General features: G+C 65.9%; 47 protein-coding genes and 1 other RNA gene (2 of these 48 only partly in view). 32 read left to right on the forward strand and 16 right to left on the reverse strand.

Going from position 1 to position 57,671, the window contains the following annotated elements; translation table 11 throughout:
- The 3 genes from AC1PPK_RS12720 to AC1PPK_RS12730 all read right to left on the reverse strand — a co-directional run.
- Positions 1–1,076, reverse strand: partial view of a PepSY domain-containing protein gene (locus AC1PPK_RS12720; RefSeq protein WP_481113426.1) — the 5' portion only. The gene continues 505 nt to the left of window position 1, outside the view; the window shows 1,076 of its 1,581 coding nt (coding positions 1–1,076); the start codon lies at positions 1,074–1,076; its stop codon lies beyond the left edge, outside the window.
- Between the two features lie 261 nt (positions 1,077–1,337).
- Entirely contained in the window at positions 1,338–4,121 is a 2,784-nt protein-coding gene (locus AC1PPK_RS12725) for a TonB-dependent receptor (RefSeq protein ID WP_481113427.1), read from the reverse strand.
- A gap of 309 nt (positions 4,122–4,430) precedes the next feature.
- Entirely contained in the window at positions 4,431–7,292 is a 2,862-nt protein-coding gene (locus tag AC1PPK_RS12730; RefSeq protein WP_481113428.1) for a TonB-dependent receptor domain-containing protein, read from the reverse strand.
- A gap of 774 nt (positions 7,293–8,066) precedes the next feature.
- Here AC1PPK_RS12730 and AC1PPK_RS12735 point away from each other — a divergent pair.
- From AC1PPK_RS12735 to AC1PPK_RS12800, 14 genes are all read left to right on the forward strand, one after another.
- Positions 8,067–8,792, forward strand: coding sequence for a DUF1549 domain-containing protein (locus AC1PPK_RS12735; protein WP_481113429.1), 726 nt, complete (start codon positions 8,067–8,069; stop codon positions 8,790–8,792).
- On the forward strand, positions 8,677–10,299 hold the full coding sequence (locus AC1PPK_RS12740) for a DUF1553 domain-containing protein (RefSeq protein ID WP_481118213.1): 1,623 nt from the start codon (positions 8,677–8,679) through the stop codon (positions 10,297–10,299). Before AC1PPK_RS12735 ends, AC1PPK_RS12740 begins: the two co-directional genes overlap by 116 nt.
- Positions 10,300–10,333: 34 nt before the next feature.
- Positions 10,334–11,785, forward strand: coding sequence for a DUF1501 domain-containing protein (locus AC1PPK_RS12745; protein WP_481113430.1), 1,452 nt, complete (start codon positions 10,334–10,336; stop codon positions 11,783–11,785).
- A gap of 104 nt (positions 11,786–11,889) precedes the next feature.
- Positions 11,890–12,474: a peroxiredoxin gene (locus AC1PPK_RS12750; RefSeq protein ID WP_481113431.1), complete on the forward strand. Its 585-nt coding sequence runs from the start codon at positions 11,890–11,892 to the stop codon at positions 12,472–12,474.
- Positions 12,475–12,484: 10 nt separating this feature from the next.
- Positions 12,485–13,222: a c-type cytochrome gene (locus AC1PPK_RS12755; protein WP_481113432.1), complete on the forward strand. Its 738-nt coding sequence runs from the start codon at positions 12,485–12,487 to the stop codon at positions 13,220–13,222.
- 425 nt (positions 13,223–13,647) lie between these two features.
- Positions 13,648–16,122, forward strand: coding sequence for a DUF1549 and DUF1553 domain-containing protein (locus tag AC1PPK_RS12760; protein ID WP_481113433.1), 2,475 nt, complete (start codon positions 13,648–13,650; stop codon positions 16,120–16,122).
- Between the two features lie 36 nt (positions 16,123–16,158).
- Entirely contained in the window at positions 16,159–17,604 is a 1,446-nt protein-coding gene (locus AC1PPK_RS12765) for a DUF1501 domain-containing protein (RefSeq protein WP_481113434.1), read from the forward strand.
- 67 nt (positions 17,605–17,671) lie between these two features.
- Entirely contained in the window at positions 17,672–18,055 is a 384-nt protein-coding gene (locus AC1PPK_RS12770; RefSeq protein WP_481113435.1) for a hypothetical protein, read from the forward strand.
- A gap of 4 nt (positions 18,056–18,059) precedes the next feature.
- Complete coding sequence (locus AC1PPK_RS12775; protein WP_481113436.1) at positions 18,060–18,638, forward strand: peroxiredoxin; 579 nt, start codon at positions 18,060–18,062, stop codon at positions 18,636–18,638.
- Positions 18,635–19,045 (forward strand): hypothetical protein, encoded by a 411-nt coding sequence (locus AC1PPK_RS12780; RefSeq protein WP_481113437.1) that lies wholly within the window; start codon positions 18,635–18,637, stop codon positions 19,043–19,045. The genes AC1PPK_RS12775 and AC1PPK_RS12780 overlap by 4 nt, the downstream gene beginning before the upstream one ends.
- Before the next feature lie 5 nt (positions 19,046–19,050).
- Positions 19,051–19,683, forward strand: coding sequence for a c-type cytochrome (locus AC1PPK_RS12785; protein WP_481113438.1), 633 nt, complete (start codon positions 19,051–19,053; stop codon positions 19,681–19,683).
- Between the two features lie 34 nt (positions 19,684–19,717).
- On the forward strand, positions 19,718–20,200 hold the full coding sequence (locus AC1PPK_RS12790) for a (2Fe-2S)-binding protein (protein ID WP_481113439.1): 483 nt from the start codon (positions 19,718–19,720) through the stop codon (positions 20,198–20,200).
- On the forward strand, positions 20,197–22,455 hold the full coding sequence (locus AC1PPK_RS12795; RefSeq protein ID WP_481113440.1) for a xanthine dehydrogenase family protein molybdopterin-binding subunit: 2,259 nt from the start codon (positions 20,197–20,199) through the stop codon (positions 22,453–22,455). The genes AC1PPK_RS12790 and AC1PPK_RS12795 overlap by 4 nt, the downstream gene beginning before the upstream one ends.
- Before the next feature lie 35 nt (positions 22,456–22,490).
- Positions 22,491–22,874, forward strand: coding sequence for a DUF6491 family protein (locus AC1PPK_RS12800; RefSeq protein WP_481113441.1), 384 nt, complete (start codon positions 22,491–22,493; stop codon positions 22,872–22,874).
- A gap of 66 nt (positions 22,875–22,940) precedes the next feature.
- On the opposite strand, the gene AC1PPK_RS12805 is transcribed toward AC1PPK_RS12800, so the two are convergent.
- Entirely contained in the window at positions 22,941–23,642 is a 702-nt protein-coding gene (locus tag AC1PPK_RS12805; RefSeq protein WP_481113442.1) for a hypothetical protein, read from the reverse strand.
- A gap of 12 nt (positions 23,643–23,654) precedes the next feature.
- Positions 23,655–26,705 carry an ExeM/NucH family extracellular endonuclease gene (locus AC1PPK_RS12810; RefSeq protein ID WP_481113443.1) on the reverse strand — a complete coding sequence of 1,017 codons (3,051 nt, stop codon included), beginning with the start codon at positions 26,703–26,705 and terminating at the stop codon, positions 23,655–23,657.
- A 221-nt stretch (positions 26,706–26,926) separates the two neighbouring features.
- Here AC1PPK_RS12810 and gspG point away from each other — a divergent pair, with 221 nt between their 5' ends.
- The 12 genes from gspG (at position 26,927) to AC1PPK_RS12870 (ending at position 36,661) form a co-directional block, all read left to right on the forward strand.
- A complete protein-coding gene (gene gspG, locus AC1PPK_RS12815) occupies positions 26,927–27,373 on the forward strand; it encodes a type II secretion system major pseudopilin GspG (protein ID WP_481113444.1) in 447 nt (148 codons plus the stop codon).
- Positions 27,374–27,376: 3 nt separating this feature from the next.
- Positions 27,377–28,552, forward strand: coding sequence for a type II secretion system F family protein (locus AC1PPK_RS12820; RefSeq protein WP_481113445.1), 1,176 nt, complete (start codon positions 27,377–27,379; stop codon positions 28,550–28,552).
- Positions 28,549–30,075, forward strand: a complete 1,527-nt coding sequence (locus AC1PPK_RS12825; RefSeq protein ID WP_481113446.1) for a GspE/PulE family protein — start codon at positions 28,549–28,551, stop codon at positions 30,073–30,075. Before AC1PPK_RS12820 ends, AC1PPK_RS12825 begins: the two co-directional genes overlap by 4 nt.
- Positions 30,056–30,760: a hypothetical protein gene (locus AC1PPK_RS12830; RefSeq protein ID WP_481113447.1), complete on the forward strand. Its 705-nt coding sequence runs from the start codon at positions 30,056–30,058 to the stop codon at positions 30,758–30,760. The genes AC1PPK_RS12825 and AC1PPK_RS12830 overlap by 20 nt, the downstream gene beginning before the upstream one ends.
- The gene (locus AC1PPK_RS12835; RefSeq protein ID WP_481113448.1) at positions 30,757–31,302 is read left to right on the forward strand and encodes a PilN domain-containing protein; all 546 of its coding nucleotides are present in this window, start codon (positions 30,757–30,759) and stop codon (positions 31,300–31,302) included. The genes AC1PPK_RS12830 and AC1PPK_RS12835 overlap by 4 nt, the downstream gene beginning before the upstream one ends.
- A complete protein-coding gene (locus tag AC1PPK_RS12840; protein WP_481113449.1) occupies positions 31,299–31,865 on the forward strand; it encodes a hypothetical protein in 567 nt (188 codons plus the stop codon). The genes AC1PPK_RS12835 and AC1PPK_RS12840 overlap by 4 nt, the downstream gene beginning before the upstream one ends.
- Positions 31,866–32,008: 143 nt before the next feature.
- The gene (locus AC1PPK_RS12845) at positions 32,009–32,341 is read left to right on the forward strand and encodes a hypothetical protein (RefSeq protein WP_481113450.1); all 333 of its coding nucleotides are present in this window, start codon (positions 32,009–32,011) and stop codon (positions 32,339–32,341) included.
- Positions 32,338–34,572 (forward strand): secretin N-terminal domain-containing protein, encoded by a 2,235-nt coding sequence (locus AC1PPK_RS12850; RefSeq protein WP_481113451.1) that lies wholly within the window; start codon positions 32,338–32,340, stop codon positions 34,570–34,572. The genes AC1PPK_RS12845 and AC1PPK_RS12850 overlap by 4 nt, the downstream gene beginning before the upstream one ends.
- A gap of 8 nt (positions 34,573–34,580) precedes the next feature.
- A complete protein-coding gene (locus AC1PPK_RS12855; RefSeq protein WP_481113452.1) occupies positions 34,581–35,048 on the forward strand; it encodes a prepilin-type N-terminal cleavage/methylation domain-containing protein in 468 nt (155 codons plus the stop codon).
- Complete coding sequence (locus AC1PPK_RS12860; RefSeq protein WP_481113453.1) at positions 35,048–35,428, forward strand: type II secretion system protein; 381 nt, start codon at positions 35,048–35,050, stop codon at positions 35,426–35,428. Before AC1PPK_RS12855 ends, AC1PPK_RS12860 begins: the two co-directional genes overlap by 1 nt.
- Positions 35,425–35,931 carry a type II secretion system protein gene (locus AC1PPK_RS12865; protein WP_481113454.1) on the forward strand — a complete coding sequence of 169 codons (507 nt, stop codon included), beginning with the start codon at positions 35,425–35,427 and terminating at the stop codon, positions 35,929–35,931. The genes AC1PPK_RS12860 and AC1PPK_RS12865 overlap by 4 nt, the downstream gene beginning before the upstream one ends.
- A 10-nt stretch (positions 35,932–35,941) precedes the next feature.
- The gene (locus tag AC1PPK_RS12870) at positions 35,942–36,661 is read left to right on the forward strand and encodes a LuxR C-terminal-related transcriptional regulator (protein WP_481113455.1); all 720 of its coding nucleotides are present in this window, start codon (positions 35,942–35,944) and stop codon (positions 36,659–36,661) included.
- A gap of 20 nt (positions 36,662–36,681) precedes the next feature.
- On the opposite strand, the gene AC1PPK_RS12875 is transcribed toward AC1PPK_RS12870, so the two are convergent.
- The 11 genes from AC1PPK_RS12875 to AC1PPK_RS12925 form a co-directional block, all read right to left on the reverse strand.
- Entirely contained in the window at positions 36,682–37,866 is a 1,185-nt protein-coding gene (locus tag AC1PPK_RS12875) for a DUF3322 domain-containing protein (RefSeq protein WP_481113456.1), read from the reverse strand.
- Positions 37,863–41,240 carry an ATP-binding protein gene (locus AC1PPK_RS12880; RefSeq protein WP_481113457.1) on the reverse strand — a complete coding sequence of 1,126 codons (3,378 nt, stop codon included), beginning with the start codon at positions 41,238–41,240 and terminating at the stop codon, positions 37,863–37,865. Before AC1PPK_RS12880 ends, AC1PPK_RS12875 begins: the two co-directional genes overlap by 4 nt.
- Positions 41,233–41,922 (reverse strand): DUF4194 domain-containing protein, encoded by a 690-nt coding sequence (locus AC1PPK_RS12885; protein ID WP_481113458.1) that lies wholly within the window; start codon positions 41,920–41,922, stop codon positions 41,233–41,235. Before AC1PPK_RS12885 ends, AC1PPK_RS12880 begins: the two co-directional genes overlap by 8 nt.
- A 22-nt stretch (positions 41,923–41,944) precedes the next feature.
- The gene (locus tag AC1PPK_RS12890) at positions 41,945–43,417 is read right to left on the reverse strand and encodes a DUF3375 domain-containing protein (RefSeq protein ID WP_481113459.1); all 1,473 of its coding nucleotides are present in this window, start codon (positions 43,415–43,417) and stop codon (positions 41,945–41,947) included.
- Positions 43,418–43,446: 29 nt separating this feature from the next.
- Positions 43,447–45,303, reverse strand: coding sequence for an SWIM zinc finger family protein (locus AC1PPK_RS12895; protein ID WP_481113460.1), 1,857 nt, complete (start codon positions 45,301–45,303; stop codon positions 43,447–43,449).
- A gap of 400 nt (positions 45,304–45,703) precedes the next feature.
- The gene (locus AC1PPK_RS12900) at positions 45,704–45,907 is read right to left on the reverse strand and encodes a hypothetical protein (RefSeq protein ID WP_481113461.1); all 204 of its coding nucleotides are present in this window, start codon (positions 45,905–45,907) and stop codon (positions 45,704–45,706) included.
- A gap of 82 nt (positions 45,908–45,989) precedes the next feature.
- Positions 45,990–46,354: a transfer-messenger RNA gene (gene ssrA / locus AC1PPK_RS12905) on the reverse strand.
- 60 nt (positions 46,355–46,414) lie between these two features.
- Entirely contained in the window at positions 46,415–47,071 is a 657-nt protein-coding gene (locus AC1PPK_RS12910; protein ID WP_481113462.1) for an HAD-IA family hydrolase, read from the reverse strand.
- Positions 47,064–47,759 (reverse strand): bifunctional 2-polyprenyl-6-hydroxyphenol methylase/3-demethylubiquinol 3-O-methyltransferase UbiG, encoded by a 696-nt coding sequence (gene ubiG / locus AC1PPK_RS12915; RefSeq protein ID WP_481113463.1) that lies wholly within the window; start codon positions 47,757–47,759, stop codon positions 47,064–47,066. Before ubiG ends, AC1PPK_RS12910 begins: the two co-directional genes overlap by 8 nt.
- A gap of 129 nt (positions 47,760–47,888) precedes the next feature.
- Complete coding sequence (locus AC1PPK_RS12920) at positions 47,889–48,623, reverse strand: OmpA family protein (RefSeq protein WP_481113464.1); 735 nt, start codon at positions 48,621–48,623, stop codon at positions 47,889–47,891.
- Positions 48,624–48,716: 93 nt separating this feature from the next.
- Positions 48,717–50,036: a TRZ/ATZ family hydrolase gene (locus AC1PPK_RS12925; protein WP_481113465.1), complete on the reverse strand. Its 1,320-nt coding sequence runs from the start codon at positions 50,034–50,036 to the stop codon at positions 48,717–48,719.
- 204 nt (positions 50,037–50,240) lie between these two features.
- Between AC1PPK_RS12925 and gyrA the strand changes: the two genes are divergently transcribed.
- The 6 genes in view from gyrA to AC1PPK_RS12955 are tightly spaced (at most 24 nt apart) and all read left to right on the forward strand, a layout consistent with a single transcriptional unit that may run on beyond the window.
- Positions 50,241–52,832, forward strand: coding sequence for a DNA gyrase subunit A (gene gyrA, locus AC1PPK_RS12930; protein WP_481113466.1), 2,592 nt, complete (start codon positions 50,241–50,243; stop codon positions 52,830–52,832).
- A 24-nt stretch (positions 52,833–52,856) separates the two neighbouring features.
- On the forward strand, positions 52,857–53,939 hold the full coding sequence (gene serC, locus AC1PPK_RS12935; protein WP_481113467.1) for a 3-phosphoserine/phosphohydroxythreonine transaminase: 1,083 nt from the start codon (positions 52,857–52,859) through the stop codon (positions 53,937–53,939).
- 22 nt (positions 53,940–53,961) lie between these two features.
- Positions 53,962–55,053 (forward strand): prephenate dehydratase, encoded by a 1,092-nt coding sequence (gene pheA / locus AC1PPK_RS12940; RefSeq protein WP_481113468.1) that lies wholly within the window; start codon positions 53,962–53,964, stop codon positions 55,051–55,053.
- 16 nt (positions 55,054–55,069) lie between these two features.
- Complete coding sequence (hisC, locus tag AC1PPK_RS12945; protein WP_481113469.1) at positions 55,070–56,167, forward strand: histidinol-phosphate transaminase; 1,098 nt, start codon at positions 55,070–55,072, stop codon at positions 56,165–56,167.
- Positions 56,168–56,179: 12 nt separating this feature from the next.
- Positions 56,180–57,073 carry a prephenate dehydrogenase gene (locus AC1PPK_RS12950; protein ID WP_481113470.1) on the forward strand — a complete coding sequence of 298 codons (894 nt, stop codon included), beginning with the start codon at positions 56,180–56,182 and terminating at the stop codon, positions 57,071–57,073.
- Between the two features lie 15 nt (positions 57,074–57,088).
- Positions 57,089–57,671, forward strand: the start of a protein-coding gene (locus tag AC1PPK_RS12955) for a bifunctional 3-phosphoshikimate 1-carboxyvinyltransferase/cytidylate kinase (protein WP_481113471.1). 1,376 nt of this gene lie beyond the right edge of the window; the window shows 583 of its 1,959 coding nt (coding positions 1–583); it begins with the start codon at positions 57,089–57,091; its stop codon lies beyond the right edge, outside the window.

The following is a 57,671-nucleotide window of genomic DNA, read 5'->3' on the forward strand; positions in this document are numbered from 1 at the left end:
TTGTGCGGCTGGCGGCTGCCGTCGGCGTCCTGGGCGACGAGCACGGCCTTGTCGCCGAGACGGCGCCAGGCCAGTTCGACGACGCGGCGGCTCTCGTCGGCGGTGACGAAGGCCGACGGGCGCCAGTCGCGCATCGCCGCAGGGAGCTCAGAGCCCTGGTAGCGGGCCAGTTCCTCCTTGCTGGGGGCGGCGGCGGAGAACAGCTGGAACGGGTTGTTGCTCAGGTAGCCGCTGAGGGCCCACAGCAGCGCGGCGCTGCCGCCGAGCAGGCCGGTCCAGAAGTGGTACTTGGACCAGAACTCCCGGTAGGGCTGGGTGCGGCCTTCCTTGTAGGTCGGGCGGCCGCCCCAGCCCGGGCGCCAGCGCTGCCAGCCGATGATGAGGCCGGTGAGGCAGGCGGCGAAGGCGACGAAGCCGAGCCAGGCCAGCACCGTGCGGCGGGTATCGGCGCTGAGGCCGGCGGCTTCGAGGGGGCGCAGCAGGTGGATCCAGTTGCCGGTCCAGTACAGAGTGCGTTCGACGCGCGTGGAGTCGCGCACCACTTCGCCGGTGCGTGCGGAGATCAGCAGCTCGCGCCCGCTGTCGCCGATGGCGAAGCGGTGGAAGGGGCGCAGCGCTTCGTGGTTGCGCACGGCGCTGTCCTGAATGCCGGTGTCCAGATAGGTCGGGGTGGCCGCGATGGGTTCCCTGTCGGCGGCCAGCCACTGGGCGGCGATCTGTGTGGCTTCGTCGGCGGAGGTCTCGTGCACGCTGCCATCCACGGCGGAGAGGGCGAAGCGGCCGCCGCGGCTGTCTTCCACCAGCCACAGGGGCTGGCCGGCCTGGCGGACCAGGCGTGCGTCGGTGACGACGGCCTTGCCTTGCGGGCGTTCGGTGGTGCTGCGCGTCCACGCTTCGCCGAGGCTCAGCCAGCCGAATTCGGGGTTGAGCCGCTCCCGGTGGGCCAGCTGTTCGGCTTTGCCCAGCGCCGATGGGCCGGCGTACATGATGACCAGGCCGGACAGGAACCAGACGAACATGAACAGGGCCAAGCCGATGCCGGCCCAGCGGTGGATCTGATACAGGAGACGTTTCACCGGGATGCCTTTCTTGTGACGGACGACAGGGGCCGGAAACGGAGTTCCGGAATGACGCCGGAGTGGCGATCCCAGTGATCAGGCAAACTTGATGCCATTCCCTTTTTGACGAAGGGGTCTTTGTTATCAAGGGCTTGGAATTCAGCAACGGAAGGGCTGCTGGAATCGGCGCAGGGCGCTGCTGAATTCAAAGCACTCGTTGCAAAAAAAGCCCCCCCGGGTGGTCCCGGGGGAAATCTCGAGAGACGAGGAGGTTTCTGCTTACAGCTTGCCGGTGAACATCACGCCGACCCAGCGGGGCACCGCGGGCACGTAGCTGTTCCAGGTGGCGGACAGCGGGGTGCTGTCGTTGAAGGCGTTCTTCACCAGCAGGCTCACGTCGTAGGAACGGTCGGCCTTGCCGATGCCCACCGCCAGGTCGGTGACGCTGTAGTCCGGAATCCACGAATAGCTGGACAGGGAAACGTCGGAGTTGAAGCGGCTGTAGTAGGCCGTGTTGAAGCTGGCGTGGAACACCTTGTCGCCAAACACCGGGCGGTTGTAATCGGCACCGACGTTGAAGGTCCACTTCGATGCGCCCGGCAGGGTCTGGCCGGAGACGTCCTGGTAGGGCGCTGCGCCGGCGTAGCCGTTCTCGTTGGGCTGCGCCGAGTTCGTGAAGTCCTTGTAACGGGCATCCGTGTAGGCGCCGGAGAAGCGGAGCGTGGTGTTCTTGATGCCTGCATACACGCCGTCGAACTCGACGCCCTTGGACTGTACCTTCGGCACGTTGCCGGTGGCGTTGGTGTAGTAGACGGTACCGTCGGACTTCAGGGCGGTCGTGTAGGCGTCAAGCACCCGCGTGGTCTGCTGGTAGTTGCGGATGTTGGTGACGTAGACGTCGGCGTTGAGGATCAGCGTCTTGTCGAGCAGCGCGGACTTGAAGCCGATTTCGAAGGAGTCGTTCTTCTCCGGCTTGACCTGGTTGGAGATGCCGTTGGTGAGCTGGGCGATACCGGCCTTCTCGCCGTGCTGCCAGGAGGTGTAGGCGGTCAGGTTGTTGTTGAACTTGTAGCTCGGGCTGATCACGAAGGCCGGCAGCACAGCACGGTAAGGCTCGGCCTCGGTGCTGTTGAAGACCACGCCGATGTTGGACGCACGAATGTTCTTGGCGTCGGCCACCTGTTGCTTCTGGGCATCGCTCAGGGCCGAGTAGGAAGCGACGTTGAAGTACTTCTGGGCGACCAGGTTGGCGAGCGCCAGCTGGGTGGCGTTGTTGGTGCCCAGTACGCCCTTGGCGTTGGAGTCGAAGCCGCCCAGTTGCACGCCATTCACGGAGACGGGGTTCAGCTCGGCGCCGTTGCCGTTGTCCTTGATGTAGCTGCTGCCGGTGTTGGTACGGTCCTCTTGCGTCAGGCGCAGGCCGGTGGTGATGGTGAAAGGCTCGGAAATGTGCCAGTTGGCCTGGCCGAAGATCGCCGTGCTCTTGTTGTTGATGGACTGGTAGCCAGTCGGGCTGTTGTAGGACATGGACAGCCGGCCGAGGGAATTCTGCATCAGCGAGCGGCCGGCGGCGTCGGCGTCCAGGCGGTTGTACTGGGCGGTGCTGGCGAACCAGGCGCCGGCGTCGTTGCCCCACGAGCGGCGGTAATCGTTGCTGTTATGAACGTTGATGAAATAGACGCCGGTCTGGTAATCCACAAAACCGCCCGGTTTGGACGTCAGGCGGATTTCCTGGCTGACCTGGCGATAGTCGTTCCAGAAGCCGCCGGAGTTGGTGTTGATGTCGAAGGGCGTGCCTTCGTCATTCACCGCGTTGAAGTGGTAGTCCTTGTAGGCGGAGATGGAGGTCAGGGTGTGGCTGCCCAGGTCCCAGTTGAGCTCGGCGGAAGAGCCACGGCTGCCGGTGACCAGGCCGCGGGCAGCATCCACATTGACGGCGTTTTGGCCGCCGCCATAGAGATAGTCATTGGCATAGCTGTAGCTGCCCTGGGTGAACCAGCGGCGCCCAAGGCGCGTCGACGCGTCGGTATTGAGCGGGTTCTTGGAGCCGTCGGCGTAGGTGGCCGGCGTCGGCGTGTAGATGGTGCGGCCGTTGGTGGTTTCGGACGAGCGGGGCTGCAGCTCCAGCGCGATACGGGCGTTGAAGTCCGGGGTTGGGGTGAGCAGGAACTGGACGCGGCCGGAAACGCGTTCGATGTTCTGATAGGTGAGGTCGGGGTTGTTGGTGTTGTAGATGTCGCCGCGGCCCTTTTCGACGACGAAGCTGCCGCGCCAGGCCAGCAGGTCGTCGATCAGCGGGCCACCGGCGGCGAGCTTTCCGATCAGGCGGTCGCGCTGGCCGAAGGTCAGGGAGTAGTCGGCGCTGGGCGTGAAGGAGGGCTTGCGGGTCACGATATTCACCGCGCCGAGGCTGGCGTTCTTGCCGAGCAGGGTGCCCTGGGGGCCGCGGGTGACTTCCACGGCTTCCACGTCGTAGAAGTTGAAGCTGGAGGTCAGTGCGTTGTAGGCGTAGCTGACGCCGTCCACGATCACGCCGACCGGCGGGTCCTGGGCTTCGGTCTGGCCCTGCTTGCCGATGCCGCGGATCGACAGGCTGGAGGTGCGCTGGTTGCCCTGGTTCCACGAGATGTTGCCGGCGCGCTTGGTGATTTCGGCAATGTCGCCGGCGCCGAGGCGATCTAGTTCCTTGCCGGTGACCACGGAGACGGACAGCGGCACATCCTGCAGGCGTTCGATGCGGTTACGGGAGCGGATCACCACGGCATCAAGGGCGGTGGGTTCCTCCTTGGCCGGTGCAGCGGCTTCGGCGGTGCTCGGGGCGGAGGCGGCGGGCGCGTTGACGCCTTCCTTCTTCTGCAGTTCCTGCTGGGCTTTTTCGAGGGCCTGTTTGAGGCGGGTGATCTCCGATTGCAGCTCGGCGCTGGATTTTTCCTGGGCGTGGACGGCTCCGCTGGCAAGCACTGAAACGGCGGCGATGGCGGCGGCCACCGGGGACAGGCGGAAACGGGCGGCGGTGTTGCGACGGGCGGTGGCGCGCGGTCGAACCTGGGTGTGGCTGGTCATGACGGGACTGTTCCTCTTGGAAATATTCGAGGACACATTCCGCAATAGCTATGCCACGCCTGCTAATCGGGCTTATAAGAAATAAGGAAATCCATATTCCGTCCAATAAGTCGTGGAAATAAAGTGATTTTTTTGCCGGCTTTGGTGTGATTGATGTAATGACGGATAAGAATTGCGAAAAAGGCGTAAGCAAATGAAAAACGACTGGGGTGCTGATTAGGCAGCAGCCGCGCATTCAGACTGTTTGTTGCGATGCAGCTGCGCCCACCTCGTGGCGGGGCGGGCGCTTCTCGGGTCAGTCCATCCGGATCAGAGCTTGCCGCTGAACACGATGCCGTACCAGCGGGGGTAGGGGTAGGGCGTGTAGCTGGCCCAGCCCTGCTCGTGGGCGGTGTCGTTGAAGGCGTTCTTGGCGATGAAGGTCACGTCGTAGTTGCCCCTGACGTGGCCGAGGCCAATGGCCAGATCGGTGGTGGCGTGGTCGGGCACCCATGCGTAGTCGGAGATCAGCTCGTCGGTGTTGGCCTTGCCAATGTAGGCGGTGGTGAAGCTGGCGTGGAAGACCTTGTCGCCGAACACCGGCCGGCGGTATTCGCCGCTCAGATTGGCCTGCCAGAACGGGGCTTCGCCCAGCCGCGTGCCGCTGCGGTCGATGAAGGGGTTGGACAGGTAGGCCAGTTCGGACGGCTTGCCGGCGTTCTTGAAGTCCTTGTAGCGGGCGTCGTTGTAGGACGCCGCCAGGCGGAAGGTGGTGAAGGGGATGCCGTTATAGGTGGCGTCTACCTCGACGCCGGAGACCTGCACCTTGTTCACGTTGCCTTGCACGCTGGCATAGGCGGTCGGGTTGGCGATGCCGTTCTTGATGTTGTCCTGGGTCGCAAAGTCGTCCACCGCGACGACGGTCTGCTGGTAGTCCTTGATATCCATCAGGAAGACGTCGGCATTCAGCGTGAGCGTCTTGTTGAGCAGGAAGGTCTTGACGCCCAGCTCGTAGGCATTGGTCTTTTCAGGTTTGACGGTGGTTGGGATGCCGTTCACCACCAGGGCCGAACCGGACTTCTCGCCGTACTGCCAGCTCGCGTAGGCGGTGATGTCATCGTTGATCTTGTACTTCGGGCTCAGTACCGCGGAGTGGAGCTGGTCCTTGTAGTCGCTGCGCACGTTGTTGACCAGCGTGGCGATCTGCGACGCGCGGATCGCCTTGGCGGCGGCCACCTGGGCCTTCTGGGCGGCGCTCAGCTCGGCATAGGTGGCGACGCCGAAGTATTTCTGGGCGACGGCATTGGCCTGAGCCAGCTGGGCTGCGCTGTTGGTGCCGGTCAGGTTGCCGGCGGTGCCGTTGGCGACGTTGGCCGTGGTGTAGGCCACGGAGCTGAAGCCGCCGAGGGACTGGGTGTTACCGGCGCCGTCGATTCGTACGGAGACCGGGTTCAGCGCGGTGCCGTAGCCGAAGTTGTTGAGGGCGTTGAACTGCGTGGTGGAGCGGGCTTCGGTGCCGATGCGCAGGCCGGCGGTGACCGTCAGCTGGTCGGTCAGGTGGATGTTGGCCTGGCCGTAGATGGCCTTGCTGAAGGTCTTGATGTACTGCTCACCCCATTTGTAAAGCCCATTCAGGGAGTCGGTGGCGAGCGATCGACCTGCGCCAACGTTTGTGCCTGCGCTGGTGATGAGCGTGCCGTACTGGGCATTGTTGGCGAACCATGCGCCGGCGTCGGCGCCGTAGCCGGAGCGGGATTCCACCTCGTCCTCGGTGCGCATCAGGAAGACGCCGGTCTGGTAATCGACGAGCTTGTTCGGCTTGCCGGTCAGGCGGAATTCCTGGGTGGTCTGGTTGTAGAACACGCTGCCGCCGCCCAGCTTGCTGATGTCGAAGGGGGTGCCTTCGTCGTTGCGGGCCTGGAAGGTGTATTGGCGGTAGCCTGTGATCGACGTGAGAGTGTGGGTGTCGTTGAGGTTGTAGTTGAGTTCGGCCACCGCTCCGTTGCTGGAAGCGATCTGGCCCTGGGTTTCGTTCTGGTAGACCTTGCCTTCGCGGGTGACGCTGTTGATGAAGGTGTTGTAGTCGAAACTGCGGCCGGCGAACCAGCTGCGGTTCAGGCGCGTGCGGTTGCCGGTGCCGCTGGGGTCCACCAGCGTACCGTTGGCGTAGTACAGCGGCGTGTCCACGAAGTTGGTCAGGCCGTTCTGCAATTGCGGCGCGCGTGGCTGGATGTCCACGCTCAGCTTGGCGTTGAAGTCCGGCGAGGGGGTCAGCAGGAACTGCGTGCGGGCGCTGACCCGGTTGCGGTTGTACATGGTGTCGAGCTGCTTGTTCGAGTCTTCCGCGACGGTGTAGTAGCCGCGCTGATTGTCCACAATGAAGGAGCCGCGCCAAGCCAGCAGATCGTCGATGATCGGGCCGCCGAGGGCGCCTTTCAGCATCACGGTTTCCCGCTGGCCGTAGGTGATCTCCAGGTCGGAGCTGGGCGTGAAGGATGGCTGCTTGCTGGTGATGGTGAGGGCGCCGGCGCTGGCACCCTTGCCCTGCAGCGTGCCCTGCGGGCCGCGCGCCACTTCCACCGACTGGATGTCGTAGAAGTCGAAGTTGCCAAGCTGGGAGAGGCCGTAGGGCACGCCGTCGACGATGATGCCGACGCTGGGGTCCTGGGTCTCGGTGAAGCCGCGCCGGCCGAGGCCGCGGATCGACAGGGACGAGCCGCGGGTGTTGTTCTGGTTGAAGGTGATGTTGCCGAGGCGCTTGGTGATGGCCTCGAAGTCGGAGGCCTGCTCGCGCGCCAGTTCGCCGCCCGACACTACTGAAACCGATACCGGCACGTCGTGGAGCTTTTCCAGCTGGCGGCGGCTGCGGATCACCACCGAGTCGAGGGACTGGGGCTTGACGGCTTCGGCGGCCTCTTCGGGCGTGGGCGGCACGGCCGCTACTGGAGCGGTGGCAGGCACCGCGCTGGGGGCGCCGCGCGATTTCTCGAGTTCCCGCTTGAGCTGCTGGATTTCCGCGTTGGCCCGGTTCAGTTCGCCTTGCAGCTCGGCGTTGCTTTTCTCGTCTGCAGCGTGAAGTGGCGCGGAGGAAATGGCCAGGCCGGCAATCAGGAAGGCGGCAACGGGCTTGCGGCGGAATGCGGACGGAAACGGAGAGGAGGCGTCGGGTGTTCGGTGGGGACGATTGGTCATGGTGGCAGCTCTCGTTCTTGCTGATATGTGAATGGACGAAATGCACTCAGCAACCGTTGTGCCAATCGAATTTCTTATTAGAAGTCCTGTTGTTTGTTCGAGGTGTAGAGTTTTTGTGATTGTTTTTAAAGGAAAAATTTGAGTTTATTTGAATGTTCACAAAAGATGTTTTGCTTATTTTAAAAAGATATGTTGCTGGCTTGAATGCAATTCTGGGCTTTCCGATGTAATTATTTGAGCAGCCCTTGTCCGGATATGAACGCGCGGTTCTGATCGGACATTGTCCAATTGCCTCAGCAATTTTCTGACCGGGGGTACGCAAGGGCTGTGCGCTGAGCAGCAGCAAGCCTGCGAGACCTGCTGCTGCTTCAACATTGCCTGCTGAAGGGGCATTCCGCTAATCGCCGGGTCATGTCTCTTTATTGTGAAAATGTCCTTATAGAACATTGGTTTGGCGCGGTATGCGACGCTTTTTCGGGGCTCTTCGGGTATTGGCACACTTGATGCGACTGAAATGGTTGCTGCGTGCGGAGAGCCCTGATGCGTATTGCGTCTCCAGCCGGACCTCCGTGGCGCCTTATCTATTTCCAGGAATTGTGTCGGATGGCGAGTTGGCCGGTTCGACGCCATTCGGTTGTTCTTAAATGGCCTTTTGGGGGTTGGTTGATGTCAAGAAGAAAAGGGATCTATATCGCTGTTGCCTTGGCGCTCAGTGCATCCGCTATTCACGCGGAAGGGGATGGAAAAGCCGCTGCGGCGGTTGCTGCGAAGGCCGTGCCGAATGGCTGGGCCTATCAGCCGGTCAAGCAGCAGCAGGCGCCCGCGGTCAAGCAGCAGAAATGGGTACGGACGCCGATCGATGCGTTCGTGCTGGCCCGTCTCGAAGACAACGGCATCAAGCCGTCGGCCGAGGCCGACCGCTCCACCTTCATCCGCCGCGCGACGCTCGACGCCTGGGGCCTGCTGCCCACGCCTGAGGAGGTCAAGGCCTTCGTCAATGACAAGTCGCCGAATGCCTACGAAAAGCTCGTCGACCGCCTGCTGGCCTCCCATCACTTCGGCGAGCGCCAGGCCCGCCGCTGGCTCGACCTGGCCCGCTATGCGGACAGCTCCGGTTTCCAGAACGATGCGACCCGCCCGAACAACTGGCGCTATCGCGATTACGTGATCAAGGCCTTCAACGACGACAAGCCCTTCGACCGTTTCATCCGCGAGCAGGTGGCCGGCGACGAATTGTGGCCGGACAGCCAGGAAGCCAGGATCGCCACCGGCTTCATCGCCGGTTATCCGGACAATGCCAACTCCCGTGACCTGGTGCAGCGCAAGTACCAGATCACCACCGATATCACCGACACCATCGGCGAGACCTTCCTGGCGTTCGACTATCGGTTGCGCCCGCTGCCACAACCACAAGTCGGACAAGGTCAGCCAGAAGGAATACTTCCAGCTGCAGGCCTTCCTCGCCAACACGTCCTTCGACCAGCGCTCTCCGCTGGCTAAAGGCACCGAGACCGCATGGGACAAGAAGTTCGCCGAGCAGCAGGCCAAGTACCGCGAGGCAACCAAGGAAATCCGCGACAAGCAGGCGGCGATCCTCAAGCCATACCGTGAAGCAGCCATCAAGTACCAGAAGGAGCGTTACCTCACTGACAGCCGCGAATCGATCTTCAAGCCTGAGAGCGAATGGAATGCCCTCGACCGCTGGGTGAATTTCCGTCACAAGACCGTTTTCAATCCGGATACCGATACCGCTGGTTATCTGCGCCTGACCGCCGAGAACAAGGATCACCAGGACTACTCGCCCGATCGCGTGGCGGCCTGGAAGGAATACCAGAAGCTGCAGGCCGAACTGCGCAAGTTCGACAACCTGCGCCCGATCAGCGGCTCGGTGAATATCACTGCCGCGACCGAGCTGGGCCATTCCGACTCGCCGCCGACCTTCGTGCGTTTCGGTGGTATTCATGAGCGTCCGACCGAGGAAGTGCAGCCCGGCATCCCGGCCCTGTGGGGGGGCGACAAGCTGGACATCAAGCCGACCGCAACGTCTTCCGGCCGTCGTACCGCCTACGCCAACTGGCTGGCCAGCCCCAACAATCCGCTGACGCCGCGGGTCTACGCCAACCGCGTGTGGAGTCAGTACTTCGACAAGGGCATCGTGCCGACCGTCGCCGACTTCGGCCGTGCCGGCGAGAAGCCGACCAATCCGGAACTGCTCGACTACCTGGCCAGCACCTTCGTGAAGAACGGCTGGAGCGTCAAGAAGCTGCACAAGGAGATCTTGCTATCTGCGGTCTATCGCCAGTCGTCCGAAGAGCGTGCGGACGTCGCCAAGCTCGACCCGAAGAACCAGCTGCTGGCGGTCTATCCGCGCAAGCGCCTGGAGGCTGAGGAAATCCGCGATGCGCTGCTGTACGCATCCGGCCAGCTGACCGACGTGGTCGGCGGTCCGTCGGTGTTCCCGCCGATCGCCAAGGTGCTGGAAGGCGGCCAGGCCGACTTCGACGGCAACCGTCAATGGACCGTGTCCAAGGACAAGGCCGACTGGAACCGCCGCAGCATCTACATCTTCAGCCGCCGCAGCCTGCCGTACCCGCTGCTGCAGAACTTCGACCCGGCCAACCCGTCGCAGGCCCACCACAAGCGTGACGTGACCACCACTCCGCTGCAGGCGCTGACCCTGTTCAACAGCGACATCGTGGTGAATTGGTCGCAGGCGCTGGCCGGCCGGATCATCAACGAAGCGGGCAAGGAGCAGTCCGCCCAGCTCAGCCGCCTGTACCAGATCCTGTTCTCCCGCGAACCGAACAAGACCGAGCTGGCCGCGCTGAAGGAATTCCTGAACAAGGAAGAGGCGATCGTCCAGAAGAAGGTGGCGGACGGCAAGTTCGAAGCCGCCGTGCCCATCGGCCTGAAGGATCCGGGCGTAATCAACCCGGTGCGCGGTGCAGCCTTCGTGGATCTGGTGCACACCGTCGCCAACTCCAACGATTTCGCCTACCGCTTCTGATCGACCCCAACATCTGACGACAAGGAAAACAAGCATGAGCATCAACCGTCGCGACTTTCTGCTCAAGAGCGGCCTCGGGCTGGGCGCCGCCGCTGCGACCGGCTTCATCCCCGGTATCGGCTACATCAATGCGGCCACCGCCGCCGAACTGATCGACCCGCTGGCGCCGAAGGCTCCGCACTTCCCCGGCAAGATCAAGTCCGTGATCTGGCTGCATCAGAACGGAGCCCCCTCCACACTGGACCTCTACGACTACAAGCCGGAGCTGGAGCGCCTGGCCGGAACGCCGGTGCCGGCGTCCTTCCTGAAGGGCATCAAGACTTCCACCCAGGGCGGCGTCAGCAAGCTGTTTGCCTCCAAGGAGCGCACGTGGAAGCAGTACGGCCAGAGCGGTGCGTGGTTCTCCAACCTGCTGCCCAATCTGGCCCAGCACGCCGACACGCTGACCTTCATCAAGTCCAGCGTGACCGTCGGCGCGACCCACGACATCTCCATCCTCAAGCTCAACACCGGCGACCTGAATCCGGGTCGTCCGTCGCTGGGCGCATGGATCACCTACGCGCTGGGCTCCCTGAACCCGGATCTGCCGCCCTATGTGGTGCTCTACAACGGGGAGCAGGAACCCAGCGCCGGCTCGGTGAACTGGAGCTCCGGCTTCCTGCCCGCGGTCTATCAGGGCACGGCCTTCCGCCCGGGCGAATCCCCCATCCTCTACCTGGAGCGTCCGGAGCTACGTTCCGCCTCCCAGCAGCGCGCTTCGCTGGATCTGCTGAAGCAGCTCAACCGCTTCGGCGGCGATCGCCGTCCGTCCGACACCGAGCTGCGTGCCCGCCTGGAATCCTACGAGCTGGCCGACCGCATGCAGACCGCCGCGCCGGCGGCGGTGGATCTCTCCAAGGAGTCCGAAGCCACCCTCAAGCTGTATGGCATCGACGACCCGACCAGCGAGAGCTACGGCAAGGTGCTGCTGCGTGCCCGCCGCCTGGTGGAGCGGGGCGTGCGTTTCGTGCAGGTGGTGTCCGGCTACCCCAGCAACATCTCCGACCAGGAGCGCCGCAGCTGGGATGCCCACAGCGATCTGGACGGCAACCACGCCACCCAGGCGCGCATGGTGGACAAGCCCATCGCCGGCCTGCTGACCGATCTGAAGACGCTGGGCCTGCTCGACACCACGCTGGTGGTGTGGGCGTCCGAGTTCTCCCGTACCTCGTGGGGCGAGAGCGGCACCGGCCGCGATCACAACCCGTGGGGCTATACACAGTGGATGGCCGGTGGCGGCCTGAAGGCCGGCTTTACCTACGGCGAGACCGACGAGATCGGCCTGCAGGTGGCGGACAAGGACAAGGGCGTGGATACCTACGACCTGCACGCCACCGTGCTGCAGTTGATGGGTCTCGACCACCTCAAGACCACCTTCCTGAACAACGGTCGCTCCGAGCGTCCGACCGTGGTCTACGGCAAGGTTGTCAAGGAAATCCTGGCCTAAAGGGCACAGCGGACGGGGGCCGGGAAAGCCGGCTCCCGTCTTTCCAGCAGGGTGGTCCAGCCGGCCACCCGACGTACAACAGACATTCCCCAATTGGATTCAGCATGAAGCGATCTCTCCTGTCCGGTCTGCTGCTCGCCAGCGTACTCGCGACACCCGCGAGCGCGGCCCTCAACGAGGGCGACAAGGCGCCGGAATTCAGCACCCAGGCTTCGCTGGCCGGCAAGGCCTTCAACTATTCCTTCCGCGACGCGCTGAAGAAGGGGCCGGTGGTTGTGTATTTCTACCCGTCGGCCTTCACTGGCGGCTGCAACCTGCAGGCTCACACCTTCGCCGAGAACATCGACAAGTTCAGCGCCGCCGGCGCAACGGTGATCGGCGTGTCCCTCGACAGCATCAAGCGGCTCAATGCCTTTTCGGCGGACCCGCAGTACTGCGCCAGCAAGGTCGCGGTCGCGTCCGATCCGGACGGCCGGATCGCCAAGTCCTTCAACCTGGCGGTGGCCGACGTGCCGGCCGGGCGTAAGGACACCCGCGGCGAGGACATCGACCACGGCCGAGTCGATCGCGTGACCTTCGTCGTCAAGCCGGACGGCCAGATCGCCGCGACGATCGGCGGCGTGGCGCCGGTGGAGAATGTCGAGAAGGCCCTCGACACGGTGACGCGCCTGGCGTCCGCAAGGCGCTGAGGATCATCGTTTGAGTTTGAGCGTTCGCAAGGCCCCGGGCCAGGCCTGGGGCGTGACAGGTTGCGTCGCCGTGTTGCTGGCGGCCTTCCTGTCCGGGCCGGTGGCGGCCCAGGCGGTAAAGGGCAAGGGGAAGTCGGTAACGGGGGCGGTGCCTGTCGCGGCCGCCTCTGCACCGCGTGCCGGCGAAGTGCTCGCCGGCGCCCGCAAGTCGGACGACGAGCGTTGCCAGGAGTGCCATGGCGTCGATGGGCATGGCTTTGGTCAGAGTGCCAGCTCGGAGGGCCGACACCCCAAGCTCGGCGGTCTGCCCGCCGACTACATCGTCAAGCAGATCGCGGATTTCCGCAGTGGTGCGCGCAAGCATGACGTGATGACGGTGATGGCGCGGACCGTCGATCCGGCCGACATCGCCGACATCGCGGCCTACTTCGCCAGCCAGAAGCCGATGGCGGGCGACGGCAAGGGCGATGACCCGCTGGGGCGCAAGCTTTTCGAGAGCGGCGATCCGGCCCGCGGCGTGGATGCCTGCGTGTCCTGCCATGGCCCGGCGGGGAAGGGGGGGGCCGCCCTGGGAGCCGCCTCGCCGCCGATCGGCGGGCAGGAGTGGCGCTACCTGGAAAAGCAACTGCTCGACTGGCGCAGCGGCGACCGCAGCAACAGCCGTGATGGGGTGATGAACCACATCGCCAGGTCCCTCAGTGACGAGGAGGTGAAGGCGCTGGCCAATTACCTCGCCGGACAGCGCTGACGCGGCGCTGTGCAGGACCGCGCAGCGTCTGTTGGCGGTGCAGCATTTGCGTTGTGCCCGGTGCTGGCCGCGCAGCAGGCCGGCCTTGCATCCACCGTCGCAGCGGTGCTCGGGGAGGATTTCCGCTGCTCGTGGGAGATTTTGTAAGCGATTGAAAAATTGAAATCTTGATTGCCCTTCGATGACCTTGGAATGCATGCCGTGCGGGGCGGCATGGATTCTGCTGAAAGTCGGTATGCCGGTGCAAAGGGCGCCGGCCCGTCCGATCTGTCATTGGAAGGTTCAGGGTGATGAAGAGTCCGCAATTGGCCATGTCGCCGACGCCGGCATCGATGGCGGCCGCTCCGGCCGCCCGCTGAACCGAATGCAGGTTTTCTGTGCGTCGCTTCGGTGAGGAGACGACGCAGGCACATGGAGTTGAAACGATGAAGAGAAAAGCCGCATCCCTGGCGGTGGCCTGGAGCCTGGTCGGGGTCATGGGTCTGGAGTCGGTGGCTGTGCTGGCCGCCGAGGCTACGCCCGCCGAATCCGCCGAACCAACACGCCCGGCACGTTCGACGCAGAGCCAGCAGCACTGGGCCTACCAGCCGGTCGCCCGGCCGGCCACCCCGGCCGTGAAGAACGCCAAGTGGGTGCGCAGCCCGATCGACGCCCTGATCCTGGCCCAGCTCGAAGCCAAGGACATCAAGCCGTCCGCCGATGCGGACCGGGCGACGCTGATCCGCCGCGTGACGCTGGACACCTGGGGCATCATCCCGACGCCGGAGGAGGTCAAGGCCTTCGTCAACGACAAGTCGCCCAACGCCTATGAAAAGCTGGTGGACCGCCTGCTCGCCTCGCCGCGCTACGGCGAGCGCTGGGGCCGCCGCTGGCTGGACCTGACTCGCCATGCCGACAGCGACGGCTACAACACCGACGGCACGCGGCCCAACATGTGGCGTTACCGCGATTACGTCATCAAGGCCTTCAACGACGACAAGCCCTACGACGTCTTCATCAAGGAACAACTGGCCGGCGACGAGCTGTGGCCGGACCGCAAGGATGCGCTGGTGGCGACCGGCTTTCTGCGCGACTTCCCGGACGAGATCAACGCCCGCGACCTCAACCTGAAGAAGCAGGAGATCGCCAACGACCTGACCGACACGGTCAGCTCGGTGTTCCTGGCCACCACCGCCAACTGCGCCCAGTGCCACAACCACAAGTTCGACAAGTTCAGCCAGAAGGAGTACTACCAGCTCCAGGCCTACTTCGTTAACACCAGCTTCCGCGACGACGTCACGCCGCTGTCCGGCAAGGATCTGGCCGACTACTCGGCCAGACTGGCCAAGTGGGAAGCGGCCACCAAGGACGTGCGCGCCAAGGAGGAGGTGCTTCTCAAGCCCTACATCGACAAGCTGGAGGCGGATCGCCTGCTCGGCTTCGTGCCGGAGACCCGCGAGTCCATCACCAAGCCGGAGAGCGAACGCAACGCCTACGACCGCTGGATCTACCACCGCAACCTGTGGACCATGTCCGGCCGCACCCGCAACGCGGCCAACCAGATGAAGGAGAAGGACAAGACCCAGTACGCGGAGTACGAGAAGCTGCAGGCCGAGCTGAAGAAGTTCGACGACATCAAGCCGAAGGACCCGGGCAACATCTCCACCGCCACCGAACTCGGCCATGCGGATTCGCCGTCCACCTTCGTGCTGTTCAAGGGCATCTACGACCGCAAGCTGGAGGAAGTCCAGCCCGGCCTGCCGGCGGCCCTGTCCGGCGGCCAGAACCCGCAGATCGTCGCCACCGCCGCCTCGTCCGGTCGCCGCACGGCGCTGGCCAACTGGATTGCCAGCCCGTCCAACCCGCTCACTGCGCGGGTCTTGGTGAACCGGGTGTGGAACACCTATTTCGGCCGTGGCCTGGTGGATACCGTCAACGACTTCGGCAAGATGGGCCAGAAGCCGGCCAACCCGGCGCTGCTCGACTACCTGGCCGACAGCTTCGTGAAGAACGGCTGGAGCGTGAAGAAGCTGCAGAGGGAGATCCTGCTGTCCAGCGTTTACCGCCAGTCGTCCGACCACCGCGAAGAGCTGGTCAGCATCGATCCGGAGAACAAGCTGCTGGCCTACTTCCCGCGCCAGCGCCTGGACGCGGAGCAGGTGCGCGACTCCCTGCTGTACGCCGCCGGCCTGCTCGAAGAGAAGATCGGCGGTCCGTCGGTGTTCCCGCCGGTGCCGGTCAATTTCGACAACCGCAACGCGTGGAAGGTCTCCGACAGCCTGGCCGACCAGCATCGCCGCAGCGCCTACATCTTCGTGCGCCGCAACACGCCGTATCCGCTGCTCGACACCTTCGACTGGGCCAACCCGCAGCTGGTCCATGGCCGCCGCGAAGTGACCACCACCGCCCCGCAGGCGCTGGCCCTGGTCAATAGCGACCTGGTCTTCGAGTGGTCGAAGGCGCTGGCTGGCCGGGTGATCCGCGAAGCGGGGGAGAACGACAACGCGCGCCTCGACCGCCTGTACCAGATCGCCTTCGGCCGCAACCCGGACAAGACCGAGAAGGACTCCCTGCTGGCCTTCCTCGACAAGGAAGAGAAGGTCGTCGCCGGCCAGATCTCCAGCGGCAAGAAGGTGGTCGCCCCGGTCGGCGCCAAGGATGCCGGCGCCGTGCGCGAGAAGGTGGACGGGCTTTTCAAGACCCTCTACGGCCGCAGCCCCGACAAGTTCGAGCGGGCCACGCTGCTGTCCTACCTGGACACCCAGCAGGCCAAGCTCGCGAAGACTTCCGATGACGACGGCGACAGCGCCGGCGGTGCCAAGGCGTCCGCCAAGGACAAGGCCAGCCCGGCCCGCAGCGCCGCCTTCGTGGAGCTGGTCCACGCCGTGGTGAACTCCAACGAATTCCTCTACCGCCTGTAAGCGCCGTACCGAGAACAAGGCAGGAACACAAACATCATGACTCACGATCACAACGCCCGTCGTCGCTTCCTCGTCAATGCCGGCTATGGCATCGGCGCCTTCGCCTTCAGCGGCGTGCTGCCCGGCGGCGGCTTCATCTCCTCCGTGCAGGCCGCGGAATACCTCGACCCGCTGGCTCCCAAGCAGCCCCACCACACCCCCAAGGCCAAGGCGGTGATCTGGCTGCACATGGCCGGCGCACCGTCTACCCTCGACCTGTTCGACTACAAGCCCGAGCTGGTCAAGCTGCACGGCCAGCCGCTGCCGGACTCCTTCTCCAAGAACCTCAAGACGGCCACCGACGGCGGCGTCGGTGCCCTCTACGCGACCAAGCGCACCTGGAAGCAGTACGGTGAGAGCGGAGCCTGGTTCTCCGACCTGGTGCCCAACCTGGCCCAGCACGCCGACAAGATCTGCTTCCTGAAGGGCAGCAAGACCGAGGGTTCGACCCACGTCATCGCCTCCCTCAAGCTGCACACCAGCGGTCTGGTGCCGGGTCGTCCGGCCCTCGGCTCGTGGATTCAGTATGGCCTGGGCACCAACAACCCCGACCTGCCGGCCTTCGTGGTGCTCGCCAATGGGCGCAGCACCGGCGGCGGCGGGCGCGGGCAGGTGATCTGGAGCTCGGGCTTCCTGCCGGCGGTGTACCAGGGCACGGCCTTCCGCCAGGGCGATTCGCCGATCATGTATCTGGACCGGCCGGCCGGCGTGTCCGACGCGGAACAGCGCAACACGCTGGAGCTGCTGAAGACCCTCAACCAGCGCACCACCGCGCGCTTCCCGGCAGATACCGAGCTGGAGGCCCGCCTGCGCTCCTACGACCTGGCCTACCGCATGCAGAAGTCGGCGCCCGAGGCAGTGGACTTGTCCAAGGAGACCGACGCCACCAAGAAGCTCTACGGTCTCGATGACAAGGCTACGGTGGAATACGGCACCAACCTGCTGCGGGCCCGCCGCCTGGTGGAGAAGGGCGTGCGCTTCGTGCATGTGATCTCCGGCTCGCCGGACGACAGCCTGCCGGACTGGGATGCCCACAACAACATCGAGAAGAACCACGGCACGATGGCCAAGCTGGTGGACAAGCCGATCGCCGGCCTGCTCGCCGACCTGGAGGCCCGCGGCCTGCTGAAGGACACGCTGGTGGTGTGGACCTCCGAGTTCGGTCGCACGCCTTACGGCCAGACCGGCGACGGGCGCGACCACAACCCGTGGGGCTTCACCTCGTGGATCGCCGGGGGCGGCATCAAGGCCGGCTACACCCACGGTGCCACCGACGAGATCGGCCTGCGCGCCACGTCCGGCATCGTCGATACCTACGACCTGCAGGCCACGCTGCTGCACCAGCTGGGCCTCGACCACCGCAAGCTGACCTTCCAGTACCAGGGCCGCCAGGAGAAGGCGACGACCGTCTTTGGCGACGTGGTGCCGGAAATCATCACCTGACCGGCAACGGGGGGCGAGGGCAGGGGCCCTCGCCATGCCCGCCGGCATTCACCCTGAGCTTCGACCCATGTACAAGAAAAAACTGTTTCGCCTTGCCCTGACCAGCCTGCTCGCCACGACCGCGCTCACCGCCTCCGGGGCGGTGGACGAAGACTTCATGCGCAACGTGGAAGACACCTTCAAGAGCGCGGATGCCGCCATCGGCATCAAGGACGCCAAAACCGCCACCGCCGACGCCAAGGAGCTCGAGAAGCTCTTCAAGGAAGTTGTTGACCACTACGTGAAGAAGGGCGATGCCGAGGACGGTGTAAAGATGTCCCAGAAGAGCGTCGACCTGTCCACGCGCATCGTGACCACCGTCGCTGCCAAGGATTTCGACAGCGCCGCCGCCGCGTCCGCCGAACTGGGCCGGACCTGCAAGGCCTGCCACAACGTCTACAAGCAGGACTGACCCCATGAAGACTCTCGCGATCGGCGCCTTGCTCGCCGCCCTGGCCGTACCCGCTGCTGCTGCCCTCAAGGAAGGCGACGCCGCCCCGGACTTCAAGGCCCAGGCCTCGCTGGCCGGCAAAGCCTTTTCCTATTCCCTGAAGGACGCTCTCAGGAAGGGGCCGGTGGTGGTGTATTTCTATCCGTCCGCCTACACCAACGGCTGCAACCTGCAGGCCCACACCTTTGCCGAGAACATGGACAAGTTCAATGCGGCCGGCGCCACCGTGGTCGGTGTGTCCCTGGACAGCATCGGCCGCCTCAACGAGTTCTCCGCCGATCCGGAGTTCTGCGCCGGCAAGCTGCCGGTTGCCTCTGACGCCGACGGCCGCATTGCCAGGTCTTTCGACATCGCCGTACGCGAAGCGCGCAGCGGGGCGAAGGACACCCGTGGCAAGGACATCGACCACGCCTTCTCCGAACGCACCACCTTCGTGATCCGCCCGGACGGCCGCATCGCCGCCACGGTGGCCGGCCTGCAGCCGGTGGCCAACGTGGACAAGGCCCTCGAAGTGGTACAGACGCTGGTGGGCAAGGCACGTTGAGGCGCGTCTTTCCCCGCCTGCTGGCAGTTGCCACCTTGAGTGCCGGTGTGCTCTGTGTCGGCACCGCGGCGGCCGACAACATCCTCGAGTTCGACGTGTGGATGCAGAAGATCGACCGCCACAGCCAGTCGGTGCTGCTCGCCCTCAAGCGCCAGGACGCCGCGTCCGCCACCGCCGAGGCCCGTGAGCTGGAGCACCTGTACGGGCTGATGGAGCGCTTCTACGAGGCCCGCGGCGAGCACGACGATCCGCTGCTGCTGTCCTGGGACGGGCGCCAGCGGGCAGCCCGTGCGGCGAGCCTGGTCGAACGCGGCGACTTTGCAGCCGCCTACGAGTCGGCGCTGGGCATCGCCCGTGACTGCCGGGCCTGCCACGACCGCTTCAAGCCGATCAAGCCGCTGGGGTGAGCGCGATGCGGGTTCTGTCTTCACTCGGGGGGCTGCTCGCTGCGCTGTGCATTGGGAGTAGCGCATGCGCGGCGGACCGCGTCGGCGATCCGCTGGCCGGCAAGGCCTGGTCCGACGAGAACGTCTGCAAGGAGTGCCACAACCCGGACGGCAACAGCACGGTGGCCGAATATCCGCGCCTGGGCGGCCAGCAGGCGGCCTATCTGTACAAGCAGCTGCGCGATTTCCGCGACGGCCGGCGCCGCAACGTGATCATGCAGGCGCTGACGCAGGAACTGGGCGACGCCGAGCTTGCCAACGTGTCAGCCCATTTCGCCGCCCAGCCGGTGATGAAGGGCACGGTGGCGAGCGCCCAGTCCGCCAGCTCGCTCGGGCGCAAACTCTTCGAGCAGGGCGACGGCGCCCGCGGCATTCCGGCCTGCAGCGCCTGCCACGGGGCCGACGGCAAAGGGCGGGTGGCCGGCGGCCTGGCCTATCCGGCCATCGGCGGCCAGCACCGCTTCTACCTGCGCGGGCAGTTGCAGGACTGGCGTAGCGACATCCGCCGCAACAGCTCGGACGGCGTCATGAACCAGATTGCGAAGTCGCTCGGCGACAAGGACATCGAAGCACTGGCCGACTATCTTTCAGGCTTGTAGGGCCCGCCTTCAACCATCCGGACCGACCCATTCCATGAGCAAATACACCCTGTCCATCAACGGTCATAGCCGCAGCGTCGAAGCTGCGCCGGAAACGCCGCTGCTGTGGGTCCTGCGCGACAGCCTGTCGCTGCTCGGCACCAAGTACGGCTGCGGCATCGGCCAGTGCGGCGCGTGCACGATCCACCTCAACGGCGTGCCGGCCCGCGCCTGCATGACGCCGGTGTCCACCGTCGGCCGCAAGCAGGTGACCACCATCGAAGGGCTCGATCCGCAGGGCGAACATCCGCTGCAGCGGGCCTGGAAAGAGCTCGACGTGCCCCAGTGCGGCTACTGCCAGGCTGGCCAGATCATGACCGCCGCGGTGCTGCTGAAGGAAAACCCCCGCCCCAGCGACGAGGACATCGACGGCGCGATGGTCGGCAACCTGTGCCGCTGCGGCACCTATCTGCGCATCCGCAAGGGCATCCACCGGGCCGCTGAACTGGCCGCCGCCGACAAGAAAGTCCGCAAATGAAGCCGCCGATGAACGCCCCCGATCCCGCCAGTGCAGGCCGCCGCAACTTCCTCCGCCAGTCCGCCGCGGCCGGTGGCGGTCTCGTGCTCGGCTTCTACCTGAACGGCACGACCCAGGCCGTCGAGCGGCTGGAGAAGCCCATCGCTGGCGGCGCTGAATTCAAGCCCAACGCCTTCATCCGCATCGGCCGCGACGGCATCGTGACGCTGGTGTCCAAGCAGCCGGAGATCGGCCAGGGCATCAAGACCTCGTTGCCGACGGTGATCGCCGAGGAGCTGGAGGTCAGCTGGAAGGACGTGCGCATCGTGCAGGGCGATCTGGACCCGGCCTACGGCCGCCAGAGCGCCGGCGGCTCCACGTCCACGCCGACCAACTACGAGGACTTCCGGCGCCTCGGCGCCGCGGCCCGGCTGATGCTGGTGGAAGCGGCCGCCCGCAGCTGGAGGGTGCCGGTCGGCGAGTGCTTCGCGGCGGACTCCGCCGTGCATCACCGCCCGTCGAAGCGCACGCTGGGCTACGGCCAGCTGGTGGATGCCGCGGCGCTGCTGCCGGTGCCCGATCCGAAGAACGTGCCGGTCAAGGACCCGAAGGACTTCAAGCTGCTCGGCAAGCGGATCGGCGGCGTGGACAACCACCAGGTGGTCACCGGTCAGCCGCTGTTTGGCATCGACACGCAGCTGCCGGGCATGCTCTACGCGGTCTACGAGAAGAGCCCGGTTTTTGGCGGCAAGGTCCGTTCGGCCAACCTCGATGCGATCAAGGCCCTGCCGGGCGTGAAGGACGCCTTCGTGATCGCCGGCACCGACGATCTGCGCGGCCTGCTGCCGGGCGTGGCAATCGTCGCCGAGTCAACCTGGGCGGCGTGGAGCGCCCGCAGGCAGCTGCAGGTGGACTGGGACGAAGGGCGCTTCGCCAACCAGAGCTGGGCCGGCTTCGTCGCCGAGGCCCAGCGTCTTTCCAAACAAGCCGGTGCGAGCGTGCTGCGCAAGGACGGCGACGTGGGCGCGGCGCTGGCCGGCTCGGTCAAAACCGTTGAGGCCGCTTACAGCTACCCCTTCATCTCCCACGCCAGTTTCGAGCCGCAGAACTGCACGGCCCACTACAAGGACGGCGTGCTCGAACTATGGGCACCGACCCAGAATCCGGCCGCCGGCCAGGAGCTGGTCGCCGCCACGCTGGGCATTCCGAAGGACCGGATCATCCTGCACATCACGCGCAGCGGCGGCGGTTTCGGCCGGCGCCTGTCGGCGGACTACATCGTCGAGGCCGCAGCCATCGCCCAGCGCGTCCAGGCACCGGTCAAGCTGACGTGGACGCGGGAGGACGATCTGCGCCACGACCATTTCCGGCCCGCCGGTTTCCACTTCCTGCGCGGCGGCGTCGACGCCCAGGGCAAGCTGATCGCCTGGCACAACCATTTCGTGACCTTCGCCAACCCGGTGACCCGCGACGGCCAGACCAGCCTGGAGCCGGGCGCCGGCGGCAGCCTGTCGGGGGACGAGTTTCCCGGCCGCTGGGTCGCCAATTGCCTGCTGGAGCAGTCCGCCATCGAGTGCGGCGTGCCGATGGGGCCCTGGCGGGCGCCGGGCAGCTGCGTGTTCGCGTGGGTCTTCCACAGCTTCATCGACGAACTGGCCCACGCCGCCGGGCGCGATCCGCTGGAGTTCCGCCTCGACATCCTCGGCGACAAGGCCATCGTCGCCGGCAGCGGCGAGCGGGGCACGCCCTACGACGTCAGCCGCATGCGCCGGGTGCTCTTGCACGTGGCGGACAAGGCCGGCTGGGGCAGGAAGAAATTCCCGAAAGGGCAGGGCCAGGGCATCGCCTTCCATTTCAGCCACCGGGGCTACATCGCCCAGGTGGCCGAGGTGACGGTGGCGAAGGACGGCACGCTGAAGGTGGACCGGGTGGTCGTCGCCACCGACATCGGCGCGCAGATCGTCAACCTGTCCGGCGCCGAGAATCAGGTCGAAGGCTCGGTGGTGGATGGTCTCGGCACGCTGATGTTCCCCGAGCTCTCCATCGAGCGCGGGCGCATCGTGCAGGGAAATTTCAACGACTACCCGCTGATCCGCATTGCCGATGCGCCGCCGAAGATCGAGGTGCATTTCGTGCAGACCGACTACCCGGTCACCGGTCTCGGCGAGCCGGCCCTGCCGCCGCTGGCGCCGGCGGTCTGCAACGCGATCTTCGCTGCCACCGGCAAGCGCGTCCGCCAGTTTCCGCTGTCGCGGACCGACCTGCGCTGGGGCTGAGCGTCTTTCGCAAGATGTCCTGAAGGAGGGTGCCGATGCGTTACGTGATCCTGCTGGTGTGGCTGGCCGTCGTCGGCGTAGTCATCGGCTGGCTGGGCCTGGCCGCGGCGGAGGACGATGCCAGCAAGGTTGAGCAGACGGATGCGCCGCAGCTCTCCATCCCTTACGCCAACCGCCGCGGTATCCGCGACTGGGTGGCCGAGGACGACAGCACCTTGCTGATCCAGGACAACTTCAAGAAGTGGTATCGGGTCCGCTTGATGGCGCCGTCGCGCTATTTACCCTACGCGGAGCACATCGGCTTCGTCACCGGGCCGTCGGGAATCCTCGACAATACCGGGGCGGTGGTGGTGCGCGGGCAGAAGACACCGGTCGTGTCGATCACCGCCAGCGAGGGACCCAAGCGTCAGCGGCGCTGAGGGGCGCGGGTTCGGGGGGCGGCCATACCGACGGGAGACGTCGGTATGGCCTGGTCGTGAGACGTCCTACTTCTGCAGTTTGCGGCGGGCCAGCAGGGCCAGGCCACCGAGGCCCAGCGCCAGGCTGCCGGGCTCGGGTACGCTGCGGGCCGCATCGAGGCTGATGTTGGCGAGGCTCAAGGACGAGGTGCCGACGTAATCGTTCACATCGACGATGCCGAAGGCCAGGTCCACGTTGCCGTCAGCGCCGAAGGTGGTGCTGAAGTGGCTGCCGGTGGCGCCGCCGAGGACGTCGGCCAGTGTGATCAGGGTCTGGCCGATCAGCACGAAGGCGTAGTCGTTCATGCCGCTGAGCGGGTCTTCCTGGCTGGAGAACAGCCAGTCGAAGCTCAGCGTGTCGCCGGCCTTGACCGTCAGGGTCTGCTTCAGCGCCGAACCTTCAAAGGCCCAGATGCCATTGGCGGCGTCCGGATCGAGGCCGCCCAAGGGCAGGCCGACGAAGCTCTCCACGCCGCCGGGCACGCCGACCGGGGCAGCCGCGGTGCCGGACACGTTGAAGGCCCCGGCGCCTGCCGGCGCGTCATCCACGTCCAGCGAGGCGGTGGTGAGCGTCGCGCCATTTATTGCCGCCACGTCGCCGAGGGTGGACCAGCCGGTGAGGCCGGCGCCGAAGTTGCCATTGACCACTGCGGCGTGGGCGGGCGCGGCCAGGACGCCGGCGGCCAGCAGGAGGGCGGCGCAGCGGGAAATCAGGGTGTGCAGTTTCATTGACGGTTTTCCTTATTGGGGAAGCTGTTGGACGATGAAGTCGCGGCGCAGATCGATGGCGCTGACCGGCACGCCCTTCAGCAGCACCAGTGGACGGGGCAGGGCGCTGCCGGCCTCGCCGTCGCTGTCGAACTGCACGCTGGTGCCGGCGCTGGTCTGGACCAGCTTCAGCACGCCGCGGCCCAGGTTGTCGGAGGTGACGCCGAGCTGGCTGACGTCGATGCGGTCGGTGCCCGGCGTGAAGTCGGTGATGGTGTCGCCGGCTTCGCGCAGGCTGCGATACACGAAGATGTCGGCTCCTCCACCGCCGGTCAGGGTGTCGGCGCCGTCGCCACCGACGATGACGTCGTCGCCGGGGGTGCCGACCAGGGTGTCACGGCCGGCCATGCCGTCCAGCTTCTTCAGCAGCTGCAGGCCGATCACCACCGGGTCGTGGTCGGACGAGCGGTAGGGCGTGGCGGAGTACAGGTCCGGCTCGCAGGCCGGGCAGGCCGGCTGCTTGAACTCCAGGTTGTAGTCGAGGAAGGACGGCTCGTCGGCGTTGATGTGCCAGTGGCCCACGCCGCCCATCTGGGTGGTCAGGGATGCGGTGGTCAGCGCGTGGTCGATATAGCCCTGCTCGCCGTCGAAGACGTAGGAGTAGGCGTTGCTCTCGTAGGCAGCGAGCTGGTTGACCAGGCCGGCGGCGGTGAGGGCGTTGATCGGGTCTTCCTTGCCGTAGGAGTTCATGTCGCCGATCAGCACCACGTCGTCGTCGCCGGCGCCGCTCTTGACCTGCTCGACGAAGGACAGCAGGCGGGCGGCCTGCTGCACGCGGCGGGGGTTGTAGCAGCCCTGGCCGTCGTTCTGGTCGAGGTCGGCGCCGGCGGCGTCAGTGCAGCTCTTCGACTTGAGGTGGTTGACGATCACCGAGAACTTTTCGCCATTGAGGGCGGCGAAGGTCTGGGCCAGCGGCGGGCGGTTGTTGATCGCGTCCGGATCGGACACGGATGCACCGATGCGGGCGACGCTGGCGGGCTTGTAGATCAGCGCGACCTTGATCTCGTCCGTGCCGGTGCCGGTGGAAGGATCGGGCACCGCCGCGTAGGTGCCGGCGCCCATTGCCGCGTTGAGGCCGTTCACCAGGTCCTGGATGGCGCTGGTGCTGCCGTAGCCGTCGTTCTCGATCTCCATCAGGCCGACAACGTCGGCGTTGATGGCCTTGATCGCGCCGATGATCTTGGTGCGCTGGCGCTCGAACTCGGCCGCCGTGCTGGCCCCGCGGGAGGTCGGGAAGCCGCCGCCGGCGCCGTTGCCATTGAAGTAGTTGAGCACGTTGAAGCTGGCCACCTTCACATTGCCGCCGACGCTGGCCGGTGTGGTGGTGCGCGGGTTGGCGCGGGTGAAGCTCACTGCCTCGGTGGGGTGCAGACGATAGTCGATGGCAGCCGGGCTGCTGGCGTTGATCGGGCCCTGGTCGAGCACGCCGACCAGCGGGCCGTTCACCGTGTCGCCGGCGCGTACGGTGTTGCCGGCGCCAATGTAGGGCGTCGGGCTGGGGTTCTGCAGGGACGAGCCGTCGTCCAGCACCAGCAGGCGGCGCTGGTTCTCGTCGGCCAGCGCGATGGCTTCCGGCGTGCCGGCGGCGTAGCGGTTGGTAGCCTTCTCGATGCGACCGTTGGCCGACAGGGTCAGCTGGCCGTAGCGACCGAGGAAGTAGTTCTGGGCGACGCTCATCGGGCTGACGATGCGCACCAGCATGCCTTCGTAGCGCTCCAGGTCGCCATTCACGGCTTCCGGCAGGCTGACGTCCACCGGCTGGACGCTGTTGCCGCTGGATAGCACGGTGACGGCGCTCGGGGCGGTCAGTTCGGTCAGGCCGTTGAACTCGGCCACGGTGCCCTTGACGGTGATTTGATTGCCGACCACCACACCCGCCGGCATGGTGGCGCTGTTCACATAGACGAAGATGCCGTCGGAGGTGGCCGGGTTGCCGTCGCCGCTCGGGTCCTGCAGGTAGAAGCCTTTCAGGTTGGGGAATACCGCGGTGATCACGCCGCCGGTGGTGAGGGTTTCGCCGACCCGCGGGCTCGTCGGGCCGCTGCCCTGAATTTCATAAACCGGGGTGACGGCCGGGGCGGCGCTGACGCTCACGTCCACCGTGCAGCTGGCGCTCTGGGATTCGTTGTTGCTGAACTGAACGAGTACCGGGTAGTTGCCCACGGCCAGGCCGGCAGCGGCCTGCAGCGTCACGCTGGCGGTGCCGCCGTCGGCGTCCGCCGGGGTGACCGGGCCGAGGCTGATGCCGCTGACCGGCGTGCCGACGATGGCGGCACCGGTGACGATGCTGTCCGGATCGGTGGCTGTGAGGACAACGCTGCCGGCGCTACCGACCTGCACGGCCAGCGGGCTGCAGCTCGTTACGATGGCGGCGTTCACCGGGGCGGACACGCACTGGTTGAGCGGGGAGCTGCTGTTGCGCGGCGCCGGTGTGCCGGTCGCGAAATCGGTGCCGTTCTGGTCGGTGTCGGCGCACCCGCCGTTGGCGCGGAACAGGGCGGTGGTGCTGTTGGCGGCCGGCGCGGCGGCTGAGCCTTCCTTGAAGTTGGCGCTGCCATAGCCGACCAGGTCGACGATCTGGGCGCTCTGTTCGGTGGAACACGGCGCGCTGCCGCCGTTACAGGCCAGGCCGGTGCCCACGTTGGCGAGGATCACCTTGCCGGCGCTGGCCGACAGGTTGAGGCTGCCGGTGGCGTCCGGCGATGGCAACGCCGCGCCGTTGGTAGCGGTGGCCAGGCGTACCAGCAGGTACTGGCCGGGTTGCAGGGTGTCGTTCACGGTGGCCACGCCGTTGCTGCTGAAGTTGCCGGTACCGCTGGCGCTGGCGTACTGCACCGACCAGTTGGCCAGATTGACTGCAGTGGCGCCGCGGTTGAACAGCTCCACGTAGTCGGCGTTGTAGGTGTTGCCGTTGCCGCCGTAGATCTGGCTGATGACGACATCTGATGCAGCAGCGGCCAGGCCGCTGGCGGACAGCAGGCCGACGGCGCACAGGGCTGCGGCGAGACGATGGGGGGTGGGCATGGGGACTCCGTGTTCTTTCTTGAAAGAGCCCGCCACTTTAGGCACTGCAGGCTACAGGGATCGCCTCGCCCGGGTGGCCAAAACTGGGCTGACCGGATCAGATCGGGTGAATGATGGTGTAATGAATATGGTGTATGCCATAAGACAGTTCGTAGGCGAAATGGAAGCTGTCGCCTGCCTTTCAAATTGCTGTCATGGAGCGTCGCTAGCCTTCGCCGGCTATGCATACACCCACCTTTCGTCCTGATCTTTCCCGCCATTCCCATCGCCTGCGGGGTTTCACGCTGCTCGAATTACTGGTAGTGATGACCATCATCGGCCTGCTGGCGGGCTACGTGGGGCCCAAGTTCTTCGCCCACATCGGCAAGTCGGAGGTGAAGGCGGCGCGGGCGCAGATCGACGGGCTGGAGAAGGCGCTCGACCAGTACCGCCTCGACGTGGGCCGCTACCCGAGCAGCGAGGAAGGCCTGCGCGCCCTCACCGAGAAGCCGGCGGATGCCGCCCGCTGGGCTGGCCCCTATCTCAAGAAGGCGGTGCCCGACGACCCCTGGGGCAAGCCCTACCAGTACCAGCAGCCCGGCGAGCACGGCGAGTTCGACCTGTACTCCTTCGGCCGTGACGGCCAGCCCGGCGGCAGCGGCGAGGCGGCCGACGTCGTCAACTGGTAAGCCATGCGTTTCCGTGTTCGCGCCCTTGGGGCGGCCTCGTCCGTGGTGGCCATCGAAATCGATGCCGCCGATGAAGCCGCCGCCCGTGCGCTGGCTGCCGAGCGCCGCCTGGCGGTGCTGTCGGTCGCGCCGCTGGGGCGGCCGGCCCGCGGTGCGCGTTTCCCGCTGATGCTCTTCAACCAGGAACTGGTGGCCCTGCTGCGGGCCGGCATTCCGCTGGCCGACGCGTTGGCGGCCCTCGCCGAGAAGGAAGCCCGCCCGGCCCTGCGTGCGGTGGTGGATGCCCTCGGCCACGGGCTGCGCGAAGGGCGCACCCTGTCCGCCGCGCTGGAAGCCCAGCCCGCCGCCTTCCCGCCGCTGTATGTGGCCACCGTGCGCGCCGCCGAGCACACCAGCGATCTGGAGCCGGCCCTGTCCCGCTACGTGGCCTACCAGCGCCAGCTCGACGCGATCCGCGGCACGCTGGTCGCCGCGGCGGTGTACCCGGCGCTGCTGCTGGTGGTGGGCGGGGCGGTCATGTTGTTCCTGCTGCTCTTCGTGGTGCCGCGTTTCGCGCAGGTATTCGAGAGCGTCGGCGGCGAGCTGCCGTGGATGTCGCGCCTGCTGCTCGACTGGGGGCAATTGATGGAAGCCCACGGTGGGCTGATCGGCGGCGGAGTCGTGGCCGTGCTGGGTGGTTTGGGGGCACTGGCGGTCCGTGCCGACAGCCGTGCGGCGGCGCTGCGCCTGGCCTGGCGCCTGCCGCGCCTCGGCGAGCGGCTGCGCGTCTTCGAGCTGGCCCGCCTGTACCGCACCCTGGGCATGCTGCTACGCGGTGGCATCCCGGCGGTGGCGGCGCTGGGCATGGTCGAAGGTCTGCTGTCGCCGGTGCTGCGCCCCGGCCTGCTGGCCAGCCGGGCGGCGGTGCGCGAAGGGCAGGGCTTCACCGCCACGCTGCAGGCCCACGGCCTTGCCACGCCAGTCGCGCTGCGCATGCTGGCAGTGGGGGAGAAGGCCGGCAACCTGGGCGACATGCTGGAGCGTGCCGCCGATTTCCACGACCAGGACAACGCCCGCTGGCTTGAACTGGTGGCCCGCCTGGCCGGGCCGCTGCTGATGCTGGTGATCGCGGTGGGCGTCGGCGTGGTGCTGGTGATGCTTTACCTGCCGATCTTCCAGGTGGCGGAGAGCATCCAGTGATCGCCGCCATCGGCCACGCCGAACTGTTTGCGCTGCAACCCGACTTCGCCGCGCTGCCCTTCGACGATGCGCTGCGCCGCGACGCCTTCGCCGGCCGCGGGGACGACGGACGCCTGCTGATCGCCGTTGCCGACCCGCAGGATGCAGACCTGCTCGACGGCCTCGGCGGTCGCCTCGCCGAGCCCTTCGCGCTGCGCGTCGCGCGCCGCGACGACCTGGCCGCCTGCCTGGCCCGCCACGCCGAATCCGGCCGCGTCGTCGCCGGTGTGCTCGGGGATGCCGCCGCCACTCGCGTGGACGACGGGGAAGACCTGTCCCTGCGCCGCATCGCCAGCGACGCCAGCCCGGTGGTCAAGCTGGTCAACTCCACCCTCTACGACGCCATCCAGCAGGGCGCCAGCGACATCCACTTGGAGAGTGTGCCCGGCGGGCTGGTCGTCAAGTACCGGGTGGACGGCGTGCTGACCCGCGCCGGCGGCGCCCAGGGCAGCGAGCTGGCCGAGCAGGTGCTGTCGCGCCTGAAGGTACTGGCCGAACTCGACATCGCCGAGCGGCGCGTGCCCCAGGACGGGCGCTTCAAGGTCCACGCCGCCGGCCGTCCGATCGATTTCCGGGTCTCCATCATGCCCAGCATCCACGGCGAGGACGCCGTGCTGCGTCTGCTCGACAAGGAGCACCTGACCCGCGAGATGGCGGCGCTGACCCTCGAAACCCTCGGCTTCGACGCGGCCACCCGCGCGACGCTGCGCCGCCTCGCCCTGGAGCCCTACGGCATGCTGCTGGTCACCGGGCCGACCGGCTCGGGCAAGACCACCAGCCTCTACGCCGTGCTATCCGAAACCCACTCGGGGCAGGAGAAGGTCGTCACCATCGAGGACCCGGTGGAGTACCAGCTGTCCGGCGTGCTGCAGATTCCGGTGAACGAGAAGAAGGGCCTCGGCTTCGCCCGCGGCTTGCGCTCCATCCTGCGCCACGACCCGGACAAGATCATGGTCGGCGAGATCCGCGACCCGGAGACCGCCGAGATCGCCGTGCAGGCCGCGCTGACCGGCCACCTGGTATTCACCACCGTGCATGCCAACAGCGTCTTCGACGTGATCGGCCGCTTCATGCACATGGGCATCGACCCCTACAACCTGGTGGCGGCCTTGAACGGCGTGGTGGCCCAGCGCCTGATCCGCGTGAACTGCCTTGCCTGCAGCGCCGACTGCACACCCGCCGCCGCGCTGCTCGCCGACTCGGGCCTCGGGGAGCCTGGGGCGGTGAGCGGCTACCGCTTCCGCGCCGGCAGCGGCTGCGGCGCCTGCCGCGGCTCCGGCTATCGGGGCCGGCGCGCCATCGCCGAGGTGTTGATCCTCGACGATGAGTTGCGCGACCTGATCATCGCCCGCGCCCCGCTGCGCGAACTCAAGGCTGCCGCCCGCCGGCGCGGCTTTGCCAGCCTGCGCGACGCGGGCCTGGCACTGGTCCGCGACGGCCTCACCACCCTGCAGGAGCTGAACCGTGTCACTTTCGTGGCCTGAGCGCGCGACGCTGCACATCGGGCCGGATGCGCTGCGCCTGCAGTGCCGGGCCGGCATGATCGAGCGGCCCATCGATGCCGACTGGCCTGCCGTGCTGGCGGCCTTGCCGGCACTGCCGCGCTTCTTGCGCCTGCACGTGACCGTCGCCGACCGCCACGTGCGCTATTTGCGTGTGACCTGGCCGGAGGGGCTGTCGGCGGCAGAGCGGCTGGCCTTCGTCGCCCATCGCTTCACGGAAGTCTTTGGAGCCGGCCCGTGGGCGGTGCTCACCGACCGCAACGCCGCCGGGCCGCAGTGCATCGCCGCAGCGCTGCCTCTATCCTTGCGCGATGCGCTGCGGGACTGGGCGCGGGCGCGCCGGCTGAGCCTGCGGGCGGTCGAACCGGCCTTCCTGACCGACTTCAACCAGGGCCGCCGCCGTTTCCGTGGCGACGGGGCCTTCGCCCGGCAGGAGCGCGGGCGCGTCACCATTGGGCTGTGGGCCGCTGGCGTCTGGCGGGCCCTGCGCAGTTTGCCGGTCGACGAGGCCGACGGCCGCGCCGCGGTGGACGGCCTCATCGCGCTGCTCGCCACGCTGCCGGACGCTCCGGCCGCCGGCACCTTCCACGTGGCCGGCCCGCTGCCGGCGGACGCGCCGTTGCCGGCCGGCTGGACCCACGCCGATTGTGCGGAGGCCCGTCCGTGAGCCGCGCCGTGCCGTCCGCCGTGGACCTGGACTTCAGCGGCCGCCGCCGTCCGCCCGGCGCGCTCGGCTGGCTGATGCTGGCCTGCGGGGCGCTTGCCGCGCTCGGCGTGCTCCACGAGTTCGATGTGGCCGAAACCCGCCTCGCCGAAGCGCGCCATGCTTACGAGCGGGTGCGCCGGCAGACCACCGTCGCCCGCCCGGTTCGTTCGCCGGTGGCGCCACTCACGGACCCCGAGCGCCGCGCGGCCCTCGGCGTGGTGGCCGAGCTCGGGCGCGACTGGAATGTCTTGCTGGCGGCCCTCGAAGCCGCCGCCGACGATCCGGGCCTGGCCTTGCTGGAGCTGGACCAGGACGGTGCAAAGGGACGCCTCAAGCTCAGCGGCGAGGCCCGCAACCTGCCCGAGGTCTTCGCCTTCGTGAAGCGTCTCGAAGCCATCCCGGCGCTGCGCGACGTGAGGCTGGCCGGCTACGCCTTTCGCCAGAACGGACCGATACAGGTGGTCGGTTTCGATCTGCAGGCCCGCTGGGAGGCGCAGCCATGACGGCGCCGCGCCTGGCTGCCGGTCTGGTCACAGTGCGGGCTGAAGCCCAGCGGATCCTGCGTGGCGCCGGCTGGGCCGGCGTGCTCGGCGTGGCACTGACGGTCTTCGCGCTGGCCTTCGACATCAGCGGCAACCGGCCCCTCGCCGACGAGGCCGATGCCCTCGATCGCCAGACCCGCAGCCTGCTGCGCCAGCAACGCCGCGCGGTGCCGCAGCCTCCGACGGACCGGGAGCGCCTCGACGCCTACTACGGTGCCTTCCCGGCCGGCGACGGCCTGCCCGACCTGCTGGTGCGCATCCACGGCTACGCGCTGGCCCGCGGCCTCGCCGCCGACAAGGCCGACTACCGCTCCACGCCGCTTGCCGGTACGCCGCTGGAGCAGGTGGCGCTGGAGCTGCCGCTGCACGGCCGCTACGCCGCGCTGCGCCTGTGGCTCGGCGATCTGCTGGCCGAACTGCCCGGTGTGGCCGTCGACGGGCTGCTGCTGAAGCGGGCCGACATCGGCGCCGAGGAACTGGAGGCGCGGGTGCGGCTGGTGATCTTCCTGCGGGGGCGCTCATGAAGCGCGCCCATGGGCTCATCCTCGCGCTGGGCGCCGTCCTCGCCGCCGCCTGGTGGGCCGCCGGGCTGGACGATGAGGGCGACGGCGGCACGCGGCCCGTGCGCAAGGCTGGCCGGGCTCCCCGTTCGGTCGCGGCGTCGCCCATGCCGCTCGGCGAGTTGCGCCTCGGCGCGCGTCCGCCGGCTGATGGCGTGCCAGGCGAACTCTTTCCGGCGCGCAGCTTCCAGCCACCGCCGCCTCCGCCGCCGGTCGACACCAAGCCCGTCGCACCGCCCTTGCCGTACCGCTATGGCGGCGCGCTGGAGGACGGCGGCGCGCCGGCGGCCTTCCTGCTCGAGCGGGACGAGGTCCGCGCGGTGCGCCCCGGCGACGTGCTCGACGGCCGCTACCGGGTGACGGCGGTGAGCCGCCAGCGTATCGACTTCCTGTACCTGCCCCTCAACGAAACCCAGAGCCTGAGCACAGGCACTCCATGAAGCCACGACGTCCGTTCCTCCGCACCCTGTTCGCCGGGGGGCTCCTTGTGTTGTTGACCGCCTGCGCCGCCAACCCAGCCCTGGAGGCGAGCCGCCAGGCCTTCGCCAGCGGTGCGCCGGAGGCGGCCCTGCGCGAGCTGCAGCAGAAGATCGCCGCCGACCCCGCCAACCTGGCGCTGCGCAGCTACTACCTGCGCCAGCGCGACCGCCTGACCCTGCGCCAGCTGGCCGTGGCCGAGGAGGCGCGGGCCGGCGGCCGTTTCGAGGAGGCCGAGGCGGCGCTGGTGCTGGCGCGCCAGTACGACCCCAATCATCCGCGGGTGGTCGCCGGGCTGGAGACGATCGCCGCCCAGCGCCAGCGCAACCGGATGGCTGCCGAAGCGAGCAAGCGCCTCGACGCCCAGGACTTTATCGGCGCCGAGCAGGCCGCCCGCAGCGTGCTGGCTGCTGAACCCGGCCATGCACTGGCGCGCAGCGTGATGCGCCGGCTCGACGAACGCAGCGTCGCCCGCGACCCGCTGCCGCTGGCGCTGAAAGGGCCACTGGCCAAGCCGATCACCCTCGAGTTCCGCGACGCCCCGCTGCGCGGCGTGCTGGAGGTGCTGTCGCGGGAGTCCGGCCTCAACTTCGTGCTCGACAAGGATGTGCGGCCCGACACCAAGGTGTCGATCTTCGTGAGGCGCAGCAGCATCGACGATGTGCTCAAGCTGCTGGCGGCGACCCAGCAGCTCGAACGTAAGCTCCTCAACGACAACTCGATCCTCATCTACCCCAACACCCCGGCCAAGCAGAAGGACTACCAGGAGCTGGTGACGCGCAGCTTCTACCTCGCCAACGCGTCGCCCAAGCAGGCCATGGAGCTGGTCAAGCAGATGGTCAAGACCAAGGACGTGTTCGTGGAGGAGCGTTTGAACCTGCTGGTGATGAAGGACACGCCCGACGCGGTGCGCCTCGCCGAACGCCTGATCGCCGGCCTCGATCTGGCCGAGCCGGAAGTGATGCTGGAAGTGGAGGTGCTGGAGATCAGCCGCAATAAATTGCTCGAACTGGGCCTGCGCTTTCCGGACCAGATCGGCTATGGCCTGCTGCAGCCCACCACCACCAGCGCGGTGACCACCCCTACCGGCACCACCATCACCGAGAACCTGGGCGGCCAGCTGCTCAGTGGCAACGTGAATCTGCGCAACACCGGCGCGATGGTGCCCTACGTGGCCAATCCCGGCCTGCTGCTCAACCTGAAGGACCAGGACGGGGACTCCAACATCCTCGCCAACCCGCGCATCCGCGTGAAGAACCGGGACAAGGCGCGCATCCACATCGGCGAGAAGCTGCCGGTGTTCACCACCACCTCCACCGCCAACGTGGGCGTGTCGGCCTCGGTGAATTACCTGGACGTGGGCCTCAAGCTGGAGGTGGAGCCCTCGGTGCACCTGGACGAGGAGGTGGCCATCAAGGTGAACCTGGAGGTCAGCAGCGTGGTCAAGGAAGTCCTCGGCCCGTCCAACTCCCTGGCCTACCAGGTCGGCACGCGCAGCGCTGCGACGTCCCTGCGCCTGAAGGACGGGGAGACCCAGGTGCTGGCCGGCCTCATCAGCGACGAGGAGCGCAGCGCCGCCAACCGCCTGCCGGGCCTCGGCGATCTGCCCGGCTTGGGGCGGCTGTTCAGCAGCCAGCGCGACGTGGCCAACAAGACGGAGATCGTCTTGCTGATCACACCAAGGGTGCTGCGCAATCTCAACCAGCCGGCGTTGGCCAGTGCCACCTTTGGGGCGGGAACGGAGTCAGCGGTTGGCGCGGCGCCGCTGCTGCTCACACCGATTGCGGGGCCTGCAGCCGGAGCCGGGCGGGCCGGGGTAACGCCGGTGCCCGCAGCGCTGCCTATCTCAGCGATGGCGCCTGAAGCGTCGGCCGGCGAACCGCAACTGGCCGCCCCGGAACAGGTCCGCCCCGGCGAGACCTTTGCGGTGCGCGTCAGCGGTGCGGCGGGCGAAGGGCGCACGTTGCTGCTGGCCTACGACACGACGCTGGTCGAACCCCTCGACCAGCCCGGTGAGGGCGGCGACGCGCTGGCCCTGCGCCTGTCAGGTGGCAGCGCGGATGCGCGTTTCCGGGCCCGGGCCAAGGCTGCCGGCAATACCGTCTTCAGCCTGCTGGCAACCGACGCGCGTTCCGGCGGATCGGTCCAGCCGTTAAGTAGCCCCGCACCGGCGCGGGTGCGCATCGCGCCCTGAGCATATATATGAGCAGCCGCGGCTTCACGCTGATCGAGATGGTCGTCACCGTGGCGGTGGTGGCGGTGCTCGCCGCCATTGCAGTGCCGGTCGCCCAGCTCACCGCCCAGCGTACCAAGGAAAGCGAACTGCGTCTGGCCCTGCGTCAGCTGCGCGAAGGCATCGACACCTACAAGCGTTACAGCGACGAGGGACGCATCGCCCGCGCCGCCGACGGCAGCGGCTACCCCGAGAAGCTGGAGGACCTGGTGCGCGGCATGCCCGACGCCCGTGCCCCCGGCCAGGCGCGCATCTACATCCTGCGGCGGATTCCGCGCGACCCCTTCGACACCAGCGGCCAGGACGCCGCCGCTGGCTGGGGCCTGCGCAGCTACGCCAGTCCGCCCGACGCCCCGCGGGAAGGGCGCGACGTGTTCGACGTCTATTCCCGAGCAGCGGGCAGCGGGCTCAACGGCGTGCCCTACCGGGAATGGTGATGCTGACGTCGAAGCGGCGCCGCCGCGGCTTCACGCTGATCGAGCTGCTGGTGGTGATGGCCATCGTCGCGCTACTCATCTCCATCGCCGCGCCGCGCTATTTCGTCCATCTGGAACGGGCGCGGGAGGCGGCGCTGGCCGAGACGCTGGCGGTTACCCGCGACGCCATCGACAAGTTCCACGGCGACACCGGGCGCTACCCGCAGGATCTGGACGAGCTGGTGGACCGCCGCTATCTGCGCGCCGCGCCGGTGGACCCGTTCACCGAGCGCCGGGACGGCTGGCAGCTGGTCGCCCCGCCCGGCGGCTCCGGTGTGTGGGACCTGCACAGCAGCGCCCCCGGCACGGCCCGCGACGGGCGTTCGTTCGGCGAGCTATGACGGCGCGCGGACGCCAGCGTGGCGTTACCTATCTCCTGATGCTGTTCGCGGTGGCGGCCCTGGGCTTCGGCCTGGCCCACTTCGGCAGCCTGTGGTCGATCAGCACTCAGCGCGCGCGGGAGGCCGAGCTGCTGTTCATCGGCGGCGAATTTGCTCGCGCATTGGCCAGCTACCAGGCTGCCCAGCCCGACGACCCGGCGGCCGCTCCGGCAACGCTGGACGCGCTGCTCCTCGACCCGCGCGTGCCCTTCGTGCGGCGCCACCTGCGCCGGCTGTACCGCGACCCGATGACCGGCGCGGCGGACTGGATCGTGGAGCGCCGGGATGGCCACATCGTCGGTCTGTGCAGCCGCTCCGAGCGCGAGGCGCTGCGCAGCGACGGCCTGCCGGAGTGGGTCAGCGTCGGTGCCTCGGGGGCCGGTGGCGCACGCTACCGGGACTGGCTGTTCCGCCCCGCCGACACGATGAGCCGACGTCAACCACAGCAGGCTGTGGGCCGATGAGGGCGCGGCGATGATGCTCCTCACCGATCTCGATCGGGAACGCCTGCCGCTGGTGCTGGACGAGGCCATCCGCATCCGGCGCAGCCACCAGTTCTACCTTTGGGCGCAGGGCGGGCTGCAGAGCTTCCTGCCCCACGAAACCCTGATCTGCCTGTGCCGCTGGCCTGGGGGTGCCCGCGCCGAAGTGTTTTCCCGTTTGCCGTTGCCGCATCGAGCGGAGGAGGGACTGAGTGAGGCTGGCGAGGCCCTGTGCCAGGTTCTTTCGAAGCGTTGGCATGCCCATGACAGGCAGCCGTGCCGCATCGATCTTGCCGCCGATTGCCCGCTCATGTTGAAAATGCTCGGCCCACATGCCGATGGGACCGGACTGCTCCATGGCAGTGAGCGGGCTTCGGAGAGCGGTCTGAACGTCTTCGTGTTCCTTGGCGTGCAGGGCAGCCCTGGTGAACGGGAGCGCTACTTCGCCCGCCTGCTGCAGCCCTACCTCGCCAACGCCTTCGCCAGCCTGCCGCCCGCGAGCCCGACGAGGAGCATCGAGGCCGACTTGTCCCCACGCCAGCGCCAGGTGCTGGCCGGCATCCGCGGCGGCCTGTCCAACCGGGAAATTGCGGCAGAACTGGGCCTGAGCCCGCAGACCGTGAAGAACCATGTCCAGCAGCTGCTCGACAAATTGAAGGTATCGAACCGGACCGAGGCGGCGCTATGCTCGGTCATCACCAGGCCGGAATGAAGTGCAGACGGGCTGGCGTGCTATGTCGAGGTAATGTGCGCGAGCCTGTCGCTGAGCCACCGGTAGCTGACGTGCTCCTGTTCCAGGCGCAGTCCGGGTTGGAGATGATCGAAGCGGAGCGCGTCGTAGAGTGTGGCCTCCTCCGCCGTGAGGCGTGGAAGCTCGCGCTGCGTGGGGGTGGGTTCCTTGCCCCAGTGCGGGCGGTGGGCCAGCAGAGTCTCCCGGTCCATCAGGAACGAAGCCGCGTGGGGAAGGTGTTCGCGCAACTGGTCGAGGATGGCGAAGCCGTGGGTGTCGAGGTCGCCCCAGTAGTGCACCTTGCAGTCCTGCAGCCACCTGGCGGGGGCCAGGGCTTCCCAGCCGTAGCCGGCGCCGAAGACGATGATCGCTTTCGTCACGGGCGGGAAGGCCAGAAAGTTGGTTTCGTTCTCGGTGATGAAGACCCGCCTGACGGGGAGGGCGAGGGGGGCGAAGCTCACTGCATCCAGTGTGATGTCGGGCAAGCCATTGCAGCCGGGTAGGCTCGGCAGGGCAGGGTCGAGCAGCCGGAAGCGCAGGCGCAAGGGTTTGTCCAGAAAGCCGTAACGGCGGGTGAATTGTGCTGAACCGTTTGCCGTGGCATCGATAGCCTCCGGCGGCAGGGCCAGATCCAGCCACTCGGCCAATACACCCCGATGGGCTTCGATGAACTTGCTGTCCACCCCGGGAGCATCCACCTGGCGCAGGTACACACCTGGGCGAGGGTTGGCTTGCAGCCACGCGACGACAGTGAGCAGGCGCTCCCAGGCGTCAGTCAGCTCCAGCACCTGCAGTGGGCGCCTGGTCAGCCATGGGAGCAGGGTCGGCTGTGCAGTGGCGGTCTGCTGCCAGAGCGCCAGGTAGCGCTGTACTGCTTGCTCCTGTCCGATGAAGGCCAGTGCATCCTGTAATGAATCGACCCATATGGCGGCCGGTAGCCGCTGTCTGCCTTGCACGCGATGCGTCCATTCGCGCCAGTTGACCCGTACGTGGGGGGGCTCGGCCACGGCGTGAACCCAATTGCGCACGGCTTCGAAACGCTCCGTCAGGTCGGATGCCGTGGGGGCCTTCAGGCTCAGGCGCCGGGGCCATTCGATGGCATCGGATACCGATGCGCGCAACAGTTCGCCACGATCCCACAAACGCTGGACCTGGGCGCGCAGGTCCGCCGAGGTGGTCCAGTTCATCGTGCGACCTGAACCGTACCGGCTTTCTGCGCCCGGTATTCCTCGATGCTCAGGCAGCGCAGCCGCGAATCCCGCCCGCCCTCGTTGTGCACGAAGCCGACGCTGGCCACAAAAGGCTCGATGATGTGGATCTTCTGCAGTGGCGTGACGATCAGCAACTGCAGATTGAGTTGCTGGAACAGCCGCAGCCCGTACTGCGCCGATTCGTCCGATCCGCGCCCGAAGGCTTCGTCGATGACCACGAAGCGGAACGAGCGGGAGCGCACCGCGCCCCATTCCAGGCCGAACTGGTAGGCCAGGCTGGCGGCGAGTACCGTGTAGGCCAGTTTTTCCTTCTGGCCACCCGACTTGCCGCCGGAGTCGGAGTAGTGCTCGTGCTCGGCGTCATCGGTTCGCCAGCGCTCGCTGGCCGAGAACAGGAACCAGTTGCGTACATCGGTGACTTTCGCGGTCCAGCGCCGGTCCGCTTCCGACAGGCCTTCGCGACCCCGGAAGCGGTCGATGATGGCCTTGACTTGCAGGAACTTCGTTTCCGAGTACTGTTCATCCGCTGAACCCGTCAATGCGTCTTCGGTGCAGGCGCGAAGGTCTTGCTGAAGATCGCGGATCTCTGCATCCGGGCTGGGCTGGGCCACCAGCCTGATGAAGCGTCCGGGGTTGTAATCTATGCCCTGCAGGGACTGGTTGATGCGGCCGACGCGCTCGGCGATCGTCTCCCGCTCCCGGGCGAGCTGACCGTTGAAGTTGGCGATCTCGCGGATGGTGTTCTCGTTGAGCAGCTCCTTGAAGCGGGCCTCGAAGCGGGGCAGGTCGTCACGCTGCAGGCCGTCGAGCAAGCGGGCGTATTCGGCTGTCGCCGCCAGGCTCGCGTCCATGTTGACGGTCTCGGCCTTGAATTCTTCCTTGAAGCCGCGCATTGCATTGATGATGCGTTCGGTCAGGCGGGAGAGGCGCTTGTCCTCCGCATCGATGCGGTCCTGCAGCCACTTGCGCAGCTCCTGCTCGCGGTTGTCGCAGGATTCGACCGAGAGCTGGTGCTCGCCCAGTGCCTCGTTGCGCCAGTCTTCCAGGCGCGCGAGCTGGGCGTCGACGAGCGGCGTTGCCTCACACACGGCCCGGGCCTGGTCCCGCAGCTCCTCGGCGGCTTCGCGCTTGCTCCTGGTTTCGCCGCGCTTGCCCAGCACGTCAGCCAGTCTGGTTTCCGTCTCGGCCAGCCGGCCGCGAGCGGCCTGCAACTGCCGCCCCAGTTCCTGCAAGGTATTGGAGGCGGACTCCAGGCGTTTGAGCTCTTCCTGGAGCGCGGCGATCTCGCGCGCCAGGCTCTGCCAGTCGATGTCCGTGTAGCGTGTGAACTCCTCCAGTCTTGCCAGCGCTTCCAGCCGGCCTTCCAGCTGTTTGCGCGACTGCTGGATTTCGGCGATGCGCTGGCCTACCGTGACCAGCATGGCCTCCAGGCGATCACGCTGGTCCCGCAGGGCGCGCAGCTTGTCGGCATTGCTCCAGCCGAGCACGTAGCGGCTGCGGTCGTCGATGCGGCTGCGGTCATCCTTCTCGTGGCGTCCGCTCGGGTCCTTGATCTGACCGCTGCGCGTTATGGCCCGGGCCTCGCGGCGAAATTGCTCGGCACTGTCGCAGCAGGCCACGTCGAAGCGACTGCGCAGCTCCTGCTCCAGCCATTCGTAATGCGGCGAGTCTGGCTTGATGGCGAGCTTGCGCACGAGCGACTGAGGATGCAGGTTGGCGGCTTGCACGCTTTTCTTCGGCCGGACGTGGAAGTAGACCAGGCGTGCGCCGAGATGCTGGCGGTCCACCCATTCGGCGACGTCCCTGTAGTGTGCCTCGGGCACCAGCAGCGCAAGGCCGAAGCCACGCAGCAGACGTTCGGCCGCGCCTTGCCAGTCGCGTTCGTCTTCGCGCACCTGGATGAGTTCGCCGGCGAAGGGCAGGTCGTCCTCGGGGATGGAGAGGGCCGCGCAGAGCGCCTCGCGGATGCGGATCTGGGCAGCCTCGATATTGCTTTTGCGGCGCTTGAGACTGTCGATCTCGTCGCTCAGGGCGACGTGTTCTTCCCGGCCTTTGCGGAAGGCGAAGTCTTCCTCGCGCTCGCGGTTGGTGAGGTCCGCAATACGCTCGCGCAGCGATTCGGCACGGGCTCCGATGGCGTGGCGTTGAGCGAGGAAGGCGCCTTCGTCGGCGGGCGGCAGCTCTTCGACGAGGGCCAGCAAGGCGGCGTGGCGTTCGGCCTTCTGCTGGCGTTCCGTCTGGTCTGTTCCCTTGCGCCGGATCTCGGCGGCAAGTTGCTCCAGGCGGTCGCCGCCGTTGTCGCGCATGGCATGTTCCAGATTGCTCACCGCGGTGCGTTCGTCGTCGCGTTGGGCGCCCAGGCGCTCGATCTGGGCGTCGAGCCGGGCGGCATCCTCCGCCAGCAGCGCGAGACGGCGGTCCAGCAGTTGGCCCTTGAGCCCGGCGAAGTAGGGGCGCAGGGCATCGCGCCCGTCGCGAAAGCCCTGAATTTCCGCCGCCAGGGTGGCGTGGCGTTGGCCGTCGGCGACCAGCGGCGTGAGCAGATCGACCTGCCGCTTGGCCTTGAGCACGGCCTGGTGGGCGCGGTCCAGGTCGTCGAAATGACGGATCAGCGCATCGATGCGGCTGGCTACATCGAAAGGTTCCAGCATGTGGCTGCGCACGAAGTCGGTGAGGTTGCCTACCGATTTCATCGACACCGTCTGGTGGAACAGCTCCAGCGCTTGTTCGTGCTCGATGCCGAAGCGTCGGCGGAACCAGGCAGAGTAGGGCGGAAAGCTGTCGAACAACTCGCTGCCCGTGTTGCGAAGCTTCTTGCGCAGGGACGCAATGTCGCTGCCGAAACCGGCAAAGTCCTCGGCAATCGTCATGGCCCGTTCCGCCGCGACGAACAGCCGTGCCGGCTGGCCTTGTGGATCCTTCAGCCAGAACACCTGGGCCAGGGTGACGGCCTGGTCGTAGCCTTCGTTGCGGAACACGCCGAGGATCACCGAGTAGCTCGATGCATCACGCAGCGCCACCGCACGTGCGCTGCCGGTGACCTCGTTGCGTTCGCTCTTGTAGTGGCCGAGCACGTATGAGCGCAGGGTCCGCTCGCGCGCATCCGCGCCGGCCGCCTTGTTGTAGGCGATGCGCTGGGCCGGCACCAGCAGGGTCGTGATGGCGTCCACCATCGTGGACTTGCCGGAGCCGATGTCGCCGGTGAGCAGGCCATTACGGCCGTCGAGCTCATAGCGCCAGATCCGTTTGTCGAAGGTGCCCCAGTTGAGTACCTCCAGTTTTTGCAGGCGGAAGCCGACGCGGCTGTCGTCGGCCACAAAATCCAGTCCGAGGGTCGGCGCTTCAAGCATCGTTGGCCTCCGGGGCTGCGTCTCCAGCGGACAGTGCCTGATAGCCCTCCAGCCGCGAGTCGAATTCCGCCAGCCACTGGGCATCGACGAAGGCTTTGAGGATGCGCCGCAGCTCGTAGTGCCCACGCTCCGGTCCGGCCTGGGGGCTGCTGCCCGCCGCGGGTTTGAGGCGGCGCAGGAAACCCAGCTCGACGACTTTTGAAATCGTGGCGTTGACCTGATCGATGAGCCGGGTTTCGTTCGTACCGTCGGGCAGGAAGACCCGTATCAGTTCGACGATCTCGTCGCGGGCGAGGATCAGACGGGTGTCGCCGCCACCGGCATCGAACTCCGCCATGCGCTTGCGCAGCAGTGCGAGCATCAGGCTGACCGGGTAAGACAGAGGCCGGCGGGCGACGAGTCGTGGCGGGCGGGGGGCTGCCTCGGATTCGTCCGGATCCGGGCGACTTTTGAGGAAAGCGTAGCCTTCCGCCTCGTCCATCACCAGGTCGAGCAGCAGGATGGCCGCGTGTTCCCTCACCCGGGCCTGCAGGCGCAGGAGGCTTGCCCACAGATGCTCGTCGTCGTCACGGTAGAGCACGCCCTTGAGCAGTTGAACCATCAGGAGAGACAGTTCGGGTACCGCCAGCCGGGTGCCGGGCGGGTTTTCATCCAGGGAGGTGTCGGGCACGGTGTCGTTCATCGTCTTCCTGTCGCAGCGGCGTTTAGCGCGTGAAGATCACTCGGGGCAGGCGTGCTTCACGCGTGACCGGCTCGCCTTGTGCATCGCTGGCCTGCCAACGGATCGGTTCTTCCACCGTTTCGTCCACCACCGCATGCAGGCTGCCGAGAGCGTCGCTGCTGGCCTCGGCGTGGGCCAGTTCCAGATAGGCGACCAATTCGGCCAGGCCGTGCTGCAAGGGTTCGGCCTCCAGCAGGTCATGCAGGGTGATCTGCGGTGCGTGGCGCAGTGCGCGCTGGATAGACGTGCGCAGACGTGCCTTGTCCACGATGATCTGCTCGAACAGGCGCGCGGTGTCGATGTCGTCTTCTCCTGTGTCGAGCGTGAGCCCGGCGAGGCGTGGCTTGGCCTTGGGGGCGAACAGCGGCCGCTCCAGCGGCAGTTCGATGTCCGCGCTCATGGCATCCATGGTCATCGGGCTTGCGGTGGGCGGGGCGTCACGGAGCGCCAGGGCCTTGCTTTCGATGCCGTGCAGGAGGTCGAGGATGCGGCGGTTTTCCAGGAAGGCCCGGTCGTCCAGGAAGCGGCGCAGTTGCTGCGATAGTTGGGCGACGGTGCGCTGGGTGTGTTCGCCGGCTTCCAGCCAGTCGTAATGGACGCGACGTGTACGCGCATCTGGCTGGAGCGCTGCCACCGCCGGCAAGGCCAGGACCTGGTCCAGCCGTGCGGAGAGTTCCTCCTGGCGGCGGCTGGACATGAGGAAATCCCAGAAGGCGCGGAAGCTGCGGCCCTGGTCCGAGTCGCCGATTGCATCGCGCTCGCCCATGATCTCATCGAGCAGCGCGCCCTTGGCGCCGTCCCACAGGGCGATCTTCTCGCGCACCTTGCGGTCGAGTCGGCGGAAGTTGTACTCCACTTCGCGGAAGTCGGCCAGCAGCTCGCGAGCCAGTTGCTGGAACTGCTGGAAGCGGTCCTTGACGGCGGTGTCGTCCAGAAGCGGCACGTCACCGGCCAGGATGCGGGCGATTTCGGCATCGATGTCGTCGCGTTTCCTGCGCAGGTCTTCGACTCGCCTCGCGGGGTCGGCTTCGGTGCCGGCGCTGATCTGTTCCAGGAGTGCGAACAGTGTCAGGAGCCGCGACTCGGTGCCGACGAAGGGCCTTTCAGTCAGTGACACGAGCCATGCGATGGCCTTCTCGGTGGCGGGTGTCAGATCGAACTGGGCTTCGTCCGTACCGGGCTTGTAGAACTTGCGCAGCCAACCCTTGTCGGGGGAGATCCAGTCGTTCAGGTAGTCCCGTGCATTCCTGGGGTAGGCGTCCGGACCGAGTTGCTCGCGCAGCGCGAAGAGTTCGTCCTCCAGTGCCTCGGCGAGATCCGCCTCGCTCATCACGCGCATGTTGGGCGTGACGAACACCCGGTGCAGGAAGCTCGCCACCAGCGCTGCATGGGGCGAGGCCAGCAGACGCCATGCGGGATGGCGGTCTCGAAGTGTGCTGAGGGTGGCGTGGTCCATTGTCGTTCAGTCTGCAAGCCGTCCGACGCTTATTGAAACTCGGCAAGCCGTTTCATGAAATTCCGTTTGGCCTTGTATTGCAGACGAACCCGTCCGAGTTCCGCATCGAACACTGCATGCTGCCCGGCGGAGAGGCGCAGCTTGCGGATGGCGGCCACCACCGCGAAGGCGTCGTCATACTTCGCGCCGCGGCTGCCTTCCTCGACCGCATGCGGCAACAGGCGAAAGTAGAGGGCGATGGCATCCTCGGGATGGCTGCCGGCCCGCAGCGCGGCGACCTTGCCCCACAGCGTGATGGCGACGTGACCACCCTGAAAGGTGCTCCATGCTGCTTCCGCATCCCGTTCCATTATATGGATCGCCACCAACTCGCTGCGGGCAGAGCGCAGCCAGGCCGGGCTTTGCTTCCGGGGTTTCGCTTCTTCCTTGGCGACCTGATCCCACAGGTGTTGTAGCGCCCGCGCACGCAGGGGCTCGCGGCGTCCGATGCTGCCGGCCTCCTTCAGCAGGACGGTGTAGGACGCCTGGTCGGCGCCTGACAGGAAACGCTTCCAGGCGAGCTCCTCGACCTGGTCAAATGCGCCGCGTCGCCGGTATTCGTGAATGCAGAAGTCGACCAGTTCCCACGCCTGTTGGGCTGGGAACGCCGCCAATCCTTCTTCTGCGCAGGCCAGCGCTTCATCGAAGCGGCCATGTTCCGCCAGATAGCTTGCCAGATGCCGGAAGTGCTGGCTGCTGGAGAGGTTGTGGCGCAGTACCTGGATCATCTCGTCGACGTTGCCGGATGCGCGCGCCAATACTTCCATGGCTTTTTCGAGGCGGCTGCGCTTCGGGTCGAAACGGGCCGTGCGATTGTCCTGCGGCGTGAGCGCCGGCAGTTGCGCCCACCGCATCAGGATCTGCGTACGGTAGCGCTCCAGGCCCACCTCACCCAAGGCATTCCCGTAGTCCGGCAGAATGGTGGAGAACGTGTCCCAATGGCTGTCCATCTGGTAACGCACGAGGCGCTCGGCAAGCGCCGTGGCATCGGGCCGGAGGTGCTCGCAGGCCAGCAGATGGATCTGCTGGAAGCGTTCGAGGCTTCCATAGACCCGTCCCTCGCCATCGTCGATGTTTTCCAGCCCGTTCTGGATCAGGCAGATAGCCTCCTCGACGAGCTCCACCAGCTTCGCGTCGCCATCGGCGATCCGGGTTTCCAGCAGGCCTGCCAGATCGTGAAGGCGGTCGGCGTAGGCGTCCGTCTCGTCATAGTCGAGGAAGCCGCTGATCCGGGTGGCTTGGTGGATGGCGGAACGCAAGCCGGGCAGATCGTGGGCGGCCTGGGCCGCGGCGGCAAAAAGCAGGCGGTCCCGCAGGTCATGGTCCTGTTCCGCCGCCTGCAGGAGCCAGCGCCGCAGTTCGCCGGGAGACAGTCCGTCCACGTAAGCGCGGAGCCGCACGGCTTTCGATTGGCGGGTGGATTTCGGTTTGGGGGAGCATGCCTCCGGCTCCGCGAGGTCTTCACCGGCGATCCAGGCCAGGCCGACCGCGACTGCATGCTTGCAAAAGATGCCGTCCTCGCCGACTGGGCAGTCGCACTCGAACTCCAGCTCCCAGTCCGCCCCGGCCGAGAGCACGATTTCGTAGCGCTGGGTCCCGAGGACCTCGGCCGAGGCACTGCTCTCGTTGGACTTCAGAGCTTGAACGGCGCCGCTGTTGAAGTAGTCCCGCCCACGGATGAAGGTCTTGTCGCCAGCGTACAGCTGCAAATTGTCGAGGGTCAGTACATCGGCGAGGAGCATCGTGCGTTTTTGCAGTCGGAGCGGGGCAATCATTCTACTGTGCTTGCGAACCAGCACGGCACTTCTATGCGAGCACAATGAAAAACGCCAGGTGAAATCAATCACTTGGCGTTGGTTGGGTAGGGAGGCGGACCTGGGCTCCGTGCAGCAATCGCTGCCGTGAGGCCGCCCCGTCTTTGGCCGGATCGGTGAATGCCCTTCGAGCCCCACGCTCCTTCGACTTGAACATTTGCAGCCCAGACTTGAACTTGCTCGACTCCGATTCAAACGCTCGCTCCCCGGACTTGAACTTTTTCAACACCCACTTGAAATCACGCTGCTCGGACTTGAACGATCGAAGCGGCGATTTGAACGGGTTCAATCCAGAGCTGAAGTAGTTCAAGTCCACGCTGAACCCGTTCAGCTGAAACTTGAACCCACGCACCTCAGAGCATCAGAAGTTCTCCTTCGCGTTGAACCAGTTCAACGCGAAGGAGAGGTCGTCAAGCCGGGCGCTTACCCGGTTCTACAGCACGTCGACCTCGTTCCCCTCGCTCCCGAAACGCTTGCGGTGAAGTTCCCGTGCCCCCTTGAAGGCCCTGGCAAGGCGCTTCTCATTGCTGAACCCGACCAAAGCCGGGCGCTGTTTGATCGACCGGGTGTTGCGGTCGAGGAGTTCGATGGCTTGGGTGCGGCGGGTTTCGTCTAAAAGATTAACCAAAAAGTACATCAACCGGCCCCAGACAGCCCAAAAAAATAGCCTACAATCCGCATTGTGCGGTTTGTAGGCTATTGATTTTAAAGAAAATACTTGGTGGAGCCGGGGGGAATCGAACCCCCGTCCGCAAGCCCTCTACAGTCAGTTCTACATACTTAGCCAACTAATTTGAATTTAACCCGGAGTTTAGCCAATTGGCGGGCCGACTACAGGCGAGTCACCTAGAGTTTCGCGCGAGACCAAGTAACCCGATCTGTTGCTAGTTCCTGTAAATGACACTGCAATTGGGTTTGACCCCACCTGACCCAGGAACGAATCAGTGCAGTGGCTTAGGCCTTAAGCGGCCAGAGCGAAACGCTCGTCGTTGGCGTTTGTAGTTTTCCAGTGGATTTACGAGGTAACTGGTCCTCGGTATGCACTGATCTGCTTTGCAACCCACGTCGAAGCCAGGTCGGCCCCATGTTCGTTACATGCATTGGTCCCGGCCTGAACCGGGAAGTTCCGCATCCTATCACAAACTCAGGTTGCGCTAACCAGTTCCAGGATTTCCAGTGGGTGCTGGATGATCACATCAGCTTCCCAGGCATGGATTGCGACGCCGTTGCCGAGATAGCCGTAGGCTGCTGCCACGGTTTTCATGCCGGCGGCGCGGCCTGCGGTGATGTCGCGGATGTCGTCGCCAACATAGAGGCACTGCAGTGGGTTGGTGCCGGAGAGCTGGCAGGCGTGCAACAGCGGATCAGGATGGGGTTTGGCACGGGCGGCGGTGTCTCCACCGACGATGCAGCGGCTGCGCTCGGCGAGGCCGAGGGCTTCGATGATGGGGCGCGCGAAACGTTCGGCCTTGTTGGTGACGACGCCCCAGGGGATGTCATGGGTGTCCAGCGCATCGAGGAGCTCAGCCATGCCCGCGAAGAGCTGAGTTTCGACGCAGAGGGCGTCGGCGTACAGATCGAGAAAGCGTTTGGCCATGGGCGGGTAGTCGGTCATGTCGGGCGTCAGGCCGAAGCCGACACCAAGCAGGCCGCGCACGCCGTTGGAGACCATCGGGCGCAATTGCTCGAAAGGCGTTGCGTGACGGTCATGTTCGGCCTGGAGGCGGTGCAGCGTGCCGATGAGGTCCGGCGCCGTATCGGCGAGGGTGCCGTCCAGGTCGAAGAAGATGGCTTCAGCCACGCTTGGAGGTCCGCATCAGGTAGTTCACATCGGTGTTGGGGCCGAGGGAATAGACCTGGCTGAGCGGGTTGTAATGCATTCCGGTCAGGTCCTCCAAATCCAGCCCGGCTTCGCGCACGTAGCGGGCGAGTTCGGACGGCTTGATGAATTTGGCGTATTCGTGGGTGCCCTTGGGGAGCAGCTTGAGGATGTACTCTGCACCGACTACCGCCATCAGGTAGGACTTGAGGTTCCGGTTGAGGGTGGAGAAGAACACATGTCCGCCGGGCTTGACCAGTGCGGCGCAGGCCCGGATGGTGCTGGCCGGGTCTGGGACGTGCTCAAGCATTTCCATGCAGGTTACGACGTCGAAGCTTTCCGGATTGTCGTGGGCCATTTCTTCGGCGGAAATAAGCTGGTAATCGACGCTCTGGCCGCTCTCGTAGAGGTGCAGGCGGGCGACGCCAAGTGCCTTTTCCGAGAGGTCGACGCCAGTGACCTGAGCGCCGCGGGCTGCCATGGATTCGGCAAGGATGCCGCCGCCGCAGCCGATGTCGATGACGTGCTTGCCCGGCAGGCCGGCGGCTGCGTCGATCCAGTCGAGGCGCAGGGGGTTGATCTGGTGGAGGGGCTTGAATTCGGACTCCGGGTCCCACCAGCGGTGGGCGAGGTCACTGAATTTCTGCAGTTCGGCGGGATCGGCGTTCATGAGGGCGGACTTCAGCAGTGGTCAGGAATCAAGTTGGGATTGTATGCGAGAGGCCGACCTGGGCTCAAAAACAAAGAGCCCTGCAGTGCAGGGCTCTTTGCGAACTGGCGTGAAACCAGCGATCGGCGATTACTTGGTGCCGATGACTTCGATTTCCACGCGACGGTCCGGCTGCAGGCAGTCGACCAGCTTCTTGTTCTTGCCGGATTCCTTGCCGAGGTTATGGCAGGCGTTGCCGGTAACGGGCTGCTTCTTGCCCTTGCCTTCGGTGTAGACGCGGTTGGCTTCGATGCCCTTGCTGACCAGGTAGCTCTTCACAGCGGCAGCGCGCTTTTCGGAGAGCTTCTGGTTGTAGGCGTCGCCACCGATACGGTCGGTGTGGCCAACGGCCAGGATGACTTCCAGCTTGACGTCCTTGGACTTGGCGGCCAGATCGTCGAGCTTGGCCTTGCCGGCGGGCAGCAGGACAGCCTTGTCGAATTCGAAGAGGGTGTCGGCAGCCAGCTTGATCTTTTCAGCAACGGGGGCCGGGGCGGCAACCGGAGCCGGAGCGCTCTTGGCGCCAGCAGCGGGGGCGGCAGCGGTCTTCACGCACTTGTCCTGGGGCACGACATCCTTGTCGCACTCGCAGCCAACCGGGAACTCGCCGGCCAGGGTGGTGGAGGCGGCAGCCGGGGTCCAGTAGCCGGTGCGCCAGCAGAGGTCGGCGCCGCTACGGGCAACAACGGAACGGGCGTCGATCACGTAGGGGACTTCGCCTTTCGTATCCACGACGACATCTTTGGCGAAGCTGGCGGAGGCGGACAGGCCGAGAGCGGCCATTGCGGCGGCAATCAGCAGTTGTTTTTTGGCTTGTTTGATCATCGTTTTCCTCGTCGCAAGGCAAAGGGGTAGAACCGGAAGTTACTTGCTCGCTGTAATTGAGTTGCCACAAGGCACTCAGGCAGCATATCCAATTCATTGGCGGAACTTATTCTGCCATAGCCGGACGGCGCTCAATAGCTCGGTGTTGGTTATTTGCAACAGTTTTCCGCCGATCACACGTCGTTCGCCGGCAACCCATACATCCGATACGGCGCGCCGCCCAAGTACATAGATCAGGTGCGAGATGGGGTCGAAGCAGGGAAGGTCGTCCACGTCGTCTACGCGCAGGGCGCATAGGTCGGCGGCCTTGCCGGGAAGGAGGGAGCCGATGCTCGACTCGAGCCCAAGTGCTTGGGCTCCGCATAGTGTTGCCATGCGCAGGGCCTGGTGGGCGGGGAGGGTGGTGGCGTCGCCGCTGCTCAGTTTGGCGAGCAGGCTGGCCTGATGCATTTCTCGGAAAAGATCGAGCCGGTTGTTGCTGGCGGCACCATCGCTACCCAATCCGACCGTGATTTGTCTATCCAGGAGGATGGAGATTGGAGCTGCGCCGCTGGCCAGTTTCATATTGGATGTCGGGCAGTGGGCGACGGAGCAGTTGTGCAGGACCAGGCGTTCGACGTCTTCGCTGTCGAGGTGGACGGCGTGCACGCCAATCAGGTTGGGGCCTAGCAGCCCGAGGTCATCAAGGCGGGCGAGGGGGCGTCGCCCATGGTCGCGTAGGCTGTCGGAAATCTCCGCGGCGGTTTCGTGGATATGAATGTGAATCGGAAGATCGAGTTCGTCCGCTAGTGCGCCGACCCGTTCGAATGTGCGGTTGGATACGGTGTAAGGGGCGTGGGGGGCCAAGGCAAAGTGTATGCGGGGATGGCTCCGCCACTGGTCGTGGGCGGCGAGCCCCTTATGCAGATAATCATCTGCGTCTGCCGCGTATTGCGACGGGAATTCCAGGACGGTGATGCCCAGCACGGCCCGCATGCCAAGACGGTCGAATGCTTCGGCGGCCGCCTCGGGAAAGAAGTACATGTCGTTGCAGGTGGTGATGCCGCCACGCAGCATCTCTGCCCCAGCCAGCAAGCTGCCGTCTCTTACAAAGGTAGGGGATACGTGACGTGCTTCGGTGGGCCAGATGGCTTCCTGCAACCAGCGCATCAGCGGAAGGTCGTCGGCCAGACCGCGCATCAGCGTCATGGCGGCGTGGCAGTGCAGATTGACGAGGCCCGGGATCAGGATGTGCTCGGGTAGCTGAACGTATTCTCGCGCCGAGAATTTTGCGCGGGCCTCGCTGGTTAGCAGTATTTCAACAATCCTGCCGTCGCGGATGGCGACGGTGTGGTGTTCCAGCGTGGTGTCGTTGGGCTCGACCGGGATTATCCAGCGCGCTTCGATGAGCAGGTCGACCTCGATGGGCGTCATGGCTGTTCTCGTTGTCTGTATTGGGCAAAAGGGTGTCCCGCATCGTGTCCGGTTGGGGCGATCGATTAGAGCACATGCGCTGCGGCTGTCACAATTGGCCGAGACTGCCGCTTGGCGGGCAGTTCCGGCCGGAATCGACCCCTCGCGGCATGCTAAACTCGCGTCTTTTCGTCTTTTCGACGAACTGTCGATTCCCGCGGTGCCATGATCCCGTTCGCCAAAGAAACTCTCCCCATCAGCCTCGAAGACGAGATGCGTCACGCCTACCTGGATTACGCGATGAGCGTGATCGTCGGGCGGGCCCTGCCGGATGTGCGTGACGGTCTCAAGCCCGTACATCGACGCGTACTGTTCGCGATGCACGAACTGGGCAACGACTGGAACAAGGCTTACAAGAAGTCCGCCCGTATCGTCGGTGACGTGATCGGTAAGTACCACCCCCACGGCGACCAGTCCGTATATGACACCATCGTCCGCATGGCGCAGGATTTCTCCCTGCGCTACATGCTGGTGGATGGCCAGGGCAACTTCGGTTCGGTGGACGGCGACAGCGCGGCTGCCATGCGTTACACCGAAATCCGCATGGCCAAGATCGGCCACGAGCTGCTGGCCGACATCGACAAGGAAACGGTTGATTTCGGGCCGAACTACGATGGCTCGGAGAAAGAGCCGCTGGTGTTGCCGGCGCGCATTCCGAATCTGCTGATCAACGGTTCCGGCGGTATCGCCGTCGGCATGGCGACCAACATTCCGCCGCACAACCTCAGCGAAGTCGTTGACGCCTGTCTGCGCCTGTTGCAGGAGCCGGACGTGTCGATCGAGGAGTTGATCAAGATCGTGCCGGCGCCGGATTTTCCGACCGCGGGCCTGATCTACGGCCTGTCCGGCGTGCATGAAGGCTATCGCACCGGCCGCGGCCGCGTGGTGATGCGTGCACGTACCCACTTCGAAGACATCGGCAAGGGGGATCGCCAGGCGATCATCGTCGACGAGATTCCGTACCAGGTTAACAAGAAGACCCTGCTCGAGAAGATTGCCGAGCTGGTGAACGAGAAGAGGATCGAGGGCATCAGCGAGATCCGCGACGAGTCGGACAAGTCCGGCATGCGCGTGGTCATCGAGCTGAAGCGCAACGAAGTGCCCGATGTGGTGCTGAACAACCTGTTCAAGCAAACCCAGCTGCAGGACACCTTCGGCATGAACATGGTGGCGCTGGTGGATGGCAAGCCGCGCCTGCTGAACCTGCGCCAGATGGTGGAATGCTTCCTGGCGCACCGCCGCGAAGTGGTGACCCGCCGCACGATCTTCGAACTGCGCAAGGCGCGCGAACGCGGCCACATCCTCGAAGGCCTGGCCGTCGCGCTGTCCAACGTGGATGAGATCATCGCGCTGATCAAGGCCGCGCCGACCCCGCCGGAAGCCAAGAAGGCGCTGATGGGGCGCGAGTGGCGCTCGGCGCTGGTGGAAGAGATGCTGGCCCGCGCGACCTCCGACAGCTTCCGCCCGGAAGGTCTGGCGCCGGAATTCGGTCTGTCTGCCCAGGGCTACCGCCTGTCCGACGCCCAGGCCCAGGCCATCCTCGAGCTGCGCCTGCAGCGCCTGACCGGTCTGGAGCAGGACAAGATCGTCGCCGAGTACAAGGAGGTGATGGCCAACATCGCCGACCTGCTCGACATTCTGGCCCGCCCGGAGCGGATCACCGCGATCATTGGTGACGAGCTGACGCTCATCAAGCAGCAGTTTGGTGATCCGAGGCGTTCCGAGGTGGTGATGAACACTGCCGACATCAACATCGAAGACCTGATCGCCCCGCAGGACATGGTGGTGACCCTGTCTCATACAGGTTATTTCAAGCGTCAGCCGCTCACCGACTACCGGGCCCAGAAGCGTGGTGGCCGTGGCAAGCAGGCGGCAGCGGTGAAGGATGACGATTTCGTCGACCAGCTCTTCGTCGCGAATACCCACGACCACATCCTGTGCTTCTCCAACCGCGGCCGCCTCTATTGGCTCAAGGTGTACGAGGTGCCGGAGGGCACCCGGAACTCCCGTGGCAAGCCGATCGTCAACCTGTTCCCGCTGCTCGAAGGCGAGAAGATCACCGCCGTGCTGCCGGTCAAGGAGTTCGACGAAGGGCATTTCATCTTCATGGCCACCGCCGAGGGTACGGTCAAGAAGACGCCGCTCACCGACTTCTCCAACCCGCGTAAGGCCGGCATCATTGCGGTGGGTCTGGACGAGGGCGACTACCTGGTTGGGGTGGCGATCACCGACGGTAAGCATGACGTGATGCTCTTCTCCGACGCCGGCAAGGCTGTGCGTTTCAGCGAGAACGACGTGCGTCCGATGGGCCGTCAGGCCCGTGGTGTGCGTGGCATGACGCTGGAGGACGGCCAATCCGTGATCGCCATGCTGGTGGCAGAGAACGAAGAGCAGAGCGTGCTGACCGCCACCGAGAACGGTTTTGGCAAGCGCACGCCGATCGGCGAGTACACCCGCCACGGCCGCGGCACCAAGGGCATGATCGCCATCCAGACCTCCGACCGTAACGGCAAGGTGGTGGCCGCAACCCTCGTGACCGAGAAGGACCAGATCATGCTGATCACCACCGGCGGCGTGCTGGTGCGGACCCGCGTGGCCGAGATCCGCGAAATGGGGCGTGCCACCCAGGGCGTCACGCTGATTTCGGTGGACGAGGGCAGCACGCTGTCTGGTGTGCAGAAGATTCTTGAAGGCGACGAGGAAGAGCAGGACGTGGCTGGTGAGGCCGGGGCCGAAGGCGCCGCGCCGGAAGCCTGAGCGAACTGAGGAAGGATTCAAACGATGCGGATTTTCAATTTCTCGGCGGGGCCGGCCGTGCTGCCGACCAAGGTGCTCGAACAGGTTCGTGATGAACTGCTCGACTGGCAGGGCACCGGCATGAGCGTCATGGAAGTGAGCCACCGGGGCAAGGATTTCACCGGTGTGATCGAGGCTGCCGAGGCCGATCTGCGCACGCTGATGGGCATCCCGTCCAACTACAAGGTGCTGTTCCTGCAGGGGGGCGCGACGCAGCAGTTCGCGCAGATCCCGATGAATCTCCTGGATGGGCGTTCTGCCGACTACATCGTTACCGGCTCGTGGTCCAAGAAAGCCTATAAGGAAGCCCAGCGTTTCGGCGCCGTGTGCCTGGCCGGATCGAGTGAGGCTGACAGCTTCACGCGGGTGCCGAGCGCCGACGAGTTGAAGCTCGACCCGCAGGCAGCCTACCTGCACATCTGCACCAACGAGACGATCCACGGCGTCGAGATGTTCGACCTGCCGACTGCGCCGGCGGACGTGCCGCTGGTGGCTGACATGAGCTCCCACATCCTGTCGCGTCCGATGGATGTGTCCCGCTATGGCCTGATCTATGCTGGCGCGCAGAAGAACATCGGGCCGGCCGGACTGGTCATCGTGATCATTCGTGAGGACTTGCTTGGCAAGGCTTCGGCAATCACCCCGAGCGTCATGGACTACGCGACGATGGCGGAACACGGTTCCATGCTCAACACGCCACCGACCTTCGGTATATATCTGGCCGGCTTGATCTTCAAGGATCTGCTGGCGCAGGGCGGCCTGGGGGCGGTGGAGCGGACGAATATCGCCAAAGCGCAACTGGTCTACGATGCGATCGAATCCAGCGGCGGCTTTTATCGCAACCCGGTTCAGGAAGCATTTCGCTCCCGCATGAATGTGCCGTTCACTCTGGCCAATCCGGAGCTGGATGCCGCCTTCCTGGCCGAAGCCGCTGAACGTCAACTGTCCGGCTTGAAGGGGCACAAGTCGGTGGGCGGCATGCGCGCATCCATCTACAACGCGATGACGCTGGACGGCGTGCGTGCGCTGGTGGACCTGATGCAGGATTTCGCCGCGCGCAAGGCGTGAGTGTTACGGACGAGGAGAAGGCATGAACGACGAGATGTTGCGTGAGCTCGGCGTGGTGCGCGAGCAGATCGACACCATCGACGCGCAGATGCTGGCGCTGCTCAACCAGCGCGCCAAGTGTGCCCAGCACGTAGGCGAGATCAAGGCCAGGTATGGCGATGCCGGCTATATCTACCGGCCGGAGCGGGAGGCGCAGGTGCTGCGGCGCATTCAGTCCCTGAACGACGGGCCGCTGCCGAACGAAAGCGTGACCTTCTTCTTCCGGGAGGTGATGTCGGCCTGCCTGTCGCTGGAAAATCCGCTGGGCGTCGCCTTTCTAGGGCCGCTCGGAACGTTCTCCGAGAGTGCTGCGGTCAAGCAGTTCGGACATGCTGCCCGTTTGGCTCCGCAGACCACCATCGATGACGTGTTTCGCGAAGTCGAAGCCGGGCATGCGGACTACGGCGTGGCGCCGGTGGAGAACTCCACCGAAGGTGCGGTCGGTCGGACCCTTGATCTGCTGCTGGGCTCACCGCTGAAGATCTGCGGCGAGGTCGTGCTGCGCATCCACCAGAACCTGCTGACCCGCGAGACGGAGCTGTCGGCGATCCGCAAGGTGTATTCCCACGCCCAGTCCTTGGCCCAGTGCCACGAGTGGCTGAATAGCAATCTGCCGGACGTGCCGCGCATTTCGGTCGGCAGCAATGCGGAGGCCGCGCGCTTGGCCGCCCTTGAGCCTGGTGTGGCAGCGATCGCCGGCGAAGCCGCGGCCGAGCGTTACGACCTGCCGCGGCTGGTCGAAAGCATCGAGGACGAACCCAACAACACCACGCGCTTCCTGGTCCTCGGTCGCCATGATGCGGGGCGCACCGGGGCGGACAAGACTTCGCTGATCATGTCTGCCGCAAACCGTCCGGGTGCGGTGCACGAACTTCTCGCGCCGCTGGCTGATGCGGGGGTGTCGATGACCCGCCTCGAATCCCGTCCTGCCCGTGCCGCCCTGTGGGAATACGTGTTCTATGTGGACATTGATGGACATCGTGAAGACCCGGCTGTGAAGGCTGCACTCGATGACCTAGGAAGCAATGCCGCCTATTTGAAGATCCTGGGCTCCTATCCCCAGGCCGTGTACTGATTCCCAGGAGTTGTTCATGTCTTTGTGCGATCTGGCGCCTGCTCATATCCGGGCCATTTCTCCCTATCAGCCCGGCAAGCCGATTTCCGAGCTGGCTCGGGAAATGGGGCTGGCTGAAGAGTCCATCGTCAAGCTGGCCTCCAACGAGAACCCGTTGGGCGTTGGTGAAAAGGGCCGCGAGGCGATGCTCAAGGCGGTGGCGGACATCGCCCGCTACCCCGACGGCAACGGTTTTGAGTTGAAGGATGCGTTGCATCGCCGCTACGGCGTGGGCCACGACCAGATCGTGCTGGGCAATGGCTCCAACGACGTGCTCGAACTGGCAGCCCGTGCGTTCCTGGGGCCGGGTGTCGATGCTGTGTACTCCCAGCATGCGTTTGCCGTCTATCCGCTGGCGACGCAGGAAGCGGGCGCGTGCGGCATTGAGGTGCCGGCCAAGCACTTCGGCCATGACCTCGACGCCATGCTGGCCGCCATCACGCCGGCGACCCGGGTGCTGTTCATCGCCAACCCCAACAATCCGACTGGCACCTTCCTGCCCGGCGCAGAGCTCCAGGCCTTTCTCGCCCGCGTGCCCGGGCATGTGCTGGTGGTCCTCGACGAGGCCTATACCGAATACCTGTCCCCGGAGCAGCGTTACGACGCGATCGCGTGGCTCAAGAGTTTCCCGAACCTGCTGATCAGCCGCACCTTCTCCAAGGCCTATGGCCTTGCCGGGCTGCGCGTCGGTTATGGGCTCGCCAGTCCGGCGGTCATCGACCTGCTGAACCGGGTACGCCAGCCTTTCAATGTGTGCAGCCTCGGTCTGGCTGCGGCCGCGGCGGCCTTGTTCGATGATGAATTCCTGGTACGCAGCTACGAGCTCAACTGCGCCGGCATGGCTCAGCTGACCGCTGGTTTCGCGGAGCTCGGCCTCGACTGGATCCCATCCGCCGGCAATTTCGTCACCCTCAAGGTTGGCAACGGGGCGGCGGTCAATCAGGCTCTGCTTAAACAGGGTGTCATCGTTCGTCCGATTGGTGCCTACGGCATGCCGGAATGGTTACGGGTTTCCATCGGTCTGGAGAGCGAGAACGCACGCTTCCTCGAGGCCCTGCCGGTGGCGCTGGGCTAGATGGGGCCGGCTGTGAAGACGATCGACAAGCTGGTGGTCTGCGGTGTCGGTCTGATCGGTGGTTCGGTGGCCCTGGCCCTGCGCCAGGCGCGGCTGGTCAACCGCATTGTCGGTGTCGGCCGGCGGCCGGAGCCGCTGGCCGCGGCGCGCCAGTTGGGCGTGATCGACGAGATTTCCACCGACTGGGCCGAGGCTCTCGACGGTGCCGACATGGTGCTGCTGGCGATGCCGGTCGGCCAGATGGATGCGGTGGCAGCGGCGATGGCGCCGCACTTGTCCGCCGGAACCATCGTGACGGATGCGGGAAGTACCAAGCGTGACGTGATCGAGGCGATCTACCGTCACCTGGGCGCCCATCTTGCCACAGTGGTGCCGGCCCATCCCATCGCCGGCGCTGAAAAAAGCGGGCCGGCGGCGGCCCGTGCGGAGCTGTATCGCGGTCGCAAGGTCGTCGTAACGCCGCTACCGGAGAATGCGCCCGAAGCCGTGGCACGGGTTCGTGAGCTGTGGGCCGCCTGCGGTGCAGTGCTGCACGAGATGAGTCCGCAGGAGCACGACCGGGTCTTCGCGGCGGTCAGTCATCTGCCGCATCTGCTGGCCTTTGGCCTTGTTCACGATCTGGCTGGCCGGGCCAACGCCGAGCAATTGTTCAGCTACGCGGCAAGCGGTTTCCGGGATTTCACCCGCGTGGCGGGTAGCCATCCTGAGATGTGGCGGGACATCTGTGTGGCCAATCGGCATTCGCTGTTGGCGGAGCTGGATGCCTACCTGTCCGAGTTGGCCTATCTGCGCGCGCTGCTGGTGGCAGGTGACGGACCTGCTCTCGAAAAGGTTTTCGACGAGTCCAGTCGCGCCCGTAATGCGTGGGCTGACAAGGCATTTCCCGCCACGCCTTCGGGCGAGTAATCAAAAGGAGTTTTCATGGAATTCATCGACCTGCCTCCGATGCAGAAGGCCGCGGGCACGGTGCGCCTGCCGGGCTCCAAGAGTATTTCCAATCGCGTGTTGCTGTTGGCGGCGCTCGCCGAGGGCGACACGCTGGTCGAAGACCTGCTGGACTCAGACGACACGCGGGTAATGCGCAATGCGATCGTTGCCCTTGGCGTCAATGTGACGGAGGAGGGGGAGGCGCTGCGCGTGCAGGGCTGTGGCGGCCGTTTCAGCAACCTGCGGGCCGACATCTTCGTCGGTAACTCGGGGTTGAGCATCCGGACGCTGGTGCCGGCCATCGTGGCGAGTCTGGCCGGCTGCGCTGATGTGGCCGCCGAGGTGCGTCTGTCCGGCGTGCCGCGCATGCATGAGCGGCCGATTGGCGACCTTGTGGATGGTCTCAAGCAGTTGGGCGCGCAGGTCGAGTGGCTGGGGCAGGAGGGCTATCCGCCGTTGGCGCTGAAGCCCGCGGATCTTGCTGCGGAGCGGGTCAGCGTGCGCGGCAACGTGTCGAGCCAGTTCCTGACCGGCCTGCTGCAGGCCGCACCGCTGGTGGCAAGGGACAAGCCGCTGG

This window comes from Zoogloea sp. JDB1 (genome assembly GCF_056724025.1).

Coding starts and splice junctions, on each gene's coding strand:
- AC1PPK_RS12725 (WP_481113427.1), bottom strand. CDS start 4,121: ATGACCAGCCACACCCAGGTTCGACCGCGCGCCACCGCCCGTCGCAAC.
- AC1PPK_RS12730 (WP_481113428.1), bottom strand. CDS start 7,292: ATGACCAATCGTCCCCACCGAACACCCGACGCCTCCTCTCCGTTTCCG.
- AC1PPK_RS12745 (WP_481113430.1), top strand. CDS start 10,334: ATGAGCATCAACCGTCGCGACTTTCTGCTCAAGAGCGGCCTCGGGCTG.
- AC1PPK_RS12750 (WP_481113431.1), top strand. CDS start 11,890: ATGAAGCGATCTCTCCTGTCCGGTCTGCTGCTCGCCAGCGTACTCGCG.
- AC1PPK_RS12760 (WP_481113433.1), top strand. CDS start 13,648: ATGAAGAGAAAAGCCGCATCCCTGGCGGTGGCCTGGAGCCTGGTCGGG.
- AC1PPK_RS12765 (WP_481113434.1), top strand. CDS start 16,159: ATGACTCACGATCACAACGCCCGTCGTCGCTTCCTCGTCAATGCCGGC.
- AC1PPK_RS12770 (WP_481113435.1), top strand. CDS start 17,672: ATGTACAAGAAAAAACTGTTTCGCCTTGCCCTGACCAGCCTGCTCGCC.
- AC1PPK_RS12775 (WP_481113436.1), top strand. CDS start 18,060: ATGAAGACTCTCGCGATCGGCGCCTTGCTCGCCGCCCTGGCCGTACCC.
- AC1PPK_RS12785 (WP_481113438.1), top strand. CDS start 19,051: ATGCGGGTTCTGTCTTCACTCGGGGGGCTGCTCGCTGCGCTGTGCATT.
- AC1PPK_RS12790 (WP_481113439.1), top strand. CDS start 19,718: ATGAGCAAATACACCCTGTCCATCAACGGTCATAGCCGCAGCGTCGAA.
- AC1PPK_RS12795 (WP_481113440.1), top strand. CDS start 20,197: ATGAAGCCGCCGATGAACGCCCCCGATCCCGCCAGTGCAGGCCGCCGC.
- AC1PPK_RS12800 (WP_481113441.1), top strand. CDS start 22,491: ATGCGTTACGTGATCCTGCTGGTGTGGCTGGCCGTCGTCGGCGTAGTC.
- AC1PPK_RS12805 (WP_481113442.1), bottom strand. CDS start 23,642: ATGAAACTGCACACCCTGATTTCCCGCTGCGCCGCCCTCCTGCTGGCC.
- AC1PPK_RS12810 (WP_481113443.1), bottom strand. CDS start 26,705: ATGCCCACCCCCCATCGTCTCGCCGCAGCCCTGTGCGCCGTCGGCCTG.
- gspG (WP_481113444.1), top strand. CDS start 26,927: ATGCATACACCCACCTTTCGTCCTGATCTTTCCCGCCATTCCCATCGC.
- AC1PPK_RS12820 (WP_481113445.1), top strand. CDS start 27,377: ATGCGTTTCCGTGTTCGCGCCCTTGGGGCGGCCTCGTCCGTGGTGGCC.
- AC1PPK_RS12840 (WP_481113449.1), top strand. CDS start 31,299: ATGACGGCGCCGCGCCTGGCTGCCGGTCTGGTCACAGTGCGGGCTGAA.
- AC1PPK_RS12845 (WP_481113450.1), top strand. CDS start 32,009: ATGCCGCTCGGCGAGTTGCGCCTCGGCGCGCGTCCGCCGGCTGATGGC.
- AC1PPK_RS12850 (WP_481113451.1), top strand. CDS start 32,338: ATGAAGCCACGACGTCCGTTCCTCCGCACCCTGTTCGCCGGGGGGCTC.
- AC1PPK_RS12855 (WP_481113452.1), top strand. CDS start 34,581: ATGAGCAGCCGCGGCTTCACGCTGATCGAGATGGTCGTCACCGTGGCG.
- AC1PPK_RS12860 (WP_481113453.1), top strand. CDS start 35,048: ATGCTGACGTCGAAGCGGCGCCGCCGCGGCTTCACGCTGATCGAGCTG.
- AC1PPK_RS12865 (WP_481113454.1), top strand. CDS start 35,425: ATGACGGCGCGCGGACGCCAGCGTGGCGTTACCTATCTCCTGATGCTG.
- AC1PPK_RS12870 (WP_481113455.1), top strand. CDS start 35,942: ATGATGCTCCTCACCGATCTCGATCGGGAACGCCTGCCGCTGGTGCTG.
- AC1PPK_RS12875 (WP_481113456.1), bottom strand. CDS start 37,866: ATGAACTGGACCACCTCGGCGGACCTGCGCGCCCAGGTCCAGCGTTTG.
- AC1PPK_RS12880 (WP_481113457.1), bottom strand. CDS start 41,240: ATGCTTGAAGCGCCGACCCTCGGACTGGATTTTGTGGCCGACGACAGC.
- AC1PPK_RS12885 (WP_481113458.1), bottom strand. CDS start 41,922: ATGAACGACACCGTGCCCGACACCTCCCTGGATGAAAACCCGCCCGGC.
- AC1PPK_RS12890 (WP_481113459.1), bottom strand. CDS start 43,417: ATGGACCACGCCACCCTCAGCACACTTCGAGACCGCCATCCCGCATGG.
- AC1PPK_RS12900 (WP_481113461.1), bottom strand. CDS start 45,907: ATGTACTTTTTGGTTAATCTTTTAGACGAAACCCGCCGCACCCAAGCC.
- ubiG (WP_481113463.1), bottom strand. CDS start 47,759: ATGAACGCCGATCCCGCCGAACTGCAGAAATTCAGTGACCTCGCCCAC.
- AC1PPK_RS12920 (WP_481113464.1), bottom strand. CDS start 48,623: ATGATCAAACAAGCCAAAAAACAACTGCTGATTGCCGCCGCAATGGCC.
- AC1PPK_RS12925 (WP_481113465.1), bottom strand. CDS start 50,036: ATGACGCCCATCGAGGTCGACCTGCTCATCGAAGCGCGCTGGATAATC.
- gyrA (WP_481113466.1), top strand. CDS start 50,241: ATGATCCCGTTCGCCAAAGAAACTCTCCCCATCAGCCTCGAAGACGAG.
- serC (WP_481113467.1), top strand. CDS start 52,857: ATGCGGATTTTCAATTTCTCGGCGGGGCCGGCCGTGCTGCCGACCAAG.
- pheA (WP_481113468.1), top strand. CDS start 53,962: ATGAACGACGAGATGTTGCGTGAGCTCGGCGTGGTGCGCGAGCAGATC.
- hisC (WP_481113469.1), top strand. CDS start 55,070: ATGTCTTTGTGCGATCTGGCGCCTGCTCATATCCGGGCCATTTCTCCC.